49 protein-coding genes and 3 tRNA genes (1 of these 52 cut by a window edge) are annotated in these 56,390 nt (G+C 72.1%); 25 read left to right on the plus strand and 27 right to left on the minus strand.

What is annotated here, in order from left to right; translation table 11 throughout:
- Nucleotides 1-22: 22 nt before the first annotated feature.
- The 7 genes from ACF09E_RS15975 to ACF09E_RS16005 all read right to left on the minus strand — a co-directional run bounded on the left by ACF09E_RS15975 (nucleotide 23) and on the right by ACF09E_RS16005 (nucleotide 3,803).
- Nucleotides 23-95: transfer RNA gene (locus tag ACF09E_RS15975), tRNA-Glu, on the minus strand.
- Nucleotides 96-179: 84 nt separating this feature from the next.
- Nucleotides 180-252, minus strand: a tRNA-Glu gene (locus ACF09E_RS15980).
- Between the two features lie 42 nt (nucleotides 253-294).
- A tRNA-Gln gene (locus tag ACF09E_RS15985) sits at nucleotides 295-366 on the minus strand.
- Nucleotides 367-459: 93 nt separating this feature from the next.
- Nucleotides 460-1,182, minus strand: a complete 723-nt coding sequence (locus ACF09E_RS15990) for an HAD family hydrolase (RefSeq protein ID WP_392205744.1) — start codon at nucleotides 1,180-1,182, stop codon at nucleotides 460-462.
- Between the two features lie 26 nt (nucleotides 1,183-1,208).
- Nucleotides 1,209-2,684: a glutamate--tRNA ligase gene (gene gltX, locus ACF09E_RS15995; protein ID WP_392205745.1), complete on the minus strand. Its 1,476-nt coding sequence runs from the start codon at nucleotides 2,682-2,684 to the stop codon at nucleotides 1,209-1,211.
- Nucleotides 2,677-3,471: a fumarylacetoacetate hydrolase family protein gene (locus tag ACF09E_RS16000; protein ID WP_361847072.1), complete on the minus strand. Its 795-nt coding sequence runs from the start codon at nucleotides 3,469-3,471 to the stop codon at nucleotides 2,677-2,679. Before ACF09E_RS16000 ends, gltX begins: the two co-directional genes overlap by 8 nt.
- Before the next feature lie 128 nt (nucleotides 3,472-3,599).
- On the minus strand, nucleotides 3,600-3,803 hold the full coding sequence (locus tag ACF09E_RS16005) for a hypothetical protein (RefSeq protein WP_392205746.1): 204 nt from the start codon (nucleotides 3,801-3,803) through the stop codon (nucleotides 3,600-3,602).
- Between the two features lie 571 nt (nucleotides 3,804-4,374).
- Here ACF09E_RS16005 and ACF09E_RS16010 point away from each other — a divergent pair.
- The 8 genes from ACF09E_RS16010 to ACF09E_RS16045 all read left to right on the plus strand — a co-directional run bounded on the left by ACF09E_RS16010 (nucleotide 4,375) and on the right by ACF09E_RS16045 (nucleotide 14,974).
- Nucleotides 4,375-8,169 carry a nitrate- and nitrite sensing domain-containing protein gene (locus ACF09E_RS16010; protein WP_392205747.1) on the plus strand — a complete coding sequence of 1,265 codons (3,795 nt, stop codon included), beginning with the start codon at nucleotides 4,375-4,377 and terminating at the stop codon, nucleotides 8,167-8,169.
- A 9-nt stretch (nucleotides 8,170-8,178) separates the two neighbouring features.
- Nucleotides 8,179-8,592 carry a roadblock/LC7 domain-containing protein gene (locus ACF09E_RS16015; RefSeq protein ID WP_030325548.1) on the plus strand — a complete coding sequence of 138 codons (414 nt, stop codon included), beginning with the start codon at nucleotides 8,179-8,181 and terminating at the stop codon, nucleotides 8,590-8,592.
- Nucleotides 8,593-8,751: 159 nt separating this feature from the next.
- Nucleotides 8,752-9,156 (plus strand): DUF742 domain-containing protein, encoded by a 405-nt coding sequence (locus ACF09E_RS16020; RefSeq protein WP_017235980.1) that lies wholly within the window; start codon nucleotides 8,752-8,754, stop codon nucleotides 9,154-9,156.
- Nucleotides 9,137-9,718, plus strand: coding sequence for an ATP/GTP-binding protein (locus ACF09E_RS16025; protein WP_392205748.1), 582 nt, complete (start codon nucleotides 9,137-9,139; stop codon nucleotides 9,716-9,718). The genes ACF09E_RS16020 and ACF09E_RS16025 overlap by 20 nt, the downstream gene beginning before the upstream one ends.
- A gap of 341 nt (nucleotides 9,719-10,059) precedes the next feature.
- Nucleotides 10,060-13,344 carry a nitrate- and nitrite sensing domain-containing protein gene (locus ACF09E_RS16030; protein WP_392205749.1) on the plus strand — a complete coding sequence of 1,095 codons (3,285 nt, stop codon included), beginning with the start codon at nucleotides 10,060-10,062 and terminating at the stop codon, nucleotides 13,342-13,344.
- Nucleotides 13,345-13,351: 7 nt separating this feature from the next.
- Nucleotides 13,352-13,765 (plus strand): roadblock/LC7 domain-containing protein, encoded by a 414-nt coding sequence (locus ACF09E_RS16035; RefSeq protein WP_026057603.1) that lies wholly within the window; start codon nucleotides 13,352-13,354, stop codon nucleotides 13,763-13,765.
- 92 nt (nucleotides 13,766-13,857) lie between these two features.
- Nucleotides 13,858-14,412, plus strand: a complete 555-nt coding sequence (locus ACF09E_RS16040; protein ID WP_361851139.1) for a DUF742 domain-containing protein — start codon at nucleotides 13,858-13,860, stop codon at nucleotides 14,410-14,412.
- Nucleotides 14,393-14,974 (plus strand): ATP/GTP-binding protein, encoded by a 582-nt coding sequence (locus ACF09E_RS16045; protein ID WP_015036414.1) that lies wholly within the window; start codon nucleotides 14,393-14,395, stop codon nucleotides 14,972-14,974. Before ACF09E_RS16040 ends, ACF09E_RS16045 begins: the two co-directional genes overlap by 20 nt.
- A 155-nt stretch (nucleotides 14,975-15,129) precedes the next feature.
- Here ACF09E_RS16045 and ACF09E_RS16050 read toward each other — a convergent pair whose 3' ends face one another.
- The 3 genes from ACF09E_RS16050 to ACF09E_RS16060 all read right to left on the minus strand — a co-directional run bounded on the left by ACF09E_RS16050 (nucleotide 15,130) and on the right by ACF09E_RS16060 (nucleotide 21,104).
- Nucleotides 15,130-15,333 (minus strand): acyl-CoA carboxylase subunit epsilon, encoded by a 204-nt coding sequence (locus ACF09E_RS16050; protein WP_388793773.1) that lies wholly within the window; start codon nucleotides 15,331-15,333, stop codon nucleotides 15,130-15,132.
- A 14-nt stretch (nucleotides 15,334-15,347) separates the two neighbouring features.
- Entirely contained in the window at nucleotides 15,348-16,931 is a 1,584-nt protein-coding gene (locus tag ACF09E_RS16055) for an acyl-CoA carboxylase subunit beta (RefSeq protein WP_392205750.1), read from the minus strand.
- A 264-nt stretch (nucleotides 16,932-17,195) separates the two neighbouring features.
- Nucleotides 17,196-21,104, minus strand: a complete 3,909-nt coding sequence (locus tag ACF09E_RS16060) for an endo-alpha-N-acetylgalactosaminidase family protein (RefSeq protein WP_392205751.1) — start codon at nucleotides 21,102-21,104, stop codon at nucleotides 17,196-17,198.
- A gap of 309 nt (nucleotides 21,105-21,413) precedes the next feature.
- Between ACF09E_RS16060 and ACF09E_RS16065 the strand changes: the two genes are divergently transcribed.
- The 5 genes from ACF09E_RS16065 (at nucleotide 21,414) to ACF09E_RS16085 (ending at nucleotide 26,146) form a co-directional block, all read left to right on the plus strand.
- A complete protein-coding gene (locus ACF09E_RS16065; RefSeq protein WP_392205752.1) occupies nucleotides 21,414-22,025 on the plus strand; it encodes a YceI family protein in 612 nt (203 codons plus the stop codon).
- An 82-nt stretch (nucleotides 22,026-22,107) separates the two neighbouring features.
- Nucleotides 22,108-23,211, plus strand: a complete 1,104-nt coding sequence (gene dnaN, locus ACF09E_RS16070; RefSeq protein ID WP_392205753.1) for a DNA polymerase III subunit beta — start codon at nucleotides 22,108-22,110, stop codon at nucleotides 23,209-23,211.
- Between the two features lie 115 nt (nucleotides 23,212-23,326).
- Nucleotides 23,327-23,953 carry an AAA family ATPase gene (locus ACF09E_RS16075; RefSeq protein WP_392205754.1) on the plus strand — a complete coding sequence of 209 codons (627 nt, stop codon included), beginning with the start codon at nucleotides 23,327-23,329 and terminating at the stop codon, nucleotides 23,951-23,953.
- Complete coding sequence (locus ACF09E_RS16080) at nucleotides 23,950-24,576, plus strand: guanylate kinase (RefSeq protein ID WP_392205755.1); 627 nt, start codon at nucleotides 23,950-23,952, stop codon at nucleotides 24,574-24,576. Before ACF09E_RS16075 ends, ACF09E_RS16080 begins: the two co-directional genes overlap by 4 nt.
- Nucleotides 24,577-24,637: 61 nt before the next feature.
- A complete protein-coding gene (locus ACF09E_RS16085; RefSeq protein WP_392205756.1) occupies nucleotides 24,638-26,146 on the plus strand; it encodes a hypothetical protein in 1,509 nt (502 codons plus the stop codon).
- A gap of 52 nt (nucleotides 26,147-26,198) precedes the next feature.
- Here ACF09E_RS16085 and ACF09E_RS16090 read toward each other — a convergent pair whose 3' ends face one another.
- The 6 genes from ACF09E_RS16090 to ACF09E_RS16115 all read right to left on the minus strand — a co-directional run bounded on the left by ACF09E_RS16090 (nucleotide 26,199) and on the right by ACF09E_RS16115 (nucleotide 33,800).
- Entirely contained in the window at nucleotides 26,199-27,038 is an 840-nt protein-coding gene (locus ACF09E_RS16090) for a DUF1932 domain-containing protein (RefSeq protein WP_392205757.1), read from the minus strand.
- Between the two features lie 243 nt (nucleotides 27,039-27,281).
- The gene (locus ACF09E_RS16095; protein WP_392205758.1) at nucleotides 27,282-28,637 is read right to left on the minus strand and encodes a hypothetical protein; all 1,356 of its coding nucleotides are present in this window, start codon (nucleotides 28,635-28,637) and stop codon (nucleotides 27,282-27,284) included.
- 63 nt (nucleotides 28,638-28,700) lie between these two features.
- Nucleotides 28,701-30,317: a citramalate synthase gene (gene cimA / locus ACF09E_RS16100; protein WP_388793764.1), complete on the minus strand. Its 1,617-nt coding sequence runs from the start codon at nucleotides 30,315-30,317 to the stop codon at nucleotides 28,701-28,703.
- 282 nt (nucleotides 30,318-30,599) lie between these two features.
- Nucleotides 30,600-31,931 (minus strand): MFS transporter, encoded by a 1,332-nt coding sequence (locus ACF09E_RS16105; RefSeq protein ID WP_392205759.1) that lies wholly within the window; start codon nucleotides 31,929-31,931, stop codon nucleotides 30,600-30,602.
- Nucleotides 31,932-32,098: 167 nt separating this feature from the next.
- Nucleotides 32,099-32,644, minus strand: coding sequence for a TetR/AcrR family transcriptional regulator (locus ACF09E_RS16110; protein ID WP_361851144.1), 546 nt, complete (start codon nucleotides 32,642-32,644; stop codon nucleotides 32,099-32,101).
- 139 nt (nucleotides 32,645-32,783) lie between these two features.
- Nucleotides 32,784-33,800, minus strand: coding sequence for an agmatine/peptidylarginine deiminase (locus ACF09E_RS16115; RefSeq protein WP_388793760.1), 1,017 nt, complete (start codon nucleotides 33,798-33,800; stop codon nucleotides 32,784-32,786).
- 303 nt (nucleotides 33,801-34,103) lie between these two features.
- Between ACF09E_RS16115 and ACF09E_RS16120 the strand changes: the two genes are divergently transcribed.
- Entirely contained in the window at nucleotides 34,104-35,525 is a 1,422-nt protein-coding gene (locus ACF09E_RS16120; protein WP_392205760.1) for a cytosine permease, read from the plus strand.
- Nucleotides 35,526-35,742: 217 nt separating this feature from the next.
- Here ACF09E_RS16120 and ACF09E_RS16125 read toward each other — a convergent pair whose 3' ends face one another.
- The 4 genes from ACF09E_RS16125 to ACF09E_RS16140 form a co-directional block, all read right to left on the minus strand.
- Nucleotides 35,743-36,831, minus strand: a complete 1,089-nt coding sequence (locus tag ACF09E_RS16125) for a branched-chain amino acid aminotransferase (RefSeq protein WP_392205761.1) — start codon at nucleotides 36,829-36,831, stop codon at nucleotides 35,743-35,745.
- Between the two features lie 255 nt (nucleotides 36,832-37,086).
- Entirely contained in the window at nucleotides 37,087-38,127 is a 1,041-nt protein-coding gene (locus tag ACF09E_RS16130; RefSeq protein ID WP_392205762.1) for a 3-isopropylmalate dehydrogenase, read from the minus strand.
- 80 nt (nucleotides 38,128-38,207) lie between these two features.
- Nucleotides 38,208-38,339, minus strand: coding sequence for a hypothetical protein (locus tag ACF09E_RS16135; RefSeq protein ID WP_260461862.1), 132 nt, complete (start codon nucleotides 38,337-38,339; stop codon nucleotides 38,208-38,210).
- Nucleotides 38,340-38,578: 239 nt separating this feature from the next.
- Nucleotides 38,579-39,481 (minus strand): LysR family transcriptional regulator, encoded by a 903-nt coding sequence (locus ACF09E_RS16140; protein WP_392205763.1) that lies wholly within the window; start codon nucleotides 39,479-39,481, stop codon nucleotides 38,579-38,581.
- Nucleotides 39,482-39,582: 101 nt separating this feature from the next.
- On the opposite strand from ACF09E_RS16140, the gene ACF09E_RS16145 reads away from it, so the two are divergent.
- The 3 genes from ACF09E_RS16145 to ACF09E_RS16155 are packed head-to-tail and all read left to right on the plus strand — an operon-like array spanning nucleotide 39,583 to nucleotide 41,724.
- Complete coding sequence (locus ACF09E_RS16145; protein WP_392205764.1) at nucleotides 39,583-40,587, plus strand: zinc-binding dehydrogenase; 1,005 nt, start codon at nucleotides 39,583-39,585, stop codon at nucleotides 40,585-40,587.
- A 55-nt stretch (nucleotides 40,588-40,642) separates the two neighbouring features.
- The gene (locus tag ACF09E_RS16150) at nucleotides 40,643-40,984 is read left to right on the plus strand and encodes a PadR family transcriptional regulator (protein ID WP_383869599.1); all 342 of its coding nucleotides are present in this window, start codon (nucleotides 40,643-40,645) and stop codon (nucleotides 40,982-40,984) included.
- Nucleotides 40,981-41,724 (plus strand): hypothetical protein, encoded by a 744-nt coding sequence (locus ACF09E_RS16155; protein ID WP_392205765.1) that lies wholly within the window; start codon nucleotides 40,981-40,983, stop codon nucleotides 41,722-41,724. Before ACF09E_RS16150 ends, ACF09E_RS16155 begins: the two co-directional genes overlap by 4 nt.
- Before the next feature lie 7 nt (nucleotides 41,725-41,731).
- Here the strand turns inward: ACF09E_RS16155 and ACF09E_RS16160 are convergent, their stop codons facing one another.
- Nucleotides 41,732-42,268 carry a GNAT family N-acetyltransferase gene (locus ACF09E_RS16160; RefSeq protein WP_392205766.1) on the minus strand — a complete coding sequence of 179 codons (537 nt, stop codon included), beginning with the start codon at nucleotides 42,266-42,268 and terminating at the stop codon, nucleotides 41,732-41,734.
- 108 nt (nucleotides 42,269-42,376) lie between these two features.
- Here ACF09E_RS16160 and ACF09E_RS16165 point away from each other — a divergent pair, with 108 nt between their 5' ends.
- Nucleotides 42,377-43,270, plus strand: coding sequence for an alpha/beta fold hydrolase (locus tag ACF09E_RS16165; RefSeq protein ID WP_392205767.1), 894 nt, complete (start codon nucleotides 42,377-42,379; stop codon nucleotides 43,268-43,270).
- Here ACF09E_RS16165 and ACF09E_RS16170 read toward each other — a convergent pair.
- Nucleotides 43,260-43,496, minus strand: coding sequence for a hypothetical protein (locus ACF09E_RS16170; RefSeq protein WP_388793741.1), 237 nt, complete (start codon nucleotides 43,494-43,496; stop codon nucleotides 43,260-43,262). The two genes, ACF09E_RS16165 and ACF09E_RS16170, sit on opposite strands and share 11 nt — an antisense overlap.
- A 216-nt stretch (nucleotides 43,497-43,712) precedes the next feature.
- Between ACF09E_RS16170 and ACF09E_RS16175 the strand changes: the two genes are divergently transcribed.
- From ACF09E_RS16175 to ACF09E_RS16190, 4 genes are all read left to right on the plus strand, one after another.
- On the plus strand, nucleotides 43,713-44,963 hold the full coding sequence (locus ACF09E_RS16175) for a helix-turn-helix domain-containing protein (protein WP_392205768.1): 1,251 nt from the start codon (nucleotides 43,713-43,715) through the stop codon (nucleotides 44,961-44,963).
- Nucleotides 44,964-45,056: 93 nt separating this feature from the next.
- Nucleotides 45,057-45,503 (plus strand): hypothetical protein, encoded by a 447-nt coding sequence (locus ACF09E_RS16180; protein ID WP_392205769.1) that lies wholly within the window; start codon nucleotides 45,057-45,059, stop codon nucleotides 45,501-45,503.
- Nucleotides 45,504-45,642: 139 nt separating this feature from the next.
- On the plus strand, nucleotides 45,643-46,173 hold the full coding sequence (locus tag ACF09E_RS16185; protein ID WP_392205770.1) for a glycine-rich domain-containing protein: 531 nt from the start codon (nucleotides 45,643-45,645) through the stop codon (nucleotides 46,171-46,173).
- 32 nt (nucleotides 46,174-46,205) lie between these two features.
- The gene (locus tag ACF09E_RS16190; protein ID WP_392205771.1) at nucleotides 46,206-46,415 is read left to right on the plus strand and encodes a hypothetical protein; all 210 of its coding nucleotides are present in this window, start codon (nucleotides 46,206-46,208) and stop codon (nucleotides 46,413-46,415) included.
- A 200-nt stretch (nucleotides 46,416-46,615) separates the two neighbouring features.
- Here ACF09E_RS16190 and pruA read toward each other — a convergent pair whose 3' ends face one another.
- Both pruA and ACF09E_RS16200 read right to left on the minus strand, forming a co-directional pair.
- On the minus strand, nucleotides 46,616-48,247 hold the full coding sequence (gene pruA, locus ACF09E_RS16195) for an L-glutamate gamma-semialdehyde dehydrogenase (RefSeq protein WP_392040502.1): 1,632 nt from the start codon (nucleotides 48,245-48,247) through the stop codon (nucleotides 46,616-46,618).
- Between the two features lie 30 nt (nucleotides 48,248-48,277).
- Nucleotides 48,278-49,204 (minus strand): proline dehydrogenase family protein, encoded by a 927-nt coding sequence (locus tag ACF09E_RS16200; protein ID WP_392205772.1) that lies wholly within the window; start codon nucleotides 49,202-49,204, stop codon nucleotides 48,278-48,280.
- Between the two features lie 183 nt (nucleotides 49,205-49,387).
- Here ACF09E_RS16200 and ACF09E_RS16205 point away from each other — a divergent pair, with 183 nt between their 5' ends.
- The 3 genes from ACF09E_RS16205 (at nucleotide 49,388) to ACF09E_RS16215 (ending at nucleotide 52,890) form a co-directional block, all read left to right on the plus strand.
- Nucleotides 49,388-50,509: a PucR family transcriptional regulator gene (locus ACF09E_RS16205; protein ID WP_392205773.1), complete on the plus strand. Its 1,122-nt coding sequence runs from the start codon at nucleotides 49,388-49,390 to the stop codon at nucleotides 50,507-50,509.
- Between the two features lie 63 nt (nucleotides 50,510-50,572).
- The gene (locus tag ACF09E_RS16210; RefSeq protein WP_392205774.1) at nucleotides 50,573-51,721 is read left to right on the plus strand and encodes a DUF1266 domain-containing protein; all 1,149 of its coding nucleotides are present in this window, start codon (nucleotides 50,573-50,575) and stop codon (nucleotides 51,719-51,721) included.
- Complete coding sequence (locus ACF09E_RS16215) at nucleotides 51,718-52,890, plus strand: DUF1266 domain-containing protein (RefSeq protein ID WP_392205775.1); 1,173 nt, start codon at nucleotides 51,718-51,720, stop codon at nucleotides 52,888-52,890. The genes ACF09E_RS16210 and ACF09E_RS16215 overlap by 4 nt, the downstream gene beginning before the upstream one ends.
- 203 nt (nucleotides 52,891-53,093) lie before the next feature.
- On the opposite strand, the gene serA is transcribed toward ACF09E_RS16215, so the two are convergent.
- The 3 genes from serA to ilvN all read right to left on the minus strand — a co-directional run.
- The gene (gene serA, locus ACF09E_RS16220) at nucleotides 53,094-54,683 is read right to left on the minus strand and encodes a phosphoglycerate dehydrogenase (RefSeq protein WP_392205776.1); all 1,590 of its coding nucleotides are present in this window, start codon (nucleotides 54,681-54,683) and stop codon (nucleotides 53,094-53,096) included.
- Nucleotides 54,684-54,920: 237 nt separating this feature from the next.
- Complete coding sequence (gene ilvC, locus ACF09E_RS16225; protein ID WP_055602072.1) at nucleotides 54,921-55,922, minus strand: ketol-acid reductoisomerase; 1,002 nt, start codon at nucleotides 55,920-55,922, stop codon at nucleotides 54,921-54,923.
- A 133-nt stretch (nucleotides 55,923-56,055) separates the two neighbouring features.
- Nucleotides 56,056-56,390, minus strand: partial view of an acetolactate synthase small subunit gene (ilvN, locus tag ACF09E_RS16230; protein WP_266897003.1) — the 3' portion only. 193 nt of this gene lie beyond the right edge of the window; the window shows 335 of its 528 coding nt (coding positions 194-528); its start codon lies beyond the right edge, outside the window; the stop codon is at nucleotides 56,056-56,058.

A 56,390-nucleotide genomic window follows, 5' to 3' on the forward strand; every position in this document is an offset into this window, starting at 1 on the left:
ATAGGCCATGGTGGTTACACCGTACCCCCGACCGGATTCGAACCGGCGCTACCGCCTTGAGAGGGCGGCGTGCTAGGCCGCTACACAACGGGGGCCCTAGCGATCCCACCCGGTCGGAACCGGGTGATGTCACCGTAGATCGACCGGGAGCTACCCAAGTGACCTACAGGATGGATCAGTACCCCCGACCGGATTCGAACCGGCGCTACCGCCTTGAGAGGGCGGCGTGCTAGGCCGCTACACAACGGGGGCTTCGTGGATGCCATCCACAGGTTGCAGATAAAGCTCTGCGAGCTGGCCTACCTGGACTCGAACCAAGACTAACGGAACCAGAAACCGTCGTGCTGCCAATTACACCATAGGCCACCGGGGCAATGTCCCCACCAGGGAGGATCTTGCTCGGCTTGCGCTTTCCGGGTTCTTGCCTTTCGGCTTGTTCCCCTCGGCGCAGGAAGAACATTACCCGAAGGTGGACGGTGCTCCAAAACGGGTAGGGCCCCCGAGCAGGGCCGGAAGCTCGCGGAGGCTCGTGATCCGCTTGAGTTCGGGGCGCCCGCCGGTGTCCGCCCGGTCCAGCCAGATGCCCCGCAGGCCCGCCTCCACGGCCCCCCTGGCGTCGATGTCGGGCTGGTCCCCCACGTACGCCACCTCGCTCGGGCGCAGGTCAAGGGCGGTGCAGGCGGCGTGGAAGGCCTCCGGGGCCGGCTTGGCCACCCCGAGCTCCGCCGCGCAGAGCACGGTCTCGAAGCGGTCCCGCACGCCGAGGACCCGCAGCTTCCGCTCCTGGTTGTGCAGGCTGGAGTTGGAGAGAATCCCGTGACGATAGTCATCGGCCAGCAGGTCCAGGACCGGCACCGCGTCGGGGAAGAGCTCCCAGGCGGCCTCGTAGTGGGAGACGTACCGCTCGAACCAGCCGTCGGCCTCCGCCGCGGTGAGACCCGGCCGCGTCAGGAAGTCCCGGACGCGGTCGCGCCGCTGCTCCTGGAAGTCGACCCCGCCGGCCTCGAAGCGGCGCCAGTGGAGCACGGTCAGCTCCCGCCAACGGCCGAGGGCCTGGTCGACGGATGCGTATCCGTCCACCAGGCCCTCGGCCGTCAGGTGCGCGCTCATGCCGGCGTGGTCGGCACGGGCGTAGTCGAAGATCGTGTCGTCGACGTCCCACAGCACCGCGCGGATGGTCATGGACCGACCGTACCGCGCGGCAGGGGTCAGGCGGCGAGCTTCGCCAGGGCCGCGTCGATGCGGGCCAGGGTCTTCTCCTTGCCCAGGATCTCCAGGGACTCGAAGAGGGGCAGGCCGACCGTGCGGCCGGTGACGGCGACGCGGACCGGGGCCTGGGCCTTGCCGAGCTTGAGGCCGTGGGCCTCGCCGGCGGCCAGCACGGCGTTCTTGAGGGACTCGGGGTCGCTCCAGTCGGCGCCGTCGAGCTTCTCGCGGGCGGTGGTGAGGAGGGCCGCGGGCTCGCCCTTCATCGCCTTGTCCCACGAGGGCTGGTCGAAGACCGGCTCCTGGAGGAAGAGGAAGTCCACGTTGGCCGTGATGTCCGAGAGGACGGTGACACGGGTCTGGGCGTGTGGCGCGATGGCCTCCCAGGCGGTCCGGTCGAAGTCCTCGGGGGCCCAGTCGGCGAAGGGGGCCCGCAGCCAGGGCTCGCAGGCCTCGGCGAACGCCTTCACGTCCAGCATGCGGATGTGGTCGGCGTTGATCGACTCGGCCTTCTTGAGGTCGAAGCGCGCCGGGTTGGCGTTCACGTCGGCGATGTCGAACTTCGCCACCATCTCCGGGATGGTGAAGATGTCCTGGTCGGCCGAGAAGGACCAGCCGAGGAGCGACAGGTAGTTCAGCAGGCCCTCGGGGAGGAAGCCGCGCTCCCGGTAGAGGTTGAGGGAGGCCTGCGGGTCGCGCTTGGAGAGCTTCTTGTTGCCCTCGCCCATGACGTACGGCAGGTGCCCGAAGGAGGGGATCTCCTTGGCGACGCCCAGCTCGATGAGCGCCTTGTAGAGGGCGACCTGGCGGGGGGTGGAGGAGAGCAGGTCCTCGCCGCGCAGGACGTGGGTGATCTCCATCAGGGCGTCGTCGACCGGGTTGACCAGGGTGTACAGCGGGGCGCCGTTGGCCCGGAGGATGCCGTAGTCCGGCACGTTCTCCGGGGTGAAGGTGAGCTCGCCGCGGACCAGGTCGGTGAAGGTGATCGGCTCGTCGGGCATCCGGAAGCGGACGATCGACGCGCGGCCCTCCGCCTCGTACGCGGCCTTCTGCTCGTCGGTGAGGTCGCGGCAGTGGCCGTCGTAGCCGGAGGGGCGGCCGGCGGCGCGGGCGGCCTCACGGCGCTCGTCGAGCTCCTCGGTGGTGCAGTAGCAGGGGTACGCGTAGCCGCCGGCGAGCAGCTTGTCGGCGACGTCCTTGTAGATGTCCATGCGCTGCGACTGGCGGTACGGCGCGTGCGGGCCGCCGACCTCCGGGCCCTCGTCCCAGTCGAGGCCGAGCCACCGCAGCGAGTCGAGCAGCTGGTTGTACGACTCCTCGGAGTCGCGCGCAGCGTCGGTGTCCTCGATGCGGAAGACCATGGTGCCCTCGTTGTGCCGGGCGAAGGCCCAGTTGAAGAGGGCGGTGCGGACCAGGCCCACGTGGGGGTTGCCGGTCGGCGAGGGACAGAAACGGACGCGGATGTTCGCGTTAGCCACGCTTGATCACCCTATTGGTGAGAGTGCCGATGCCTTCGATGGTGACGGCGACCTCGTCGCCGACGTTGAGGGGGCCGACCCCGGCGGGGGTGCCGGTGAGGATGACGTCTCCGGGGAGCAGCGTCATGGCCTCGGTGATGTGGACGACCAGGTCCTCGATGGAGCGGATCATGTCGCTCGTCCGACCCAGCTGCCGCTGCTCGCCGTTGACCGTGGCCTGGATGGTCAGGTCGCCCGCGGCGGCGATGCTCAGGTCCGTCTCGACCCAGGGGCCCAGCGGGCAGGAGGTGTCGAAGCCCTTGGCACGGGCCCACTGCTTCTCGCGGCGCTGGGCGTCGCGGGCGGTGACGTCGTTGGCGCAGGTGTAGCCGAAGACGACGTCCTTCACGCGCTCGCGGGGCACCTCGCGGCACATGCGGCCGATGACCACGGCCAGTTCGGCCTCGTGGTGCAGCTCGCTGGAGAAGGAGGGGTACTCGATGGCGTCGCCGGGGCCGATCACCGAGGTGGTGGGCTTGAAGAAGGCGACGGGGACGTCGGGGACCTCGTTGCCGAGTTCGGCGGCGTGCTCCGCGTAGTTGCGGCCGATGGCCACGACCTTGTTGGGGAGCACGGGCGGCAGGAGCCGTACCTTGCTCAGCGGAACCTTGGTGCCGCTGAGCTCGAAGTCGGTGTACGGGATGCCCTTGATGATGTCGAGGACGAGGCCGCCGGATTCGACGCTTCCCTCGCCCTCGACGGCGCCGAAGGCCACATTGCCGTCGATCGAGAATCTGGCGATGCGCACGAGTGCTGTCGCCCCTCACTTGGTGCTGGCTGGAGTCTGACGCTCCAGGCTAACGCGGCGCGGGGCGGCCGACCGGCGATGTCACCGGGGCCGTGACAAGGATGACGCGGGCGGGCGCGGGGGTGGCGTCAGCGGGTCGCGGAGGCGTACGGCTGCGGCTGGTAAGGGGCCGGGGGCTGCATGAGGACGGTGCGGCGCGGGTTGGCCGTCCTGGTCGGCAGTTCGGCCGCGTACTCGGGCAGGGCGACCCGGCCGAGCTCTGCGGCGTCCGAGAGGTGGACGAGGGTGGAACGGCGGGGGTTGGCCGTGGTGCCGGGCGTCGTCGTCTTCATCGCGGTGATCTGACCTTGTTCCGGAGCGGGCGCCGCGTTCGGGCGCGAAGGGGTGTAAAGCGTCAGGCTAAACATGCGATTCCCTTCGAATGCATGGCTAAGACATCGATCATCGTGTGAGTTTGCTCACCACGGGCGACATAATCCGGGCATTACGGACCGTCGCCTGTCGCCACGGAAAGGGACATTACGCCACTGAATGCTCCATTCCGCTCCTGATCATGGCGACTGGGACACACGGGTACGCGCGGCCATTGGAGAGGAAAAGTCCGAATCCTCCGTGATCATCTTCTACGTCGGGTGACGTCGTGCGCACAGGTTGTCATGACCCGCCCGGCGCGACACGCGGCCCTTGTTGGAGGTCCGGCACTGTGCTGGAATTCCACGCACCGCCGCGGGATTCAAGCCGGCACGCAGGGGGCGCAACGCAGCGCCGGCCCAGGGGCGGGGAAGGGGGAAGTGCGCCGGTCACCGACGACCACCTGGGGTGCCCTCCACGCACCCCGATTGACACCGACACCGTCCTCTCCGTTCACCCGGAAGGACGCCTGGTCCAGAGGTTGCGACGCTAGTGCAGGGACGTTTCAAGAGGGATGGCTCGGGGTCTCCCCAGGCCCGTCAGGGCCGAGCGGATGCTCCGGCGGAGCAGGAACCGCGTGCCGGGACCGACCGCGGTCCCTCGGCCCCGCACACCCCGAACCAGGGTCAGGGCCCGTCCGGCGACGCCGGTGACGGCGGCAGGCGCACGAGCGCGGCGGCCGGCTCCGCCGAGCCGACCGACACGCCCCCCAAGGCCCGGGCGGAGAACGAGGTCGGCCCTCGAATAGCCCTGCGCAACTGGCGCATCTCCACGCGCCTGGTCGCGCTCCTCACCCTCCCCGTGGTCGCGGCGACCACCCTGGGCGGCATCCGCATCAGCGAGTCGCTCCAGGACATGGAGCAGCTCGACCACATGCAGCTGCTCACCAAGCTGACCCGCGAGGCCACCGACCTCGCGCAGGCCCTCCAGTCCGAGCGCGACCTCTCCGCGGGTCCGCTGGCCAACGGCCGCCCGGTCAGCGACTACCAGGTCGCCAACCCGCGCCGGAAGACCGACCTCGAGTACAAGGCGTTCCTCCAGGCCACGGAGGCCATCCCGGCCACCGAGGGCGACGAGGCGCTGCGCAGCATCCGGCAGAACGTCAACCAGATCGCCTCGCAGGTCAGCGGTCTGCACACGATCCGGAGCAACGCCTACGAGGACGGCGTCTCCCACTCGGTGACGGTCGAGGCGTACAGCCGTCTCATCCGCTCGCTGCTCAGCCTGTCCCAGGACATGGCCCAGGCGACCAGCAACCCCGAGATGATCAAGCGGACCCGCGCGCTCGCCGCGTTCTCGTCCGCCAAGGAGTACGCCTCCATCCAGCAGGCGATCATCGCCTCCGCCCTGCCGCCGAGCGACCGGACCAAGGGCAGGATCCAGCAGGGCGACCGCCTCTACGCCGAGGCCGCGCTCAACTCCGAGGGCCGTGAACTCCAGTCCTTCCAGGCGATCTACGAGTCGACCGGCGGCGACGCCACCGAGCGGCTCGCGTCCCTGAACAGCGGCAACCCCTCGATCACCGCCGCCGAGAAGTACGCCGAGCGCGTCCTCAACATGGACGGCGCCATGGAGCGGGCCAACAAGCGCGGCCACCTCAACTTCACGGACGAGTACGGCACCAAGATCGCCACCATGAACCGCATCGAGCGCGGTCTGCTCGGCGACATGGAGAGCCTGGCCCGTGAGCTCCGCCAGGAGTCGCAGCGGGACGCCATCGTCAACGGTGCGCTGATCCTCCTCGTCCTCGGCGTCTCCCTCATCGGCGCCTTCGTCGTGGCCCGCTCCATGATCCGCTCGCTGCGCCGGCTCCAGGACACCGCGACCAAGGTCGCCCAGGAACGCCTGCCCGAGCTCGTCAAGCAGCTCTCCGAGTCCGACCCGCAGGACGTCGACACCTCCGTCGAGTCCGTCGGTGTGCACTCCCGGGACGAGATCGGCCAGGTGGCCGCGGCCTTCGACGACGTGCACCGCGAGGCCGTCCGACTCGCCGCCGAGCAGGCCCTCCTCCGGGGCAACGTCAACGCGATGTTCACCAACCTCTCGCGCCGTTCCCAGGGCCTCATCCAGCGCCAGCTCTCGCTCATCTCCGAGCTGGAGTCGCGCGAGGCCGACCCGGACCAGCTGTCCTCGCTCTTCAAGCTCGACCACCTCGCGACGCGTATGCGCCGTAACGGTGAGAACCTCCTCGTCCTCGCCGGCGAGGAGCCGGGCCGCCGCTGGACCCGCCCGGTCCCGCTGGTCGACGTCCTGCGTGCCGCCGCCTCCGAGGTGGAGCAGTACGAGCGCATCGAACTCGCCTCGGTCCCCGCGACCGAGGTCGCCGGCCGGGTCGTCAACGACCTCGTCCACCTCCTCGCCGAGCTGCTGGAGAACGCCACCTCGTTCTCCTCGCCGCAGACCAAGGTCCGGGTCACCGGCCACGCGCTGCCCGACGGCCGCGTGCTCGTCGAGATCCACGACACCGGCATCGGCCTCTCCCCCGAGGACCTCGCCGCGATCAACGAGCGGCTCGCCTCGCCGCCCACCGTGGACGTCTCCGTCTCCCGCCGCATGGGCCTCTTCGTGGTCGGCCGCCTGTCCCTGCGACACGGCATCCGCATCCAGCTGCGCCCCTCGGACTCGGGCGGCACCACCGCGCTCGTCATGCTGCCGGTCGACGTCGCCCAGGGCGGCAAGAAGCCGATGCCCAAGCCGGGTGCCGGCGGCCAGGGCGCGATGCCGCCCGGCGCCTCCGCCCCCGGCGGGCGGCTTCCCGCCGGTCCCGGCGCGGCAGGCGGCCCCGGCGGACGCCCGGGCCAGGGCGGTGCGCCGTCCTCGGCGGCCGGCCGGCTCGGCACCGGTGCGCCGCGCGGCCAGGTCGGTGCGGGCGGTCCCCGCGCCGCGCTGCCCACCCGCGACGGCGCCCCGCTCGCCGGCGGCCCGCAGGGCGCCCCGCAGGCCCCGCAGCCGCAGAACGCCTCGCTCGACCGGACCGGGCAGCTGCCGCAGGTCCCCCAGAGCCCGCAGGGCCCGCAGGGCGGCGACCCGCTGCGTCCGGGCCCCGGCGGCGGTCTCATCGGCGGTGCCGCGAGCGCCATCCCGTCCCGTACGGACGTCTGGGGCAGCCGTTCCGGCCCGCAGGCCGGACCCGGCGCTCCGCAGCCGCAGGGCCCCGCCCAGGGCGGCCAGCCGACCGGCGGGTACGACCTCCCGCGCGCCGAGCTGCCCGGGGGCACCCCCCAGCAGCAGCGGCCGCAGGCGGCGAGCTGGGGCAACGACCAGGCCCAGCAGCCGGTCCGCCGTCCGCAGCAGGAGATGACCCCGCTCGACGCGCCGCGCGGGCACGAGGACCCGGAGACGACCGGCTCGTTCCCGGCGCCCCAGGGCCCCGGCTCCACGGGCCAGTTCCCGCGCCCCGACTTCGGCGCGCCGCAGCAGGGCCGGCCCCAGGCCCCGCAGCAGCAGGTGCCGCAGCAGCAGGCCCCGCAGGGGTACCAGGGCGGTGCGCAGGACCCGGCGTCCACCGCGCAGTTCCCGCGTCCCGACTTCGGCGCGCCGCAGGGCCCCGGCTCCACCGGCCAGTTCGCCCGGCCCGACTTCGGCGGCCCGCAGCAGGCTCCCCAGCAGGCCCCGCAGCAGCAGGGCTACCAGGGCGGCCAGCAGCAGCAGTTCGGCCGGCAGCCGTACGTCCCGCAGGCGCAGCAGCAGGCCCCTCAGGCTCCGGCCCCGCGCCAGCGGACCGGCGGCGACTTCGGCGCCCCGCGCCCGGAGCCGGTCCAGCCGCAGGGCCAGCAGCCGCAGCTCCAGCAGCCGCGCCGCCCGGAGGCCCTGCCGCCGGCGGGTACCGGCGACGGCCGTACGCCGCTGTACGACACGCTGGAGACCAACTGGTTCCAGCAGGAGCAGGCCCAGCAGCAGGCGCAGCAGCAGGCGCAGGCCGCCCCGCAGCCGTCCGCCCCGCAGCAGCGTCCGGCCGGTGACCCGGCGGACGGCCGCCAGAACGGCGCGGCCGCCTGGCGGACCTCGCCCAACGACGAGCTGGTGCGCCAGGCCGAGCGGGTCCGCAAGCCCGCGGCCGGCGGCGTCACCACCTCCGGCCTCCCCCGGCGCGTGCCGAAGGCCAACCTCGTACCCGGGACCGCACAGGAGCAGGCCCACACGGCCGGCCCCCAGGTCTCGCGTGCACCCGACGACGTCCGCGGCCGGCTGACCAATCTGCGCCGCGGCATCCAGCAGGGCCGGCAGGCGGGCAACTCGACCACGGGTAGCATCCACCTCGGTCCGAACCATCAGCAGGAGCGTTAGTTGAACGCGATGAGCCAGGCGGCGCAGAATCTGAACTGGTTGATCACCAACTTCGTGGACAACACCCCCGGGGTGTCCCACACGGTGGTGGTCTCCGCCGACGGACTCCTGCTTGCCATGTCCGAAGGATTCCCCCGTGACCGCGCCGACCAGCTGGCGGCGGTCGCGTCCGGACTGACCTCGCTGACCGCGGGCGCGTCCCGGATCTTCGAGGGGGGCCCCGTCGCGCAGACCGTGGTGGAGATGGAGCGAGGCTTCCTCTTCCTCATGTCGGTCTCCGACGGTTCCTCGCTGGCCGTGCTCGCGCACCCCGAGTGCGACATCGGCCTCGTGGGCTACGAGATGACGCTGCTGGTCGACCGGGCCGGCAGCGTCCTCACCCCGGATCTCCGCGCGGAGCTCCAGGGAAGCCTGCTCCACTAGCCGGTCCGCCTCCCGGACAGGACCCCACCGCACGACCGCTCGACAGGGCGGTACGCCCCTCCGTACCGCCCTGGCACCGTTATCCGTCCGGCCGCCCCACCCGGCCCCCCACCGGCCCCATCAGACGGCAGAAGGCTTGCTGTCACGCCCGGAGGATTCATGACCCCGCCCCCCGCCTCTCACGATCCGTACGGCGCGTCAGTCGACGAGTACGGGCACGAGGGCGACCAGCCGCTGGTGCGTCCGTACGCGATGACCGGCGGCCGGACCCGGCCGCGCTACCAGCTCGCCATCGAGGCACTGGTCAGCACCACGGCCGACCCGGCGCACCTCGCCACGCTCCTCCCGGAACACCAGCGGATCTGCCACCTGTGCCGTGAGGTCAAGTCGGTGGCCGAGGTGTCGGCGCTGCTGTCGATGCCCCTCGGCGTCGCCCGCATCCTCGTCGCCGACCTGGCGGAGGCCGGCATGGTGGCGATCCACCAGCCGGGCAACGGAGAGACCGGCGGCACGCCGGACGTGACTCTGCTCGAAAGGGTGCTCAGTGGACTTCGCAAGCTCTAGCGGCGGTGCTGCTCGGTCGACCACCAGCGCGAAGATCGTGGTGGCGGGTGGCTTCGGCGTGGGCAAGACCACGTTCGTCGGCGCCGTGTCCGAGATCAACCCGCTGCGCACCGAGGCCGTCATGACGTCCGCGTCCGCGGGCATCGACGACCTCACGCACACCGGTGGCAAGACGACGACGACCGTCGCCATGGACTTCGGCCGCATCACCCTGGACCAGGACCTGATCCTGTACCTCTTCGGTACGCCCGGTCAGGACCGTTTCTGGTTCATGTGGGACGACCTGGTCCGCGGCGCCATCGGCGCCGTAGTGCTCGTCGACACCCGCCGTCTCGCCGACTGCTTCCCGGCGGTCGACTACTTCGAGAACAGCGGCCTGCCGTTCGTCATCGCCCTGAACGGCTTCGACGGGAGCCAGCCGTACCAGCCGGAGGAGGTCCGCGAGGCCCTCCAGATCGGATCCGGCACCCCCATCATCACCACGGACGCCCGGCACCGCGCCGACGCCAAGAGCGCGCTCATCACCCTGGTGGAGCACGCCCTCATGGCCCGGCTCAAGTAGCCGGACGCCCAGGGCGGTTGTCCCGTGCCACCGCGCCGGGGGCGGTCTGTGTCGTTCGACACGACCGCCCGCGCGTTCATAACGTTTCGACAGAGAATTGGGGCGCCCCGGACACCCGATGCATCCGATCGGTGTCGCTGCGCTCACCTGAGCCCCGTCTTTTGGCGGGGCTCGCTCTTTATGCCCGTTTTATGCGACGCGCAGGCCCGTGAAACCGTCCGCATCCCACTGTTTGGAACCGACACCCTTCACGTGCTGCAATTCATGAACTCCCGAGTAGTACGGCCCTGAACGAAACACCGGCACAACGTAGGTGCCGACGCCGAGAGGTTGTTGGTCGAGTGAGGCGCAGCAAGGAAAGCTCCGCGGAGCAGGAGACACGGGGCAACTTCACCCCGCCGTCGCGCACGGCGATGTCGCCCGCCGACGTGCCCGTGACGCAGCCCGCCGTGGCCCCTGCCCCGGGCAGCTCCAGCAAGCTCTCGCCCCGCAACTGGCGGGTGCCCACCAGGCTGAACGCGATCCTCTGCATACCCGTGCTGGTCGGCCTCGTCATGGGCGGCTTCCAGGTCAAGGGATCGATCGACACCTGGCAGGAGGCGCAGGACGCCGAGAAGACGGCGCTCATCGTGCGCGCCGCCTCGGAGTACAGCACCGCCCTGCTCAACGAGCGCGACCTCACCGCGGCCCCGCTGCTGGCGGCGAAGACCGCCGAGGACCGCAAGAGCGACGAGGTCACCAAGGCGTACGCCGCGACCGACGCCGCCAAGGTGAAGTTCGACGAGGCCGCCAAGGACCTGCCCTCGGGCCAGGGCCTGGAGCGCCGCCTGAACCTCTTCCGCGAGGAGGAGCCCAAGCTCGAGGCGCTGCGCAAGGCCGCGTACACCCGCTCCCTCGACCCGGTGAACACGCAGCTCCAGTACACCGGCGTCCAGCACTACCTCACCGAGTTCTCCAACGAGCTCGGCCTCGGCACCGGCAACGTCACGGCCTACGGCCGCAGCGTCTACGCCATCCAGCTGGCCAAGGGCGCCGAGTCCCTCCAGCGTTCCATCGGCACCCAGCTCCTGGTCCGGCCCAGCCGCACCGAGGCGGTCTTCGCGCAGCAGTCCGTGGCGTTCAACTCGTACAACTACCTGGAGCAGATCGCCCTCGGCGAGTTCTCCTCCGGTGGTATGCCCGAGGACGTCGAGATGCTGAAGAAGGTCATGGCGGGCAAGGCCGCCGCGGGCGCCAAGCAGATGCAGGCCGCCGGCCTGGACCTGCCCAAGGGCAAGGACGGCTCCGTCTACTCGGGCGCCGCCACCGCGATCGGCACCGCCAAGGACCCCGACGGCCTCGCGTCGCTCAAGGCGAGGGGCATCACGGCCGAGTCCTGGATGGCCGTCTCGACCGCCAAGTTCGAGGGCTACTCCGAGGTCGAGAAGGCCCTCGTCGACAAGGCCGTGGCCGAGGCCGCCAAGATCTCCGACGAGGCCAAGACGGACGCCTGGGTCAACGGCGGCATCGTCGTCATCGCCCTGCTCGCCGCCTTCATCCTGGCCGGGATGATGGCCCGCCAGATGAGCCGCGCCATGCAGCAGCTGCGGACCGCCGCCTTCGGCATCGCCGAGCAGCGCCTGCCGATGCTGGTCGACCAGCTCTCGCGCACCGAGCCCGGCCGTGTCGACACCCGTGTGCAGCCGATCCCCATCGACACGCAGGACGAGATCGGCGAGGTCGCCCGCGCCTTCGACCAGGTCCACCGCGAGGCCGTCCGGCTCGCCGCCGAGCAGGCCATGCTCCGGGGCAACGTCAACGCGATCTTCACCAACCTCTCGCGCCGCAACCAGTCGCTGATCGAGGGCCAGCTGACCCTGATCACCGACCTGGAGAACAACGAGGCCGACCCGGACCAGCTGGAGAACCTCTTCCGTCTGGACCACCTGGCCACCCGTATGCGCCGCAACGGCGAGAACCTCCTCGTCCTCGCCGGCGAGGAGCCCGGCCGCCGCTGGGACCAGCCCGTCCCGCTGGTCGACGTGATGCGCGCCGCCTCCTCCGAGGTGGAGCAGTACGAGCGCATCGAGCTGGCGGGCGTGCCGGACGCCGAGATCCACGGCCAGGCCGTGACCGACCTCGTGCACCTGCTCGCCGAGCTCCTGGAGAACGCCACCACGTTCTCCTCCCCGCAGACCAAGGTCCGCGTCACCGCGACCCGTCTCCCCGACGGCCGCGTGATGGTCGAGATCCACGACAAGGGCATCGGCCTCACCGCCGAGGACTTCGCGGACATCAACCACAAGCTGGCCAACCCGCCGACCGTGGACGCCGCCGTCTCGCAGCGCATGGGCCTCTTCGTGGTCGGCCGGCTCGCCGACCGGCACGGCATCCGGGTCCAGCTCCGCCCCTCGGGCGAGCAGGCCGGTACGACCTCGCTGGTCATGCTGCCGGACGCGATCACGCACGGTGGCGGTGGCGAGCAGCCGCTCCAGGACGACTTCACCGTCTCGCAGATCATTCCGCAGCAGCAGCAGAGCGCCTTCGAGAGCGCCCCGCCGCAGCAGCAGCCGATGCTGACCGCCGCCGATCTCGGCTTCGACGACTCGCGCTACGAGCAGCAGGCCGAGGAGGAGCGCCCGCTCGACCCGGTCAACCGCTCGCTGAAGCGCGAGGGGCGGCGTGCCGCCCTGGAGGCCCAGGCGCAGGGCGGCGAGCGGCCGCTCTTCCGCGACGAGGCGGAGCCGGCCGAGGAGTTCGGGCAGCAGGCCCAGCCTCAGTCCGGCCCGTACACCCAGGACCAGGAGTACGGCCGGCAGGGCCAGGAGTTCCCGGCCGATCCCTACGCCCCGGCGCAGGAGTACGGACAGCAGCAGCCCCAGCAGTCTCAGGAGTACGGCCAGGAGTACGCGGCCGGATTCCCGCAGCAGCAGGACGGCTACGCCTACCCGCAGCAGGGCTACGAGGCGTACCCGCAGCAGGGCTATGCGGAAGCTTCGTACGAGACCCCGGGAACCGAACACCAGCAGTACGGCAATGCGTTCGATACCCAGTCCCACCAGGGAGACTGGCAGGATCAGAGCGCTTACCAGGGCGGCTACCAGCAGCCGTTCGGAGCGGAATCGGAATCTGCCCCGAGCGCTCCCGCGCAGGCCCCCGACCGCGTAGGCTTCGACCGTCCGGGTCCGACCCAGAGTGCCGCCCCGGACGCCGGCCACGCACTGACCGACGCCGGACTGCCGCGCCGCGGCAGCGTCGCCTCGCCGACCCAGCAGGCGCCGCAGCAGCAGGCACCGCAGCAGGCCAAGCCCGCGCAGCCGGCGCAGGAGCAGCAGAACCAAGCCGACCCCGCCGACGAATGGCGCTCGACCAACGACGAGCGCTGGCAGCGGGCCGGGAAGCTCAAGGACCCGAAGGCGGGCGGGGTCACCTCGTCCGGACTTCCCCGCCGGGTCCCGAAGGCCAACCTGGTCGAGGGCACGGCTGAGCAGACCCCGCAGGGCGGCCCCCAGGTCTCCCGCGCACCCGAGGACGTCCGGGGCAGGTTGAGCAACCTGCGCCGCGGGGTCCAGCAGGGACGCAGCGCGGGAACGGACACGAACGGATCGGGCCTCGGCCCGGGCAGTACCTACAACCAGGAGCGTTAGTGTGAGCATGAGCCAGGCGGCGCAGAATCTGAACTGGTTGATCACCAACTTCGTGGACAACACCCCCGGGGTGTCCCACACGGTGGTGGTCTCCGCCGACGGACTCCTGCTGGCGATGTCCGAGGGGTTCCCCCGGGACCGCGCCGACCAGCTGGCGGCCGTCGCCTCCGGACTGACCTCGCTGACCGCGGGCGCGTCCCGGATCTTCGAGGGCGGGGCGGTCAACCAGACCGTCGTGGAGATGGAGCGGGGCTTCCTCTTCATCATGTCGATCTCGGACGGCTCCTCGCTGGCCGTGCTCGCCCACCCCGAGGCGGACATCGGTCTCGTGGGCTACGAGATGGCCCTTCTCGTGGATCGCGCGGGCACCGTCCTGACCCCCGACCTCCGGGCGGAGCTTCAGGGAAGTCTTCTCAACTAACAGACAGACAGTGCGTTTCGCGCCACCGCCCCGTAAGGTGCGGTGGCGCGGTTCCAAGGGACATGGACCGCGAGGCAGTCGGAGGAGGAGACGTGGGAACACCACCGGGCTCAAGCCCGTACAACGGTTATGACGCGCACCAGGCGCCGCTCGGCGAGACCGCGCAGAACCGGTTCAACTTTCCCTCCACCCCGAGCAGACAGGGCGCGTCGCAGCCCTATCGGCAGCCCCACGCCCAGCCCGCGGGTGCGCAGGGCTCCTCACGCGCTCCGTCGGCCGCCGGCTCCAGCAGTTCGGGCGGCTCGCACAACCCGCTGGTGCGTCCGTACGCGATGACCGGCGGCCGGACCCGGCCGCGCTACCAGCTCGCCATCGAGGCGCTGGTCAGCACGACGGCCGATCCGTCCCGGCTGCAGGGGCAGTTGCCCGAGCACCAGCGGATCTGCCGGCTGTGCTTCGAGATCAAATCGGTCGCCGAGATCTCGGCCCTTCTCTCCATCCCCCTCGGCGTCGCCCGAATCCTCGTGGCCGACCTGGCCGAGGCCGGGCTCGTCGCCATCCACCAGCCGGGCGGCGACGAGGCCGCCGGCGGTCAGCCAGACGTGACACTGCTCGAAAGGGTGCTCAGTGGACTTCGCAAGCTCTAGCGGCGGCGCGGCCCGTTCAACCACCAGCGCGAAGATCGTGGTGGCGGGTGGCTTCGGCGTGGGCAAGACCACGTTCGTCGGCGCCGTCTCTGAGATCAACCCGCTGCGCACCGAGGCCGTCATGACGTCCGCGTCCGCGGGCATCGACGACCTCACGCACACCGGCGACAAGACGACGACGACCGTCGCCATGGACTTCGGCCGCATCACCCTGGACCAGGACCTGATCCTGTACCTCTTCGGTACGCCCGGTCAGGACCGCTTCTGGTTCATGTGGGACGACCTGGTCCGCGGCGCCATCGGCGCCGTCGTGCTCGTCGACACCCGCCGTCTCGCCGACTGCTTCCCGGCGGTCGACTACTTCGAGAACAGCGGCCTGCCGTTCGTCATCGCCCTGAACGGCTTCGACGGCAACCAGCCCTACCAGCCGGAGGAGGTCCGCGAGGCCCTCCAGATCGGCCCGGACACCCCCATCATCACCACGGACGCCCGGCACCGCGCCGACGCCAAGAGCGCGCTCATCACCCTGGTCGAGCACGCCCTCATGGCACGCCTGCGGTAGCTGTCCCCCTGGCGCCCCGTACCGCGAAGGCCGCGCTCCCCCTCGGGGGGCGCGGCCTTTCCGTGTGTCAGGGGCCGTGCGGGCGCCACAGGGCCCCGTACGCGCACAGGAGGGCCGGAACCCGGTGATACCGGGTTCCGGCCCTCCTGCGTCGCTCAGCGCCAGCTGTGCGGGGCGCGGAAGCCGTGCTCGCGCTCCAGGCGGCGCCAGCCGGCCGTGGTGCGGCCGCGGTGGCCCGCGGCGGGGTCCTCGTCGGACCGGGCGGCGGCACGGGCGAGCAGCACCGCCGTGATGGCGGCCAGCTCCTCGGGGTCGGCGTGGCCCTTCTCGACACGGAGAAGGTTGGCAGGCGTGGTCACGTGGATGACTCCTCTTACTGAGGCGGGTTGCCGTGCTTGCGGGACGGCAGGTCGGCGTGCTTGGTGCGGAGCATCGCGAGGGACCTGATGAGCACCTGGCGGGTGTCGGCGGGGTCGATGACGTCGTCGACCAGGCCGCGCTCCGCCGCGTAGTACGGGTGCATCAGCTCGGCCTTGTACTCCTTGACCATGCGGGCCCGCATGGCCTCCGAGTCCTCGGCCTCCGCGATCTGCTTGCGGAAGATCACGTTGGCGGCGCCCTCGGCGCCCATGACCGCGATTTCGTTGGTGGGCCAGGCGTACGTCAGGTCGGCGCCGATGGACTGGGAGTCCATCACGATGTAGGCGCCGCCGTAGGCCTTGCGCAGGATCAGGGAGATCCGGGGCACGGTCGCGTTGCAGTACGCGTAGAGCAGCTTCGCGCCGTGCCTGATGATTCCACCGTGCTCCTGGTCGACGCCCGGCAGGAAGCCGGGCACGTCCAGAAGGGTGATGATCGGGATGTTGAACGCGTCGCACATCTGCACGAAGCGGGCGGCCTTCTCGGAGGCCTCGATGTCGAGGACGCCGGCCAGCGTCTGCGGCTGGTTGGCCACGATGCCGACGACCTGGCCGTCGAGACGGGCCAACGCGCAGATGATGTTGCGGGCCCAGCGCTCGTGGACCTCCAGGTAGTCGCCGTCGTCGACGAGCTCCTCGATGACCTTGTGCATGTCGTACGGGCGGTTGCCGTCGGCCGGGACCAGGTCGAGGAGGACGTCGGAGCGGCGGTCCGCCGGGTCCTCGGAGGCGACGGCCGGCGGGTTCTCGCGGTTGTTCTGCGGGAGCATCGACAGGAGGTAGCGGACCTCCGCGATGCAGGTCTCCTCGTCGTCGTACGCGAAGTGGGAGACGCCGGAGACGCCCGCGTGGACATCGGCGCCGCCGAGGCCGTTCTGGGTGATCTCCTCGCCGGTGACCGCCTTGACGACGTCCGGTCCCGTGATGAACATCTGCGAGGTCTCGCGGACCATGAAGACGAAGTCCGTCAGCGCCGGGCTGTAGGCCGCGCCGCCGGCGCACGGGCCGAGCATCACCGAGATCTGCGGGATGACGCCGCTCGCGCGGGTGTTGCGCTGGAAGATGCCGCCGTAGCCGGCGAGCGCCGAGACGCCCTCCTGGATGCGGGCGCCCGCGCCGTCGTTCAGGGAGACCAGCGGGGCACCGGCCGCGATGGCCATGTCCATGATCTTGTGGATCTTCGTGGCGTGGGCCTCGCCCAGCGCGCCGCCGAAGATCCGGAAGTCGTGCGCGTAGACGAAGACGGTGCGGCCGTCGACCGTGCCCCATCCGGTGATCACGCCGTCGGTGTACGGCTTCTTCGCCTCCAGGCCGAAGCCCTGGGCGCGGTGCCGGCGGAGCTGCTCGACCTCGTTGAAGGAACCAGGGTCGAGCAGCAGCTCGATGCGCTCGCGCGCCGTCAGCTTGCCCTTGGCGTGCTGGGCCTCGGTCGCGCGCTCACTCGGGCCGCTGAGGGCCTGCTCGCGCAGGACGTGCAGCTCGGCCACTCGGCCACGGGCGTCGACGGGCTCGCTCGGGATCTGGTCCACAACGGTCATGTACCGACCCTACGAAGTCGGACAAGAAAACCCCGCCGTCGACTCCGTACAGTCTCGCGTGTCGAATCCTGGTGAGGCTGGACAGAACGAGGGACCGTTCGGCACGAGTCAACAGCCAGGCACCCCTCGTGTTTGTAGGGGTCCGACATAGACCCCGGCGGGCGGGGATTCGTCGGGCCAGGGCCGGCACCCCAACCTAGTGGACGCGCGCGGAAGGGCCCGCGCCTCCCGTGAGGGGCGCGGGCCCGTTGTTCCCCGGCAGGGTCAGCCTCCGCAGTGGAAGCGGGCGCCGCCCCAGTCCGCGTGGTCGTTGCCGTTGCCGTCCCCGCCGTCGTCGACCACCAGGTCGACGTAGTCGGCGCCGGTGACGTCGGCGGTGAGCGACCAGGCCGGGTCCGCGGCCCGGAGGACCGGGGACGTCACCTTCGCGGCCCCGTCGGCGAGCACGGTGAACCGGACGCTGCCCCGCGAGGCCTGGACGTCGTCCACCCCGACCTCGGCGGTGAGGGAGGTGCAGCGGCCGCCCAGGTAGTAGCGGACCGTCGAGGGCGCGTGGGTGCCGAGGCCCTTGGCGTACGTCACTCCCCCGATGCGCAGCGGGGAGCCGTCGCCGGTGCCGGTTTCGCCGTTGGAGAGGTTGCGCTCGACCGGGCCCCAGCCGTTGGTGGCCGAGGTCCAGTCGAGGTCGCCGGCCCAGCTGTCGGCGGTGGGCGGCGGGGGCAGGGTGCGGACGGTGGTGGCGGCGGCGAGCTTCCGCGCCCCTCCGCCGACGGTGTAGGCGAGGGCGGCGTCCAGGGTGTACGGCCGGTAGGCGGCGTCCACCGGGGGCGTCACCTGCCAGGTGGCGGTGGCCCTGCCGCCCGGCGCGACCGTGCCGAGGGCGACGGGGGCGGCCGGTTCGGCGGTCCAGCCGGCCGGCAGGGCGAGCGCGGCCAGGGCGCCGGAGACCTCGGTCGCCTCGTCGTTGCCGAAGACGGCCGTGACCTTGTTCGGGCGGCCCGGCAGCAGGGTCTCGGGGGCGGTGAGGGTGAGGGTGCCGCAGGCGGCGCGTTCGGCGGCCGGGCCGAGGTCGGTGACGGTGAAGTCGTCGAGGACGAAGTCGGCGCCGTCCGGTGCGTCGGCGCGCTTGCGCAGGCCGGTCCAGGTGTCGCCGCAACCGGCGGTGACGGTCTCGGAGAAGCGCCCGTCGGTCCGCTGCTGCCCGATCGGGGTGCGGCGGGTCTCGGCCTGGGTGCCGTCCGCGCGGTCGTAGCCGGTGATCCACTCGTACGCGCCCGCGTGGCTGGAGCGGTAGGCGTACTCGACGCGGTAGCGGTGACCGTCCTTCATCGGGACGGTCCAGGGGGCGGTCCGGTAGACGAGTCCGCTGTTCTCGTCGTGGGACTTGAGGGACTCGGCGCCGCCGATGACGTCGTCGATCAGCTTCCCGTTCCAGCCCGCCTGGGTGTAGGGGGCGTGCAGCTGGGCGATGTGGGTGCGCGGGTCGGTGGTGCCGCCCGCGTCCCCCTTGAGGAAGGGGCCCCAGCCCTGGTCGACGGCCTCGAAGTCCTCGTGCACCAGGGCCCCGGGCCGGGTGGCGGGGGCGTTGGCGACGATCCGTACGTCGTCGACGCGGACGGCGGCGGCGCTGCCGGCCGCGGCCTCGATCCGCAGGGTCGTGGCGCCGCGCGGCGCGGTGAAGGCGACCTTGGCGCGCTGGAGGCGGGTGCCGTTCCAGTCGGAGGCGGCGACCCGGTCCTGGAGCGCGGAGCGTTCGACGGTGACGGTCCGCCCGCCGACGGAGAGGGTGGTGGGCCGGGTGGCCCCGGGCTGGACCTCGATCAGGGCCGAGGCGGTGTACCGGCGGCCCGGGACGAGGCCGGTGATCCGCTGGGCGAGCGAGGCGGCGGCGGCGCCGGTGAGCCTGGCGCTGTTGCGGCCCTGCGCGTCGGTGTCCCGGGCGACGCCGCCGGTCCTGGTCCAGGCGGTGAGCGCGGCGTCGTTGAAGCCGGGGTCCGCGACCGGGGTGCCCTGGCCCCACTTCGGGGCGTGCTGCGCGGGTGCGCGGTCGGGGTAGAGGACGTAGGGCTGTCCGGCGGCGGCGTCCAGGGTGATCCGGCCGTCGACGGGCCGCACGGTGGCGGTCTTCACGCGCCCGTTGTCGGTGAGCCGGTACACCGAGTAGGAGCGCGTCCCGGCGGGGACGGCCCAACTGGTCGTGCCGCCGGTCCTGTTGTAGTGGTAGAGCTTCTTGCCGTCGTCCCAGGGCAGCAGGTACCGCTCGCCGTCGAGGACCTTGCGGCCGTGCTCGTAGAAGGCGCGGACGCCGTTCTCGACGGTGCCGCGGACGCCGCCGGTGAAGGTGAGGTCGTCGCCGTTCCAGCGGGTGATCCGCTCCTGCTGGAGGTACTTGGCGGGCAGGTTCCGCTGCCAGACGTTGGCGGTGAAGTCGTTCCAGTCGGTCTCGCCGGTCCAGCCCTCGAAGTCGACCAGGGCGGTCTGGCCGAGGACCGGGTGGTCGTTCCAGACGTCCTTCTCGCCGTTGCGAATGAAGCGGATGATCTGCGAGTTGAGGCCCTTGTTGGTGGCGCCGCCGTAGTCGAGGTCGTTGGCCCAGTGGGACCAGAGGGAGGCCCGCTCGAACTTGTCGGACCACTCGGTGGCGACGTTCCAGCCCTGGGCCTGCACGGCCCGCACCGTCTCGTCGGCGATCCAGCCGTGGGTGTAGTAGACGTCGATGTAGAGGGTGGAGAGGTTGCGGTCGGTCTCGTCGCGGAGCTGCTGGAAGCGGCGGGCGAGGTCGCCGCTGTTGATGTCGCGGCGCTGGTCGATGTAGTAGCTCTGGTTGAGCCAGTTCCAGCCGGGCTTCGTCTTGTCGACCAGGGTCTCGCTGAAGTTCCTCGCCTCGGGGTAGGCCTCGGTGGCGTTGACGTGGACGCCGAAGTCCGCACCCCACTTCCGGCCCTCCTTGAGGAGGGTGTTGAGGTCGGCGAGGCCGCCGGCCCGCTTGTTGTAGTTGCCCCCGTAGTCCGGGTGGGCGGAGTCGTGGCCCTCGGAGCCGTACCCCTTGAGCAGCGCGAACTGGCCGAGTCCGTCGGTGGAGAGCGAGATCCGCTTGACGTCGTCGAGGGTGCGCAGGAAGGGGTGGGTGGCCTGCGAGGCGAAGTTGAACGGGATGTGGGCGACGACCCGGTCGGGGGTGTCCTCGCTGCCCGGGGCCCTGATCCCGATCGCGCGGAAGGCGACGGCGCCGTCCTGCCAGTCGGTGGTGCCGTCGCCGTTGGCGTCGGGGGTGACGACGACCTTGGCCCAGGGCAGTCCGTCGCCGGTCGCGGGCTTCGGGGCGCCCTCGCCGCGGTAGGTCCACTGGCCCGACCAGACGCCGACCCGGGTCTCGGTGCCGGCGCCGGCGGCCCGCGTGCGGGCCTGGTGCCAGAAGCGGGCGCCGTCACGGGCGGACGCGCCGGAGGGCTTGTCGTAGCTGGAGTTGGACTCGACGGCGGCGGCGAGCCGCCCGGTGCTGACGATCGCGTAGCCGGCGCCCACCGGGGCGGGCTCGGCGGCCGTCGCGTCGGTGATCCGGGCGAAGACGTCGGCGGTCCGGGTGGAGTCCGGGTCGAGCCGGGTGAAGGCGGTCGCGGCGCCGGGGTCCGAGGAGCCGACGGAGACCAGGTCGTGGTCCGGTATGTCGAGCGTGCCGACGCGGAACGCCTCGGTGTCGCGGACGGCGGTCACCCGGAAGGTGGTGGTCCGCCCGTCGACGCCGAGCCGGGCGTCGATCTCGACGCCCGGCAGGTCGGGGAAGACGAGGGTGTACGCGGCGGAGGAGGCCGTCAGGGCGGGGGCGGCCTTGACCCGGACGTCGTGGGCGGTGCCGTTGAGGACGACCTTCGTGACGGGGGCCGTGCTGCCGAGGAGCCGGGCGCCGCTCGCGCGGTCGGTGTACGCGAGGACGCGGGGGAAGTCCTCGGCGACGGCCACGGTGAGCCGGCTCGAGGCGATGACCGGGCCGTCCGCGGCGCCGGGGGCGTCTGGGGTGGCGGCCGCCGAGGTGGCGGCGGCCGGGGTGGCGCCGGTCGCCCCGCGGGCCGCGGCACCGTCGGCCAGGGCGGGCCCGGCCAGGGCGAACACGGCGGAGGAAGCGACGGCGAGGGCGCAGGCCGCACGGATTCTTCGCGAAGGGGGGAGGGACATGCGCACTAGTTGGCCCCCGCCCCGGCGGCACCGTCAACGAGATCGCGCCGCGCGGGCCCCTCCAGTCCAAGAACCCCCTTCGGTTAGTCCAAGCGACCACCGGAGGGGGCTTCGGCCGGGCCGGAACGGCGGGGTCGGCGGCCGCCCCGGGGCGCGGGCCGCCCCGCCCCCGCGGTCGCCTCGTCGACGCCGTTCGGGTGAACATCCTCCAGAGATGTTGAAGGTTGAACGGAATGGGTCTACAGTCATTCTCGTTGAAGGTTCAACAAGAACCGATCAGCACACGTCCCGATCAAGGAGTTGTCAGTCATGGGTATCTTCAACCGCAAGAGCAACGAGTCCGCCGTCGCCGTCGCCACCCTCCCCGTCGACCCGGCCCTCGCCGCCCTGACCGGCGACTACACCATCGACCCGGCCCACAGCAGCATCGGCTTCACCGTCCGTCACGCCATGGTCACCAACGTCCGCGGCACCTTCGCCGAGCACGAGGGCGTCCTGAGGCTGGACGGCGCGAACCCGGGCGCCTCCACCGCCTCGATCGACGTCCGGATCGCCTCGATCGACACCGGCATCGGCGACCGCGACGGCCACCTGCGCAGCGGCGACTTCTTCGACGCCGAGCAGTTCCCGCTGATGACCTTCCGCTCCCTGGAGGCGCAGCAGCTCGGCGGCGACAAGTACCGGATCACCGGCGACCTGACCATCAAGGACGTCACGAAGCCGCTCGCGATCGACCTGGAGTTCAACGGCTCCGCGACGGACGTGTACGGCAACGAGCGCGTCGGCTTCGAGGGCTCCGCCGAGATCCTGCGCTCCGACTGGGGCCTGACCTGGAACGCCGCGCTGGAGACCGGCGGCGTGATGGTCAGTGACAAGGTCAAGCTGAACTTCGACATCTCCGCGATCAAGAACGCCGCCTGAGTCACCACGAGCGCGCCCGCCCTCCGCAGCAGCGGACGGCGGGCGCTCGGCGTTGTCAGTGCCGGCGTCTAGCGTCGGCGGCATGGAACTCCGTATCGACAGCGGCGTACTGACCGAAGCCGTCGCCTGGGCCGCGCGCGTCCTGCCGGCCCGCTCCCCCCTGCCCGTCCTCGGCGGCCTCCTCCTGGAGGCGGCGGACGGCCGGCTGCGGGTCTCCGGCCTCGACCACGAGGCCTCGGCCCGGGTCGAGGTCGAGGCCGACACGGACATCGAGGGCCGCGCCCTGGTCCTGGGCCGGCGGCTGCTCGACATCTGCAAGGTCCTCCCCCGGGGCCGCACCGGGCTCGCCGTCGAGGGCGCCCGCCTCTCGGTGACCTCCGGCGACGCCCGTTTCGGACTCTCCCTGCTGCCGCTGGAGGACTACCCGGCCCCGCCCGCGCTGCCCGAGGTCCGCGGCCTGGTGGACGGGGACGCGTTCGCCACGGCGGTCGGGCAGGTGGCCGTGGCGGCGGGCCGGGACGACGCGCTGCCGGTCCTCACCGGCATACGGCTCGCCCTGGACGGCACGACCATGACGCTCGCCGCCACCGACCGCTACCGCTACGCCGTCCGCACCCTGGAGTGGAAGCCCGGGGCCGAGACCTCCGGCGAAGCGGCCGACGTGGTCGTCCCGGCCCGCCGCCTCACCGAGATCGCCCGCTCCCTGGCGGGCACGGGGCCGGCCGTGCTCGCCCTGGACGGCGGCTCGATCGGCTTCGAGAACGGCGGCCTGCGCACCACGACCCGGCTGCTGGACGGCCGCCTCCCCCGCCACGACAAGCTGTTCGCGCTCGGCGACCACGCCCTGGCGGCCACCGCGCGGGCCCCGCTGGCCGAGGCGGTGAAGCGGGTCGCGGTCGTCGCGGAGGGCGACAGCCCGGTCCAGCTCACCTTCACCCCCGCCGCGATCCACCTCCAGGCGGGCTACGAGGACGACGTCGCCTCCCAGCACCTCCCGGCCACCCTCACGGGCCCGGACACCCTCACGGTCGCCTTCAACCCCGGCTACCTCCTGGACGCGCTGACCACCCTGGACACCCCGGAGGTCCACTTCCACCTCCTGGGCCCGGGCCAGCGGGCCCTCCTCACCGACGGCCCACAGACGACCCACCGCCACCTGCTGATGTCGGTGAAGCCGCTGGTCTGAGCCTTCCGGGAGCCGAAGCCTCTCTTCAACGGCACTGCTCTGTCCAGCGATTGGGGCTATTCTGAGCGCCGCACCGCAGGTGCGGGCCGTTTGCCGACATTGCCAGGGGGATCATTTGTCGACGCATGGGGCGACCTCGACGACCGAGCGCGTACCGCTCGTCCTGGTCGCGGGATTCGCCGGATCGGGCAAGTCGGAGGCGGGCAAGCTCCTGTCCCTGGCCACCGGCTGGTCGCTCCTCGACAAGGACACCCTGACGCGCCCGCTCACGGAGTCCCTCCTCACCGCCCTCGGCGGCGACCCGGACGACCGGCAGAGCCCCCTGTACGGGGAGCGGGTGCGTCCCTTGGAGTACGACTGCCTGATGAAGACCTGCTGGGAGAACGTGGAGCACGGAGTGCCCGTCATCGCGGTCGCGCCGTTCCTCAAGGAGGTCGCGGACACCCAGTGGCTCGCCCGGCTGCTCCGGCGCTGCGACCGTACCGGCGCCGGCGCCGAGATCCTCTGGGTCGACAGTGACGAGTCGTCGATGCAGGAGCGGCTGACCGCGAGGAACGCACGCCGGGACACCTGGAAGCTGGCCAACTGGCGCGCGTACCTGTCCACGATCTCCCTGGACCAGCGTCCGGTGCGGGATCACCTCCTCATCGACAACCGCATGACCGCGGCGACACCGCTGGCGGAGCAAGTGGAGGGCGCCGCACACGACCTGGTGTCCGGCTTCGGAAGGGTGACGGCATGACCGGGGTACGAGGGGTGCTCCTCTTCGGTCCCCCTGCGGCCGGGAAGGACACGATCAGCGAAGCGCTGCACGCACTGGACGCCCGCTTCGCGCAACTGGTCAAGGTGAAGGTGGGCACCGGCCGGACCGCCGGGTACCGGATGGCCACGGCGGAACAGCTCGGCTCGCTGAGAGCAGCCGGACGGGTCCTCCTGGAGACCGAGCGATACGGCAACACGTACGCCGTGGACCGTGACGACCTCGACGCGATGCGTGCGGCGGGCGGCATTCCGGTGGTGCACGTGGGCAGCCTCGCGCATCTGCGCCAGTTCGCGGGGGCGGTGGACGAACCGTGGCTCCAGGTACTCCTGTGGCTGCCCCGCGAGGACTGCGCCGTCAGGTCCGCGGGGCGCGGCGACCGCGACACGGACGAGCGCCTGGATGTCTGGGACGCGACCCTGAAGGACCTGGCGGCCGCTGAACCGGACGAGGAACTGTTCCACCTCCTGCTCCGCACCGACCTTCGGACCGCGGAGGAGACCGCCTTGGTCGTCTCGCAGGCCGCCGCTGCCGGGACGGTGCCGGCGAGGTCCGGGCGCGAACTCGCCGCGTTCCTCAGCGGAACGGCCGCGCCCGCCCGCTGACCTCCGCCGCCGGGCGGTACGGGGGAAACGGAAGCTGTGCGGGCGGGCCCCGGGGGGACACGTGATCAACAATCTGAGAGCGCTGGCGGACGCGGTGGGCGCGGGCCCCCTCACGGGGGACGGCCGCGATCTGCTCGTGAGGCAGCAAGACGTCGACGGACCACTCCATCTCGACCGGGTCTCGGCCGACCGGCTCGAGCTCGTGTACGTCGACGCGGCGGGAATCGTCTCCGTCCGCTCATGCGTCATCGAGGAGCTGGTACTCGACCACTGCGCGGCGGACGCCATCCTCGTCACGAATTCGAGGATCGGTCGGCTGACCATCCGCAACGCACCGGTGAACTGCGAGATCTCGATCAACGAGTCGACGGCGTCCGTGATCGACGTCCACTCCTGCGGGCCACTCCGAGTCAACAACGTCCGTGTCGGCGAATCGGTGCAGATCGCGGCCGTCCGCGGCAGCGTGCAGCTCAAGAACATGCGTACGGCGGCACTAGCCGTCCGGAGCCAGGCCACGTCCGGTCGGCGCGGCCGTCCCGACGTGCACCTGGAGCATGTCCGGGTGACCGAGTCCCTCGTGTTCGACGATCTCTGGCTCGCCTCGCTCGACCTGCGGGACATCGACGCCACCTCGGTGGAGCTGCGCCGGGTGCGCCTGGACTCCCCGCTGAAGGGCATCGGCGTGCACTGCAGGGACTTCCTCCGGATCAACGGCATGGTCGTACCGGGGGAGGCGGGCTGCCTCGAAGAGAGCGACGTCCAGGGCGTCGTCGACGTCAAAGGGGTGCGGCGGACAGCCGCGGCGGTGCCACGACCGCGAGCCGGCGGAGCTTCGACTCGGGCGCCCTCCGACACCACGCCCCCGCCCGAGCCACTGGAACTGACCCTCCGCTCGTCCACGGTCCGCCGTGTGCGAGTGACGGCGGAGGACGGCGCCCCGCTGGTCGTCGGCCTGGACAACTCGGTGGTGACCGAGGCGCTTTCGATGCCCTCGGGCCCAGCCCGGTTCCGCCTCGCCGGCGACTCGACCGTGCAGGAAGTGGACCTGGGCAACGCGGTGTTCCGCCGCTCCTCGCAGGTGAACGAGTTCCTGGAGCGGGTGTTCACCAAGGTGACGGCCAACTCCTTGGAAGCGGTGCGGACGACGTTGGCACGGCAGCGCCGCACGGCGGAGGCCGACGAGCTGTACTACCGGATCCGGCAGCGCGAGGCGGCCCAGACCCCATGGGTGCGGCGGCTGGTGGGCCACGGCCTGCTGGGGGGCGTCTTCGGCTGGGGAGTCCGGGCCCGCAACCCGGCCCGCGCCCTGGTGTGCGGCATCCTCGCGACCGCCGTCGCGCTGCGCCTCTCGGGGGCACCGCCCGGCCTGGGCTGTCAACGACTGACGGATCTGACCGCCGCGGGGAAGTCGCTCGTGTTCGCCTGCGCCCTGTGGCTCAACGTCGGCGTGGGTGCCCCCTCCGAGGCGAAGACGTACGACTGGACGGCGCTGGCCGTCTGCTTCACGATCGGGGGACTCGTCTTCACGACGCTGACGGTCGGCATCGTCATCCGCAAGCTCGTCCGCTGACATCCCCGATCGCCGGAGCCGTGACCTTCGCCCGGCCCCTCCTTCGACGGTCTCAGGGTCGGGCGTCCCTGAGTGCCTGCAACGCCTCGGCCACCTCGAGCCGCCCCTCTGCGTCCGGTGACCACCGCTGGAGCGTCTCCGCCGCTGCCCGCACGGTGTCGGCCGGCAGACCGACGGAATCCAGGAGGTCGGCTGCATCCGCCAGCTCGGGGGCCCAGCGCCACGCCCTGGCAGCAGTCTTCGGGATGTAGTCCGTCTCCATCAGGTAGCTGCGCGTGCGTCCACCGGCCATGTCGAGGAGTTCGTCCGTGACTCCGTAGGCGTCGGCCGCACCGTACGCCAGGGCGGCTACCAGCCGAGACGTCTTCTGGTAGGCCGAGTAGATCAGTTTCAGTACGGAGGCCTGCCCGAGTTCCTGCCCCACGACACGTGCCACGACGTCCGTTCCCCTGAAGAGGTCGGCGACGCGCTCGGCGGCGGCACTCTCACCCGACAGGTACAGGCGCGGCGACTTGCCGCCGGTGGGCGGCGAGCCCACGACAGCTCCGTCGATCACCGTCGCGGGCCGCATCCCGGCCGCGAGGGCCACGACCCGCTCGGGTGCCAAGGGGTTCGCCTCGACGAACACCGCTCCCTCCGCGAGCCCCAGGGTCGCTGCACGTGCCGCGACGTCCTCCGCAGCGCTGGGTGCGCAGAGGGACAGGACGATGTCGGCCCGGCGAACCGCCTCCTCGAACGACGCGCCTTGCAGGCCGGCCGCGTCGGCCCGGCGGCGCGTGGCGTCGCTCCTGCCCTCGGGGCACCACAGCACGGTCGAGCCCCGCGCGCGCAGCTGGGCACCTACGGCGGCTCCCATGCTTCCGGGGTGCAGGAGGGTGACCAGTGGCGCCATGACGATCTCCAGAGGGTCTGAGCGGGCCCGCGCGTGCCGGGGCGCACCGCAGTCGGAACGCGTCGGCCAGGGCGTCGACGGCCCTCATGCCATCGGGCGCCGGCGTCCTGTGGACGGCCCGCTCTGACGTAGGCGGCTTCGAGGCCACGTACCCCCGGGCGGTGCCGGTCCGTTTCCCCGTCGAGCGCCGTGATCGTCGCAGCCTACCCGCGGTGCCGGAGCCACGGCGGAACCGCCCTGGCCCTAGAACCCGCCCCCGCCGAAGTCGCCTCCGCCTCCGCCGCCGAAGTCGCCGCCTCCGAAGCCGCCGCCGTCGCCGAAGCCGCTGCCTCCGAAGTCGCCGGTGTTGAAGTCGGCTCCCGAGAAGTCGCCGCCCTCGAAGTCGCCGCCGCCGTACTCGGCGGCGTAGGCCGGGGTGGAGAGCATCGAGCCGAGGACGGTGCCCATCAGGAGGCCGGGGAGCAGGCCGCCGCCGAAGTAGCCGCCGGCCCAGGGGCCGTAGGCCGGGCCCGCCTCCCAGTACGGGCGGCGGACGCCGTCCGCGTCCACCGTGCGGGCCATCGGGTCGAGGCCGTCGTCGAGGCGGGACGCGTCGGCCGCGCAGACCGGGACCTGGCGGGCCGTTCCGCCCGCCGGGCTCCAGGTGCGGTCCTCGGTGGAGGGACCGTGCCGAGGGTCGAAGAAGCAGGGGGCGCGGCGCTCGGGCAGCGGCCGGGACTCGCGGCGGGCGGCGAGGACGGCCAGCGCGTGGCGGCCGTCGTCCAGGGCCTCGGTGACGGCGCGGACGTCGTGGGGCCGGGCGGCGGAGGCCATCAGGGACTTCGCCTTGTCGTACGAGTCGAGGGAGCGTTCGTAGTCGGCGCGCATGGCGTCGTCGGCGCCCGGCTCGGCGGGGTGGAAGTCGAGGCGTTCGAGTTCCTCGCCGAAGGCGGTGATGTCCTCGTCGACGACGACCCGGAGCTTGTCGAGTGCGGCGCGCTCCTCCGCCTCCTTGCGGAGCCGCTTGCGCCGGGTGACCGCGTAGGCGCCGGCGCCGCCCGCGACGACCACGGCGCCCAGGGTGACGAGGCCGGCGACGGGGACGTCCGAGTCGGTGCCGACGGCGCCCCAGCCGGCCGGGGCGGAGCCCCGCAGGGTGGGCAGGGCCTGGTCGACGAAGTTGTTGAGTTCGGTGGCCGCGTCGACGCCCGGCTGGCGGACGGAGGTGACCAGGTTGCGCACGGCCTGCTGGGACATCACGGCGCGGTCGGCGCCCGCGTCGAAGCGGTCGCCGAGGCGGACCGCGTAGAGGCCGGTGACGCCGGTCTGCGTCCGCAGGTTCGCGAGGAGGTCCTTCGGCGGGAACTGGGCGTTCGCGGGCAGGACCGCCACGAACAGGGGCTTGTCCGCGTCCTTGATCTTCTGGGCGAGGGCGTTCGCCTCGGACGTCGACAGCTGGTCGGCGGCGCCCGGGTCGACGTAGACCGGGCCCTGTCTCAGGGCGGCGGCCGCGTCGGGGATCCACGTGGCCCTGGCACCCGCGGAGGGGGCCAGGACCAGGAGCAGCAGCAGTATCAGCCCGCCGAGGGCCGACAGTACGGAGAGCGGCCTGGTCCTCATGGTTCGACGCTACCCGAAGCGCGACAAACAAGACATAGAGCGGCGCTTCGGGCAGCGGGCCGGCTACTCGGCGGGGTCGATCCCGGCCCGCAGCACGCCGTACGTGAAGGCGTCCTCCAGGGCCTGCCAGGAGGCCGCGATGACGTTCTCGCCGACGCCGACGGTCGACCACTCGCCGTTGCCGTCGCTGGTGGTGATCAGGACGCGGGTGGTGGACTCGGTGCCGTGGCGGCCCTCCAGGATGCGGACCTTGTAGTCGACCAGCTCGAACTTGGCGAGCTGCGGGTAGATCCGCTCCAGGGCGAGCCGCATCGCGCGGTCGAGGGCGTTGACGGGCCCGTTGCCCTCGGCGGTGGCGACGATCCGCTCGCCCTTGGCCCAGAGCTTCACGGTGGCCTCGTTGGCGTGGGTGCCGTCGGGGCGGTCCTCGACGATCGCGCGCCAGGACTCGGTGCGGAAGTAGCGGCGGGCCCGGCCCTCGGCCTCCTCCCGGAGGAGCAGCTCGAACGAGGCGTCGGCGGCCTCGTAGGTGTAGCCCTGGAGCTCGCGCTCCTTGACCCGCTCGACGACACGGGCCACGAGCGCGCGGTCGTCGCCCAGGTCGACGCCGAGCTCCTTGCCCTTGAGCTCGATGGAGGCCCGGCCGGCCATGTCGGAGACCAGCATCCGCATGGTGTTGCCGACCAGCTCGGGGTCGATGTGCTGGTAGAGGTCGGGGTCGACCTTGATCGCGGAGGCGTGGAGCCCGGCCTTGTGCGCGAAGGCGGAGACGCCGACGTAGGGCTGGTGGGTGGAGGGGGTGAGGTTGACGACCTCGGCGATGGCGTGCGAGATCCGGGTCATCTCGGCGAGGGCGCCGTCGGGCAGCACCTTCTTGCCGTACTTGAGCTCCAGGGCGGCGACGACGGGGAAGAGGTTGGCGTTGCCGACCCGCTCGCCGTAGCCGTTGGCGGTGCACTGGACGTGGGTGGCGCCGGCGTCGACGGCGGCCAGGGTGTTGGCGACGGCGCAGCCGGTGTCGTCCTGGGCGTGGATGCCGAGGCGGGCGCCGGTGTCGGCGATGACCGTGGCCACGACGGCCTGGATCTGGGCCGGGAGCATGCCGCCGTTGGTGTCGCAGAGGATGACGACGTCGGCCCCGGCCTCGTGGGCGGCGCGGACGACGGCCTTGGCGTAGTCGGGGTTGGCCTTGTAGCCGTCGAAGAAGTGCTCGCAGTCGACGAAGACGCGGCGGCCCTCGGAGACCAGGTGAGAGACGGTGTCGCGGACCATCTCCAGGTTCTCGTCGAGGGTGGTGCGCAGGGCGAGCTCGACGTGCCGGTCGTGCGACTTGGCCACCAGCGTGACGACCGGGGCGCCGGATTCGAGGAGCGCCTTGACCTGCGGGTCCGCGGCCGCGTCGCCGCCGGGTCTGCGCGTGGCGCCGAAGGCGACGAGCTGCGCGTTCTTGAAGTCGATCTCCTGGCGGGCGCGGGCGAAGAACTCCGTGTCGCGCGGGTTGGCCCCGGGCCAGCCGCCCTCGATGAAGCCCACGCCGAACTCGTCGAGGTGCCGTGCGATGGTCAGCTTGTCCGCGACGGTGAGGTTGATGCCTTCACGCTGCGCCCCGTCGCGCAGCGTCGTGTCGAAGACATGGAAGCTGTCGTCGAGGCCCGGGCTCTCGGCGTTCTCCGTGGTCATGGCTGTGATGGCTCCTGTCGGATGTGGCTCCGGAAGGTATGGATCCACTTGCCCCCATTCTCACGCGGCGTCGGTCTCCGGCGCGGGTGGGGCCGGAAAACGAAAAAACCCCTCGCGGGTGCGAGAGGTCTGCGCGCGGGTCTGAGGCACGGTGTCCACTGCCGCGGGGGTCGTGCCGCGATTCAGTGGCCACTGCGGACCGGCGCGCTGCTGCCGATAATCATCGTGGTAGCAAGCACGCCGGAAGTCTGACACAGGTGGCGTCCCGGCGGGACGGGGATCTCACGATACGGGCAGCCGGTCCGGCTCGCGGCCGGGCCGGGCGTCGCCTCCGTCCGTGCCGACCCGTCCCAGGTCGATGTCCCGGGTCTCGCGCATCGTGAGGTAGACGACCAGGGAGACGGCCGCGCAGCCCGCCACGTACCAGTAGAAGCCCGACTCGACGCCCGCGTCCTTGAACCAGAGGGCCACGTACTCGGCCGTTCCGCCGAAGAGGGCGTTGGCGACGGCGTACGGCAGGGCGACACCGAGGGCGCGGATGCCGGTGGGGAAGAGCTCGGCCTTCACGCAGGCGTTGATCGAGGTGTAGCCGGTGACGACGACCAGCGCGAGCAGCGAGAGCCCGAGGGCCGGCCAGAAGGAGCCGGCGTGCTTCAGCATCGTCAGGATCGGGACGGTGAGGAGCGTGGAGCCCACCGCGAAGGTGATGAGCAGGGGGCGGCGGCCGATGCGGTCGGAGAGGCGTCCGGCCAGCGGCTGGAGGCAGGCGAAGACGATGAGGGCGCAGAAGGAGACCAGGGTGGCGGTCTGCTTGGGGAGGCCTGCGGAGTTGGAGAGGTACTTGGTGAGGTAGGTGGTGTACGTGTAGTACGCCACGGTGCCGCCCATGGTGAGCGCGACGACGAGGAAGGCCTCGCGCCGGTGCGCCCAGAGCGCCGTGAGGGTGCCCTTCTGGTCGCTCGCGACCCCGTCGTCGGCGGTGGTCTCGTACACCTCCGTCTCCAGCATCGTGCGGCGCAGGTAGAAGACGACGGCCGCGCCGAGGGCGCCGAGGACGAAGGGGATGCGCCAGCCCCAGCTGTGCAGGGCCTCGGTGGAGAGGGTGTGCTGGAGGACGAGCAGCAGGCCGAGGCCGAGGATCTGGCCGGCGGTCATCGACACGTACTGGAAGCTGGAGGCGAAGCCGCGGTGCTCGGGGGCCGAGGCCTCGGTGAGGTAGGTGGCGCTGGCGGCGTACTCGCCGCCGACGGACAGTCCCTGGAGGAGGCGGGCCACCAGGAGGACCGCGGCGCCGCCGTACCCGGCGACGGCGTAGGTGGGCGCGACCGCGATGAGGAGCGCGGAGGCGGACATCAGGGTGACGGTGAGGGTGAGGGCCGCCTTGCGGCCCCTGCGGTCGCCGACCCGGCCGAGGAGCCAGCCGCCGACGGGACGCATGAAGAAGCCGACGGCGAAGATGCCGGCGGTGTTCATGAGTTTGGCCGTGTCGTTCCCCTCGGGGAAGAACGCCCCCGCGAAGTAGGTGGCGAAACTGGCGTACACGAACCAGTCGAACCACTCGACCATGTTGCCGGCGGAGCCGACCCAGATCTTCTTCCAGTGCTCTCGTCCCATGGACCGGAACCGTGCCGGAGGTGACGCCGGGGCAACAAGGGTGCAGCGGGCAACGATCCCGTGTACTTGCGTGCGTTGTGGTCGCGGCCCGGGCGGGGACGGCGGCGGGCCGGCCCGCGGCCAGGGTCGCGGCCAGGGTCGCATCAGGGTCGCGGTCAGGGTCGCGGTCAGGGTCGCGGCAGCAGGTCCTGCTCGATGAACTCTCGTACGTGCGCCAGGACTTGCTCGCGTCCGGTGCCGGGCACGCCGACGGCGACGTGCACGCTGAAGCCGTCCAGGAGCGCCCTCGTGCGGGTGGCGAAGCGGTCCGGGTCGACCGGCCGGAACTCGCCGCGCGAGACGCCCTCGGCGAGGATCGCGACCAGGTCGCGGTGCCAGGCCCCCTCGATGGCGGCCTGGCGGACCCGGGCGTCGGCGTCCGCGTTCTGGGACCGGTTCCACACCTCCAGCCAGAGGATCCAGTGCGGATCGCGCGGGCCGTCGGGCACATAGACGTCGACGTACCCGTCGAGCCGCTCGCGGGCGGTCCCGGGCCGGGAGAGCAGGGCGCTGCGCTCCGCGCCGAGGCGCCCCTCGCTCCACTCCAGGGTCTGGAGCAGCAGCTCGTCCTTGGTGCGGAAGTAGTAGAGCAGGTGCCCGCTGCTCATCCCGACCTGCCGCCCGAGCCCCGCCATGGTGAGCCCGTCGAGCCCGCGCTCGGCGATGGTGTCCATGGCGGCGGCGAGCAGCTCCTCGCGGGGCGGGGCGGCCTGGTTGCGCCGGCGGGGCGGGGCGGCCGCGACGGAGGGGCGGGAGGGGTCGGAGGGGTCCATACGGGTCACTCGTACGTTCTACCTCATCCCCCTCCCGGCCTCAGACCTTCGGCTGCTGCTGGGTGATGCAGTGGATACCGCCCCCACCTGCGAAGATCGTGCGGGCGTCGACCAGGACGACCTCGCGCTCCGGGAAGAGGCGGCGGAAGATCTCGGCGGCCAGCTCGTCGTGCGGGTCGTCGAAGGCGCAGAGGACCACGCCGCCGTTGCACAGGTAGTGGTTGATGTACGAGTAGTCGACCCAGTCGCCCTCCTCGTCCTTCAGGACGGTCGGGGCGGGGATCTCGACGACCTCCAGGGGGCGTCCCTGGGCGTCGGTCTGGCCGCGCAGGATGTTCACGTACATCCGGGAGCGCTCGTAGTCGGGGTGGGCCGGGTCCTGCTGGCTGTGGACGAGGACCGTGCCGGGGCGGGCGAAGGCGGCGACGATGTCGACGTGGCCCTGGGTGCCGTAGAGGCCGTAGTCGCCGCTGAGGCCGTGCGGGAGCCAGATCGCCTTGGTCGTGCCGAGCTTGGCGTGGATCTCGGCCTCGACCTGCTCGCGGGTCCACCCGGGGTTGCGGCCGGAGCCGAGCTGCACGGTGTCGGTGAGCAGGACGGTGCCCTCGCCGTCGACGTGGAGGGCGCCGCCCTCGTTGACGAGGGGGGAGGAGAGGACCGGGACGCCCGCCGTGTCCGCGACGTGCCGGGCGATCTTCGAGTCGTGCTCCCAGCGGGCCCAGTCCTGGGCGCCCCAGCCGTTGAACACCCAGTCGACGGCGGCCAGTGCGGTGCCGTCGGTGACGAAGGTCGGGCCGATGTCCCGCATCCAGGCGTCGTCGAGGTCCCGCTCGACCAGCTCGACGTCCTCGCCCACGAGGGCGCGGGCGGAGTCGGCGTCGCCGGGGGCCACCACCATCGTCACGGGCTCGAAGCGGCGTACGGCGCGGGCCACGGACGCCCAGGCCGTACGGGCCTCGGCCAGCTCCTCGGCGTTGGTGAAGGTGGGGTTGGGGCTGGGCCAGGCCATCCAGGTGCGCTCGTGCGGCGTCCACTCGGCGGGCATGCGGTAGGTCATGGTGACGGGTCCTCGTGGGGCTAGACGGTCCGGGTGGGCCGGGGGCGTTCGCAGGGCTGGTCGTCGGGACGCCCCGGCCGGTCGGAGCGGTGCAGGTGGGTCGGCGCAGGCGGGTCGGGGCGGGCGGTCGGTGCGGCCGGGGTCCGCCGTCCCGCGTACGGGGCGGGCCGTCCCCTCGCCACTCTTTTGAGCGACACTCTAAATGTTCAGCCGCTTTCCTCCAAGCATTGACTCGGCGTGCTGGCTCAGGTCACATTGAGCGTCGCTCTAAATATGCCCGCCGCTCCCGTCCCAGGAGACCCCATGCCCATAGAACAGCGCGGAGTCGACACCGTCCCCGAGGCCGAACGCACCAGCGGGCCCCGGGATCTCGTCGCGATCCTGCTCGGGTCCAACCTCTGCCTGGGGGTGATCGTCTTCGGCTGGCTGCCGGTCTCCTTCGGGCTCGGGCTCTGGGCCTCGGTGACCTCCGTCCTCACCGGCACCCTGGTCGGCGTCGCGGTCACCGCCCCGCTGGCCCTCGTGTCGCTCCGCACCGCCACCAACCTCTCCACCTCCTCCGGCGCCTTCTTCGGTGTCCGGGGCCGGCTGGTCGGCTCGGTGGTCGGCCTGCTGCTCTCCCTCGGCTACACGGCGCTGACCCTCTGGATCGGCGGCGACGTGATGGTGGGAACGCTTGCCCGGCTGGTCGGCCTCCCGACCGGCGGCGCCGCGCACGCGGCCGTCTACGCGCTGCTGGCGGCCGGAACCGCGGTCGCCGCGGTGTACGGCTACCGGCTGCTGCTCAAGCTGAGCAAGGCGCTCTCGGTCGTCATGACCGTGCTCCTCGCCCTCGGACTCCTGGCGTACGCCGGCGACTTCACGGCGGCCGCCGTGCCGGACACCCCCTACCTGCTCGGCTCGTTCTGGCCGACCTGGCTGCTCTCGGCGGTGGCGGCGGGCCTCAGCGGACCGGTCGCCTTCATCACCCTGCTCGGCGACTACACCCGGTACGTCTCCCCCGAGCGGCACAGCTCCCGGTCCGTCTGGCGGGCCACCTGTCTCGGCCTGCTCGTCGGACTGCTGGTCCCCCAGCTCTTCGGCACGTTCACGGCGCTCGCCGCCCGCGGCGGACTCGACTACGCCGGGCCGCTGGTCGCCGCCTCGCCCGCCTGGTACCTCGTCCCGCTGCTGCTCGCGGCCACCGCCGGATCCGTCGGCAACGCGGGGCTGATGCTGTACTCGATGGGCCTCGACCTGGACGCGATCCTGCCGAAGGCCACCCGGGCCCGGGCCACGCTCGTGGTCGCGGCGGTCGCGACGGCCTTCGTCTTCCTCGGACACTTCGCCTCGGACGCCCAGTCGGCGATGACCTCGTTCGTGCTGCTGCTCACGGCGATCGGCACGCCCTGGGCGGTGATCACCCTGATCGGGCACGTGCGCTGCCGCGGCGCGTACGACCCCGAGGCCCTCCAGGTCTACAACCGGCGCTCGCGCGGCGGGATCTACTGGTACTCGGCGGGCTGGCACCCGCGCGCCACCGCCTCCTGGGCGATCGGCGCGGCGGTCGGCCTCGCCGGGGTGTCGACGCCCCTGTACGAGGGGCCGCTGCTGGCGCTGACCGGCGGGATCGACTGCAGCTTCGTGCTGTCGGGCCTCGTGGGCGGAACCCTGTACGCGGTCCTGACGCCGAACAGGGCCCCGGTGGACGCGACGGCTCCGGAGGCCCTGGCGACCGCGGAGTAGGACCGGCCTCCTCGGACGGGGCCGGGCCAGGCCCGGGACCCGGTCAACGGGCAGAGCCGTGGGCCCGGCCGCGGGACGGATCGCGGGCCCCGACGGCGGGCGGGACTCCGGGCCCGATCCGAGGGAGCCGTTCTCAGGGAGCCGTTCTCAGGGAGACGCCCCGCCGGCCGGGCCGTGGGCCCGGCACGGCCGGCGGGGCGTCCTCCGAGGCGGGCGACTAGCCCAGCTGGTGCATCCAGCCGTGGACGTCCTCGGCCTTGCCGGTCTGGACGGCGAGGAGCGCCTCGCGGAGCTTCATCGTGACCTCGCCGGGCTCGCCGCCCGACTGCTGCCACTCGCCCCGGGCGGACTTCACCGTGCCGACGGGGGTGATCACGGCGGCGGTGCCGCAGGCGAAGACCTCGGTCAGGGAGCCGTTCGCGCTGTCGGCCTGCCACTGGTCGATGGAGACGCGGCCCTCCTCCGGCTCCAGGCCGAGGTCCGCCGCCAGCCTGAGCAGCGAGTCGCGGGTGATGCCGGCGAGCAGCGAACCGGTGAGGGTGGGGGTGACGAGCTTGTTCCCGTACACGAAGTACAGGTTCATGCCGCCGAGTTCCTCGACCCACTTGTGCTCCACGGCGTCGAGGTAGGCGACCTGGTCGCAGCCCTTCTCGGCGGCCTCGGCCTGCGCGAGCAGCGAGGCCGCGTAGTTGCCGCCGGTCTTGGCGTCGCCGACGCCGCCGGGGACGGCGCGGACGCGGTTCTCCGAGAGCCAGATGGAGACGGGCTTCACGCCGCCGGGGAAGTACGGGCCGGCCGGGGAGGCGATGACGACGAAGAGGTACTCGTTGGCCGGGCGGACGCCCAGGCCGACCTCGGTCGCGATCATGAACGGACGCAGGTAGAGCGAGGCCTCGCCGCCGTGCGCCGGGACCCACGCCTTGTCCTGCTGGACGAGGACGTCGCAGGCCTCGACGAAGGTCTCGACGGGCAGCTCGGGCATGGCGAGCCGGTGGGCGGAGGCCTGGAAGCGGCGGGCGTTGGCGTCGGGACGGAAGCTGGCGACCGAGCCGTCGGGGCGGCGGTAGGCCTTCAGGCCCTCGAAGATCTCCTGCGCGTAGTGCAGGACGTTGGTCGCCGGGTCCAGGGAGAGCGGGCCGTACGGCACGAGCTGCCCGTCGTGCCAGCCCCGGCCCTCGGTCCACCGGATGGTGACCATGTGGTCGGTGAAGTGGCGGCCGAACCCGGGGTTGGCCAGGATCGCCTCGCGCTCCGCGTCGGACAGCGGGCTGGAGGAGGGCTTGAGCTCGATGGTGGGCGTCGTCATGAGTGCGTGTCCTTCACCGGTTGTGTGTGTCGGACCGCGCTCACGCCTCAGTCTGCGGCTGACGTCCGCGGTACGTGGACGTCCGAGCATGCCCGCATGCCGCGGCCCCACGTTCGATTATCGCTCGTGGGGGCCGGTGCACGAAACGGGTGAACACGGTCCAGGGTTCGATGGTTGCACCCTGCGGCCGCACAGGTACAGCCGCCGGGCGCTGAGGCGACCCGGCGGCTGCTGTGGAGAGTCAGTCGGCGCGGGTCAGCTCGCTACTCGCGCGGCGAGCGCGTCGCCGATCTCGTCCGTCGTGCGGACGGAGTCGCCCCGCTCGGTGAGGTCGGCCGCGACGGCCTCCTCGACCCGGGCGGCCTCGGTCTCGTAGCCGAGGTGGCGGAGCAGGAGCGCGACGGAGAGGACGGTGGCCGTGGGGTCGGCCTTGCCCTGACCCGCGATGTCCGGCGCGGAGCCGTGGACCGGCTCGAACATGGACGGGAACGCGCCGCTCGGGTTGATGTTGCCCGAGGCGGCGACGCCGATGCCGCCGGAGACGGCCGCGGCGAGGTCGGTGATGATGTCGCCGAAGAGGTTGTCGGTGACGATCACGTCGAAGCGGGCCGGGTCGGTGACGAGGAAGATCGTCGCGGCGTCGACGTGCAGGTAGTCGGTGGTGACGTCGGGGAACTCGGCCGCGACCTTGGTGAAGATGTCCGTCCACAGGTGGCCGGCGAAGGTCAGCACGTTGTTCTTGTGGACCAGCGTGAGCTTCTTGCGCGGGCGGGCCTGGGCGCGGGCGAAGGCGTCGCGGACGACCCGCTCGACACCGAAGGCGGTGTTGACCGAGACCTCGGTGGCGACCTCGTGCGGGGTGCCCTTGCGGATCGTGCCGCCGTTGCCGGTGTACGGGCCCTCGGTGCCCTCGCGGACCACGACGAAGTCGATCTCGGGCTGCCCGGCGAGCGGGGTGGCGACGCCGGGGAGCAGCTTCGAGGGACGCAGGTTCACGTGGTGGTCGAAGGCGAAGCGGAGCTTCAGGAGGAAGCCGCGCTCCAGGACCCCGGACGGCACGGACGGGTCGCCGATGGCGCCGAGCAGGATGGCGTCGTGCTTCTTGAGCGAGTCGAGGTCGGCGTCGGTGAGGGTCTCACCGGTGGCGTGGTAGCGCTTGGCGCCGAAGTCGTACTCCTCGGTCTCCAGCTTCACGTCCTGGGGAAGGACGGCCGCGAGGATCTTGAGGCCCTGGGCCACGACCTCCTGGCCGATGCCGTCGCCGGGAATGACTGCGAGATTGATGCTGTGAGACATGTCGGCACCCTACTCTTCGTCCCATCGTCTGACACGTCTCGTCCATCATGCGGACGAAGCGCTATTCGGACGACGGTGGGTCAGTGGCCGGTGGAGCCGCCGTTGTCACGGCGGTCGAGGGCGCGCTGGAGGGCGGCGGCGGCGTTCTGGCGGGCCTCGTCGCTGGGACGGTTGGCGGAGTGGCGGACGCGGCGGGCGGTCTGAGTTGCCATGGGGGATCGACTCCTTGAGATCAGTGGTGATCTGAAGTGCGGAGATCAGTGGTGATCGAAGGCGCCGGCAGGGGCGGGGAGCGCCGCCGCAGGGGTTGCCTGCACAGGGCGTCGCGCTCTCGACCGCCATTCGCTGATGAAGCGAGACGTTCGGCTTCTACAAAGCTAGGGCAGGTCCCCTCATCTGTCTCCACAATTACTCGGACTTCCTACTATCTGAGACGGCGCGCCACGGCGCGTCAGCCCGCGATGGCCCGCAGCTCGCGGATGAGGGCCCGTACGGCGAGCGAGGAGGCCAGCTCAGGGGTGGTGACGTAGCCGACGGAGCGGGTCGGGCGGTCCGGACCGAGATCGGTGATCTCGACCGAGGGCGGCGCTCCGACCAGGGACAGCTCCGGCATGACCGCCATCCCGAAGCCGGTGCCCACCATCGAGAGCACTGTCCCGTCGTCCTCGGCCCGGACGGTGGCGGGCGGCAGCCACTCCTGCCCGGCCCACCAGTCGCGCGTGTACGAGGTGCAGTTCTCGGTCCAGTCGATGAGCGGGAGCGAGCGGGGTGCCGGATGGCCCGCCGGGTGCACCAGCGCGTACCCCTCCTCCACCAGGACGCCGCCGACCAGTTCCGGCGGGACGGGCGAGGTCGTGCCGAGCGTCGCGATGCCGAGGTCGGCCCGCCCGTCGAGCACCTCGCCGGCGGTCCCTCGCCCCACCTCCCGCACGATCCGCACCTCGGGCACGATCCCCGGGTGCCGCTCCGTCAGACGCCCCAGGGCCCGCGGGAGCAGATGGAGCGCGGCGCTGCGGAAGGCCGCGATCCGCAGCGGCCCGGCGAGGACGCCCGCGCCCGCGCCCGCCCCGGCGCCTGCCGCCGCACTCGCCGCGGCGCGCACCTCGGAGCCCATCACCTCCAGGAGCCGGAGGACCCGCCGGGCGTGCGCGAGGGCCACCGCGCCCGCCGGCGTGGGGGTCGCGCCGGACCGGCCGCGGTCGAAGAGGACCGCGCCCAGCCGCCGCTCGCTGCCCCGCACCGAGTGGGAGACCGCGGACTGGGTCATGCCGAGGACGGCGGCGGCCGCCGAGAAGCCGCCGGTGTCGGCGACGGCGACGAAGACGCGCAGTTCGCGGGGCGCGAGTTCGGTCACGGGGGCTCCCACCTGTATCTATGAGCGGCGTTCATGGAGGGGCCGCGGCCATCGACGCTACCCCCTGCCCGGCCGCCGGATTCCTTCCTACGGTCGGCGGCATGACGAACGACACCATGATCACCGTCCGGCAGACCGCCCGTCCGGACGGCTTCCCCACGCCCGGCCTCTTCGCCTTCACCGAGTCCGCGGTCCCGGCACCGGAGCCGGGCACCGCCCTGGTCGAGAACCTCCAGTGGTCGGTCGACCCCTACCACCGCGAGGCGATGGACTCGGACGAGATCTGGACCCTGGGCTCCCCCATGGAGGGCCGCACGCTGGGCCGGGTCCTGGAGTCCCGCGACCCCGCGCTGCGGCCGGGCGACCTCGTCCTGCACCGCCGGGGCTGGCGCACGCACTCCGTCGTGTCCCCCGCCGAGGCGAGGAAGGTCCCGGACCTCGGCCCCGGCGTCCCGCTCGCGGCGCACCTGAGCCTGCTCGGCGGTACGGGCCTGTCGGCCTTCGTCGGCCTGACCCGGATCGCGCGCCTCCAGCCGGGTGAGGACCTGTTCGTCTCGGCCGCGGCGGGCGGGGTGGGCACCGCGGCGGGCCGGCTGGCCCGGCTGCTGGGCGCGGGCCGGCTCGTGGGCAGCGCGGGTTCGGCGCGGAAGGCGGCGTACCTGACGGAGCGGGTCGGCTTCGACGCGGCCTTCGACTACCACGACGGCCCGGTCCCGGAGCTGCTCGCCGCGGCGGCGCCGGACGGGCTCGACGCGGTGCTGGACGGGGTGGGGGGCGACCATCTGGAGGCGGCGATCGGCGCGCTGCGCCCGTTCGGGCGGATCGCCTGGGTCGGCGCGGTGGGCCAGTACCACTCGCTCTCCGCTCCCCCGCCGGCTCCGCGCAACCTCTTCGACGTGGTCGGCAAGAGCATCCGGCTGGAGGGGTTCCTGGTCCGCGACCACTCCGACGCCCTGGAGGAGCTGTACGAGCTCGCCGTTCCGGGGCTGCGTGACGGCTCGCTGCCCCTGGACGTGACGGTGGTGGACGGCTTCGAGCACATCGTGAGCGCGTTCCTCGGGATGCTGCGGGGCGAGAACCTGGGGAAGATGCTGGTCGCCCGATGAACTCGGCCCCGCTATCTAGTTTGCATGGCTATCTAGCTGATGGTGCAATACACCCATGGCCGCAGACCGCAGATCCAGCTGGCTCAAGGGAGTCCTCGACCTGCTCGTCCTCTCCCGCCTGACCGACGGCGAGAGCTACGGGTACGAGATCGCCAAGGCGCTCGCCGAGGCGGGACTCGGCGAGATCAAGGGCGGGACGCTCTATCCCGTACTGAACAGGCTGGAGGAAGCGGGTCTGGTGGAGGCCGAGTTCCGCGCCGCGGAGCGCGGCCCGGGGCGCCGCTACTACCGGCTCACCGCACGGGGGCGCGAGCACCTCGCCACCGAGAGCCGCGACTGGCTGCGCTTCCACCGCGCCGTCGAGACCACGCTCCACCCAGGGGGAACCACCGCATGACCACCGCATCCGACCGTTACTTCACCGAGCTCGCCGACGCGCTGCGCTCCGCGGGCGTGCCGCCGGAGCAGGTCGACGCCACCGTCGAGGACCTGCGCGGGCACCTCTCCGGCACCGGTGCGCACCCGGAGGAGGAGTTCGGCCCGGCCGCCGCGTTCGCCGCCCGGCTCGGCGGCCTCGCGCCGCTGCCGGGCGAACCGGACGACCGGGCGGAGAGCTGGACCTGGACGGCGGACCTCTTCAACGACCGCCGGATGCTCGCCGTCCACGGCGACCAGGGCTGGGAGGTGGAGTCCCTGGACCCCCTCGGCCGGTTCGTCTGCCGCCGTCCCGCGACGGCGACCCTGCGCTGGGAGTACCGCCGCGAGGTCATCGGCGCCGGGCGCCGGGCCAGGGTGCTGGCCGAGCTGGAGCCGGAGGGCTGGGAGCCGTGCGGGGAGTGGCTGGTGTACGGCTACTTCAAGCGGCCGCGGGCGGCGACGGCCGGCCCCGCCGGAGCCCTGGACGCCCGGCCGGCCGCCCCGCGCCGGTGGCTGTTCCTGAGCCGCCGCGGCAAGGCGGCGCTCGCGGTGTGGGCCGTCGTGGTCGGCGCCGCGACGGCGGCCTGCTTCGTCGGGACGCTCGGCACGGGCGGGCTCGCGATCACCATCGCCCTCGCCTCGATGTTCTCCGCCCTGTTCACCTCGCACCTGGAGACGGCCAAGGGGCGGGTGGACCAGGAGCGCCCGACCTCCCCCTGACCCCTCCTCACATCACGTCGCCGTCGCGCCAGTCGAAGACGAGCGCGGCGGCGGGATCGGGCAGTGTCCGGCCGGCCGCCGGGCGCAGCAGGACGTGCCCCTCCTCCTCGGCGAGCCGGACGGGCCCCTCGGGCCCCATCGCCTCGATGCGACCCTCCCAGACCCGCCAGCCGCGCGCCCGGTAGAGCGCGGCCCCCTCGTCCGAGGCGCCGAGGGCCCCGAAGGCGTGGGTCCCGTCGATCACCCGCTCCAGTGCGGCCATCACGGCGCCGCCGAGCCCCTGCCGCCGGAGGCCGGCCCGGACGGCGACGGCCTCGACGTACCCGACGCGGTGGGAGCGCCCGCGATGGCGGGCGCGGCGCAGGACGACGGCGCCGTGGGCCGCGATGCCGTGCTCGTCCTCGATCCAGGCGTGGACGCCGCCGAGGCAGTGGTCCCAGTCCTCGTCGGAGAAATCTCCACCGAAGGCCTCGTCGAGCAGCTCGCGTACGGAGCGGAGCCGGTCGGCCCCGAGTTCGTGGGTGGGCGCGGTCCTCAGGGTCATGCCCCCAGACTCCCACAGCACTTCTAACCCCTAATTAACCATTGACAGGTTAGAGGGCGCCTGCTTGAGTGCTCGCATAACCGCTGTCACGCACGCAAGGGGTTAGATATGACGTCCGACGTCCTGTCCGTCCACCACCGCACCGCCACGGTCCGGGGCCACGAGATCGCCTACCGGGAGGCCGGTCCGGCCGACGCGCCCGTCCTCCTCCTGCTGCACGGCTTCCCCACCAGCTCGCACATGTTCCGCGACCTGATCCCGCTGCTCGCCGACCGCTACCGGCTGATCGCCCCCGACCACCTGGGCTTCGGCCGCAGCGCGGCCCCCGACGCCGCCGACTTCGACTACACCTTCGCCGAACTGGCCTCGCTCACCTCGGAGTTCACGGAGATCCTGGGGCTGGAGCGGTTCGCGATCTACCTCCAGGACTACGGCTCCCCCATCGGCCTGCGCCTCGCCCTCGCCCACCCGGAGCGGATCACCGCGATCGTCACCCAGAACGGCAACGCCTACGAGGAGGGGCTCGGCGCCGAGGCCTGGGCGCCGGTCCTCGCCCTGATCGAGGAGCGCACCCCGGAGACGGAGGCACCGGTGCGCGCCATCCGCTCCCTGGACGGCATCCGGTGGCAGTACGAGACGGGCGTGCCGGCCGCGTACCGGGACCTGCTGAGCCCGGACGCCTGGCACCACGACGCGGCGCTCATGGCCCGCCCGGGCCAGGACGGCATCCAGCTCGCCCTGATCGCCGACTACGGCTCCAACTTCGCGCTCTACCCGGCCTTCCAGGAGTACTTCCGCACCAGCAGGGCCCCGCTGCTCGCGGTCTGGGGCGAGGGCGACGAGATCTTCGTCCCCGCGGGCGCCGAGGCGTTCCGCCGGGACCTCCCGGACGCCGAGGTCCACCTGCTCCCGACGGGCCACTTCGCCCTGGAGACCCACGCGCCGGCGATCGCGGAGCTGATCGGGGACTTCCTCGCGCGGCGCGCCGACCTCAGGCCGTAGCCCTCTCCAGATCCCGGCCCACCCGCTCCAGCCAGCCGGCGAGCTCCTCCCGGGAGGAGGCCTCGCCCCCGCTCAGGGCCGCGGCCTGCGCGTCCGTGATCCGGTCGGGCCCCGACTCCGTCAGCAGCCCGTGGAGCCGCTTGACCAGGGACATCATCCGCAACGCGTCGAGATGCTCGACCGCGTCGACCCCGTGCCCAGGGCCGAGTGTCGTCGAACCGGGCATGTCGTGCCTCCTCACCGAACCCCCTCCCAGCAGCCTAAGCCCGCACGATGAGAACCGCCCCCGTCCGCGAAATCGTCACCGGGCGGCCCGTAAGTCGTCCGGGCCCAAGTCCGCCACGCCGGGAGGGAGCGGATTCTTGCTTTGTGGATCACACAGCCAAGGTCCTGCCCCCTACCCTGTCGGGTGTCGAGTCCGTGCAGAGATAGGGGCAAGGCCGTGCCATCTGATGCTTCCCCCGACCCGTATGCCGACCGCCTGGCCTTCGGGCAGAGGATGCAGATCCTCCGTGAGCGCCGTGGCATGACCCGCACGGTCCTCGGCGGCCTTCTCGGCAGGTCCGTCGACTGGGTGAAGGACATCGAACGCGGCCGCCTCCAGGCACCCGGGCTCGAGACGGTGTACCGCATCGCCGAGGCCCTCCGCGTCCGGAACCTCGCCGACCTCACAGGACGAAACGACATGCGCATCGACCTCTTCGTCGGCCCCGGGCACCCGCGGCTCGCCGCAGTGCGCGCAGCCGTCGACAGCTTCGGGCCCGGCTCCACCGACGAGGCTCCGCCGGCCCGGCACATCGCCGCCCGCCTCGCTGCCGCATGGGCCGCCCGGCACTCCGCACCGAACCACCGCGAGCAGATCGGCGCCCTACTGCCCGACCTGATCAGGGATGCCCGGCTCGCGGTGAAGCAGGCGCAGGCCCCCGCGGACTGGCGCGCGGCGCAGGCCGTCCTCGCCGAGGTCTACAGCCTGTCGCAGTTCTTCCTCGCCTACCAGCCCGACGCCTCGCTCCTGTGGCGCGTTGCCGAGCGGAGCATGGTCGCCGCCCAGCAGTCGGACGACGCGCACACCATCGGCGTCTCCGCGTGGCTCCTCACACAGGCGCACCGGGACTCCGGGCCCGGGCACTACGACGCGGCCGACGCCGTGAACCTGGAGGCGCTCGCCTTCCTCCAGCCGCTCCTCCCGGACGCCTCGCGCGAGGTCCTCGCCATCGCGGGCGCCCTGACCTTCGAGGCCGGGTACACCGCGGCGCGCCGCGGCGAGACGGCAGCGGCATGGCACCACTGGGACACCGCACAGGACATGGCCGCCCGGCTACCGGAGACCTACTACCACCCGGTCACCTCGTTCTCCCGGGCCATCATGGGCGCCCACGCCGTGACCGTCGCGGTCGAACTGCACTCCGGCCCCGAATCCGTGCGGCAGGCGGCTCGGGCGGACGCCACCGCGATCCCGTCCCGCCCGCGCCGCGCGCGGCACCGCATCGAGCAGGCCCGCGGCTACCAGCTCGACGGACAGCCGGACGTCGCCATCGCGACCCTGGCGCAGGCGCACGAGGCGGCACCGGAGACGATCAAGTACAACGGGTACGCCCGGGCGATCCTTCTGGAACAGGCCGAATCCAAGGTGACCGCGCGTCGGCGCCGCGCCGCCGAGCTGGCCGTGAAGGTGGGCGTCCTCGCGGCCTGACGCCAGACAGGGGTGGGGGAATCTCCACCCTCTCCTCGCGCGCACCGCTCCTACCGTCGTCGTACCGAAAGCCCGCGACGGCAGGAGCACCCGATGGCCGAGCAGTCCGACCGCATCATCGAGGTAGATCTCGGTCCGGCTCTCCTCCAGATCACTACGACCATCGAGGAGCATGCCGAAGACGCGGCCATGGCGACCGTCCGCCGGGCCCTCACCATGCAGGACACCGTCGGGACCCTGGAACTCGCGCGGCTGACGGACACCCTCCTGACGCACTGCGCCGGCCTCGCCGTCGGCATCGAGACCATCCCCTCCGACGAGCGCCCGGTGCGCGGGCAGGGCGCCCTGAGGGACTGGGCGCAGCTCCAGCAGGACGGGCCCGGCACCGGCCCGCTCGGCACGTGGTCCTACGCCCGGATGCTCGCGGTGGTTGCCCGGTCCATGGTCACGGCGCTCCGCGACCACCGCGCGACCACGGAGCGGCGGCCGCCCTACGTGGCCCGCCCGGGGCTGCCCCCGCTCACCCCCTCGTCCTCGTGAAGGAGTGGCAGCGCCAGGCGCTCTACTGCCTGATCACCCTCGGCATCCTCGCGACGCTCGTCGTCGGCATCGCCCAGTGACTCCCGCCCCTCAGCAGGGCGGGCCCTGCACCATCGGACATCCACCACCAGGAGGACCCATGGCCTGCACGACCGGCAACCCCACCCCCTGCTCGGCCAGTCCCGAGCCGCCCGGCAGCCCGGCCGGCGCCCGCGCCATGCTCAGTGACGCCGCGTTCAACGGCGTGATGCACACGGTCCTGGACGACAACCCCGAGTGGACCGCCGACAAGGCCGGCCGGGTCGTGGTCGAGGCGCTCAAGTTCGTCGCGGCCGCGGCGTTCTTCCCCACGGCCCGGATCTCCCCGACGAAGGAGGTCGACGAGGGCTGGCACGCGCTCATCCTCCACACCCACCTGTATGCCACGCTGTGCAGCCGCCTCGGCCGCACCGTCCACCACTACCCCGAGCGCCCGGAGGCGGCCCGCCGCGACCCGGACGTCATCACCCGCACCATGGCCCTGATCGAGCAGGCGGGCTACACCCCCGACCCGGAGCTCTGGACCGGACGCGTCGGGCAGCTGGTCGGCGTGGTCCGGCACACCCCGCCCGGCGGCTGCGGCCCGATCAACCCCGGCAACTGCGCCGTCCACCCGCCTCAGCCTGAATAGGCTTGGCGCCTGCCGACGCAAGGAGAGCCGCCATGGACGCGCGCGACGTCAAGGCCCTGCACGACTCGATGCGCAAGTACGGGATCCCCGGCACCCTGGAGCCGGTGGACCCGGCACGCCGAGCGGGTGCCTGGCGGGTCGTCGACCCCGACGACGGCCGGGACATCACCGGGGACGTCGTCGCCCGTGTGGCAGCACTCGACCGTCACCGGCCCACCCGCGGATTCGTCATCCCGCGGTAGCCGCACCTGGACCCGTCGAGCGCGGGACCACAGCTCACCGGGTCACCGACGGCCCCGGCTCTCGGGGAGAGCCGGGGCCGTGGTCGGCGCCGGTCGGATGACCGAACCTGAAACCGCCCCCGTCCTCGGTTGGGGGACCGGGGAGGGGGGCGGTGATCGGGGGCCGCTCGCGCGGCGGGCCTCCGGGGGAGGCGGGGGCGTCAGCCCATGTGGGGGTAGCCGTACTCGGTCGGCGGGACCAGCGTCTCCTTGATGGCGCGGGTCAGCGTCCAGCGCATCAGGTTCTGCGGGGCGCCGGCCTTGTCGTTGGTGCCCGAGGCGCGGCCGCCGCCGAACGGCTGCTGGCCGACGACGGCGCCGGTCGACTTGTCGTTGATGTAGAAGTTGCCCGCGGCGAAGCGGAGCTTCTCCATCGTGTACGCGGCCGCGGCACGGTCGCCGGAGATGACCGAGCCGGTGAGGGCGTAGTCCGAGACCGACTCCATCTGGGTCAGCATCTCGTCGTACTTCTCGTCCTCGTAGACCAGGACGGCCAGGATCGGACCGAAGTACTCGGCCTTGAAGACCTCGTTCTCCGGGTCGGTGCACGCGATGACGGTCGGGCGGACGAAGTAGCCCACCGAGTCGTCGTAGGTGCCGCCGGCGATGATCGTGCAGGTCGGGTCGGCCGCGGCGCGGTCGATCGCGGCCTTGTTCTTGGCGAACGAGCGCTCGTCGATGACGGCGCCGATGAAGTTCGACAGGTCGGTGACGTCACCCATGGTGATGCCGTCGACCTCCGCCGCGAACTCCTCCTTGAAGCCGTCGTTCCAGATGGACGCGGGGACGTACGCACGCGAGGACGCGGAGCACTTCTGGCCCTGGAACTCGAAGGAGCCGCGGGTCAGCGCGGTCTTCAGGATCGCGCGGTCGGCGCTGGGGTGCGCGACGACGAAGTCCTTGCCGCCGGTCTCGCCGACGATCCGCGGGTACGAGCGGTACTTCTCGATGTTGGTGCCGACCGTCTTCCACAGGTGCTGGAAGGTCCTGGTCGAACCCGTGAAGTGGATGCCGGCCAGGTCGGGGTGGTTCAGGGCCACCTCGGAGACGGCGATGCCGTCGCCGGTCACCAGGTTGATGACGCCCTTCGGCAGGCCGGCCTCCTCCAGGAGCTCCATGAGGAGCACGGCGGAGTGGGTCTGCGTCGGGGACGGCTTCCAGACCACCACGTTGCCCATGAGGGCGGGGGCGGTGGGCAGGTTGCCCGCGATGGCCGTGAAGTTGAACGGCGTGATCGCGTAGACGAAGCCCTCCAGCGGGCGGTGGTCCAGACGGTTCCACACGCCCGGGGAGTTCGCCGGCGGCTGCTCCGCGAGGATCTGGCGGGCGTACGCCACGTTGAAGCGCCAGAAGTCGACGAGCTCGCACGGGGTGTCGATCTCGGCCTGCTGGGCGGTCTTCGACTGGCCGAGCATGGTGGACGCGGCCAGCGTCTCGCGCCACGGGCCGGCGAGCAGCTCGGCGGCGCGCAGGATGATCGCGGCGCGGTCGTCGAAGGACATGGCGCGCCAGGCGGGGGCCGCGGCCAGGGCCGCGTCGACGGCGTCCTGGGCGTCCTTCTCGGTGGCGCCCCGGAAGGTGCCGATGACGGCCTTGTGGTTGTGCGGCTGGACGACCTTGAACTCCTCGCCGCCGCCGAGGCGCTTCACGCCGCCGATGGTCATCGGCAGCTCGCGCGGGTTCTCGGCCAGCTCCTTGAGCTTGGTCTCGAGGCGGGCGCGCTCGGGGGAGCCGGGGGCGTAGCTGTGCACCGGCTCGTTGACCGGAGCGGGGACCTGGGTGACAGCGTCCATAAGTCTCGTGACTCCTTGTGAGAGGTGGGCTCAGCCCTTGGTGAGGATGGAGCGGACGAAGAAGAGGAGGTTGGCCGGCTTCTCCGCGAGGCGGCGCATGAAGTAGCCGTACCAGTCGGTGCCGTACGCGGTGTAGACACGCATCCGGTGGCCCTCGGCCGCGAGGCGGTTCTGCTCCTCGCTGCGGATGCCGTACAGCATCTGGAACTCGTACTCGTCCAGCTTGCGCCCGGCACGGCGGGCGAGCTCCTGGCCGATGGAGATCAGGCGCGGGTCGTGGGAGCCGATCATCGGGTAGCCCTCGCCGTCCATCAGGATCTTCATGATCCGGACGTACGCCTTGTCGATCCCGGGCTTGTCCTGGATGGCGACCGAGGCGGGCTCCTTGTAGGCGCCCTTCACGATCCGGACGCGGGAGCCGTTCGCGGCGAGGCGGCGGGCGTCGTCCTCGGTGCGGAAGAGGTAGGCCTGGATGACGCAGCCGGTCTGCGGGTGGTCCTTCCGCAGCTCCTCGTGGATGGCGAACATCGAGTCGAGGGTCGTGTGGTCCTCGGCGTCCAGCGTCACCGTGGTGCCGATCTCGGCGGCGGCCGCCACGACCGGGCGGACGTTCGCGAGGGCCAGCTCGTGGCCGTTCTCCAGCGACTGGCCGAACATCGAGAGCTTCACGGACATCTCGGCGCGCTCGCCGAGGCCCAGCTCCTTCAGGCGCCCGATGAGCTCCAGGTAGGCGTCGCGGGCGGCGTACGACTGCTCGACGGTGGTGATGTCCTCACCGACGACGTCGAGGGTGACCTCCAGGCCGCGGTCGCTCAGCTCCTGGACGATCGGGACGACGTCCTCGACCGTCTGACCGGCGATGAAGCGGGCGACGACCTGCTTGGTCCCGGGGGCGGCCGACACGAAACGGCGCATCTTGTCGCTGCGCGACGCGGCGAGGATCACGGGACCCAGCACGGGGACCTCCAGAAGGACAGGGGGACGAAGGGGGCCGTACCCGGTCTTTGCGAAGAATCCGGGAACAGCACGAGGAACCACCGTGAAACCTAGGGACCGCTCCGATCGTCCGCCATCTACAGCTGTCACGCATCCGTGGGCGGCCTCTCATACATATGTCTGAGAGGGTGCGAGAATGGCGCTGTGAAGGGCGATTACCAAGAACTGGTGGACGAGATCTCCGCGCTCCTGGGCGCACCCGCGACGCTGGAGAACCGGGACTTCGGCCTGATCGCCTTCGGTGCCCACGACAGCGACGACGACAGCGCGATGGACCCCGTCCGCACCCGGTCGATCCTGACGCGGAAGTCGACCCCGGCCGTCCGCGCCTGGTTCGAGGGCTTCGGCATCACCCGGGCGACGGGCCCGGTCCGCATCCCGGCCGCCCCGGACGCCGGGGTGTTCCGCGACCGCATCTGCCTGCCCGTACGCCATCGGGGTGTCGTCCTCGGCTACGTCTGGCTGCTCGACGCCGAGCCCGGCCCCCCGCCGGCCCGGCTCACGGCCGCCATGGAGGTGGCCACCCGGATCGGCGACCTGCTCGCCGACGAGGAGCGCGCCGACGCCGACCTCTCGCGCGAGTTCGCCGCGACCCTGACCGCCGGACGCGGCTGGCAGAGCGAGATGGCCGTCGCGGCCCTCCGCGTCGCCCTCGGCCCCAGCGGGGACGGTCTGCACGCCGTCGTCTGCGTGACCCCCTGGCAGGGCGAGGCCCCCTCCATCCGGTCGGTCCCCGGCGCGGCGGCGGTCGCCGTGCTCCCCGAGGGGGACTCCGGCGAGTCCCTCGCCGCCCTCGTACGGCTCCGCACCGCCGAGGACCTCTCCCCCGCCCGCACGGCCGCCGACCGGCTGCGCTCCGCCTCCCCGGCCGGCATCGCGAACCCCCGCCGGGGCCTCACGGACCTCCCGGCGGCCTGGCGCGAGGCCAACACGGCCGCGCGCGCCGCCACGGCGCAGCCGAGCCTCGGGCCGGTGGCGGAGTGGGCCGGGATCGGCCCGTACCGCCTGCTCGCGGCGCTGTACCACCCCGAGGTCGACCCCGCCGTCGCCCCGTTGGTGGTCCCCGCCCACGCCGAACTGGCCCGCACCGCCGAGGTGTTCCTCGACAACGCGGGACAGGCGGGACGCACGGCGGCCGCCCTGGGCATCCACCGGCAGACCCTCTACTACCGGCTGTCCCGGGTCGAGCAGCTCACCGGCCTGGACCTGGACGACGGCGAGGACCGCCTGCTGCTCCACATGTCCCTCAAGTCGGCGCGGCTCTGAGTCCGCCGGGTTCCGAACGGCCGCCCCGCCGGGCCGGTTCGGCCCGTTCATAGAATCTCCCCCATGACCACGGGGAACGGGGCGCCGCCGACGCACACCGAGCGACTGCTGTACGAGGCGGGGGAACGCGACGACCGCGCCGCCGTGCTCGACGCCCTCGGACGGACCCGGCTGTACGTCCTGCAGGCACGGGCGCAGGCGGACGTCCCCGGTCACGTCCCTCCCCTGATCTCCCGGCGCGACCGGTCCGCCCGGCGCACCGTCGTACCGGTGCTGACCGAGGGCATGCTGCCGCCGTGGCACCCGGACTGGGTGTTCCAGCAGACCACTCTCGGCCGGCTCGCCGCCGCCTGGCCGAACGACCGGTGGTGGCTCGCGGTCAATCCCGACACCCCGTTCGCCGCGGCCCTCCCGGCCCGGGCCCGGGACCGGCAGGCCTGGCGGGAGGCGAGCGACCGGGGCGGCGGCCCGCCCCGCCTCCGCCTGCTCACCCACGCGGGCGGCCCGCTGCACGGCCCGGTCGCGCACGCCCTCGCGCTCGGCGCGCACCTCGCCGTCCTCAACGGCCTGGTGTGGAACGGCCTCGGCGCCCAGTACGAGGACTACCCGACCGACGTCTCCCGGCTGCGCCGGCCCTGGGCCGTCCACCACCGGGCGGACTTCCGGGACAAGCTGCGGATCCTCATCGCCACCCGGCTGGTCGGCAGGGTCCCCGAGTCCGTCCTGGGCGTCCGGCGCACCCTCACCGCCCGGCTGGGCGCCGCTCCCTCCGGTGAGGAGTGGGCCGCCGCGGTGACCGCGGCGTTCGAGCGGGACGACCCCCACGGCGAGGACCGGGCCGAGGCCGCGGAGTTCCTGCGGCGGATCACCCGCTACGAGGAGCGCTTCCGTGCCGACGGCCTCCTGCCGCCGGACGGCCGGGTCGACACCCTCGCCGCCTTCGACCACGGCCGGGCCGTGAACGTCGTGCGCCTGGCCCTGGGCGCGCGGTACTGCGATCCGCGGGAGGCCGAGGAGTCCGTCCTGAAGGTCCTCGAACCGGCGCGACGGGCGTACCGCTCCTGGGAGGAGTTCTCGCTCGGCTATCTGCTCGCCCGGCTGATCCACTTCGACGAGGGGGACCCCGAGCCGATGTACCAGGAGTCCACGGCCCTCCATCGCGCCCTCACCCAGGACCCTTCGAGCCCCTACCGGAACATCCCGTGGTCATGAGCCCCCGCCGCAAGCCCGCACCGCACGCCGCCCCCTGGACGCCGCCGTCCGAGACCGAGCAGCTGCTCCACGAGGCGGTGCTGCGCGGCGACTTCGCGGAACAGATCCGTGTCCTCGCCCGGGCCGAGCTCTTCATCGGTGCTCCGCGGGCCGAGGTGGACGCCGAACCCGCATCGGTCTACTGGCGGCCCCGGCAGCTCCCCAAGGGGCTGGTCGTCCGGCCGCTCCTCACCCGCGGGATGCTGCCGCCCTGGCAACCGGACCTGGTGTTCCACCGGATCACCCTCCAGTGGGCCGCCGAGTGCGCCTGGCGGGACCCCCGGGCGCTGCTCGCCGTCAACGGCGGCACCCCCGGGGAGCTGCTGCTGCCGGCCACGCCCGAGCACCGGGCCGGGTGGTTGCGCGCGTACCGCGAGCGCGAGCACGGCTCGGGCGACCGCTTCGCCGCTCTGCGGCACGGGCCGCTGCACGGCCCCCTCGCCTTCGGACTCGCCTGCGGCGCCCATCTGGCCTACGGCAACGGCGTTCCGTGGAACGACGTCGGGTGCCACTACCGGGACTACACCGAGGACCTCGACTCGCTCCGCGAGGCCTGGGGCGTCACCGACCGGGCCGGCTGGCGCAAGCAGCTCGACGCGCTCCTCGACGGGCGCAACAGCCCGCCCGAGCCGGACTTCGCCCTCCGGATCCGCGAGGAGCTGCGGCACGCGCGCGCCGCGGTGCCCACGCCCGACGAGTGGCGCGAGACGGCCGCGGGACACGCCCAGGACCTGGGCGCGGGCCCGGCGGCGGTGCGGCACATCGAGGAGCTCGTACGCCGCATCGTGCGCTACGAGGCCCGGTTCCGGGCCGAGGGGCTACTGCCGCCGGACGGACGGGTGCGCAGGACGGTCGCGTACGACTACGGGCGCGCGGTGAACCTCACGCGCTGGGGCCTCTCGGCCCGCTTCTGCGCACCTCCCGAGGCCGAACAGGCGATCGTCCACGCGGGGGCGCTCGCCCGGTCGGCGTACGCGTCCTGGGAGGAGTACTCGGCGGGGTACGCGCTGGGCAGGGTGCTGCGTTTCGACGGGGAGGAGTACGGCTGCTTTCACGAGGGCAACGTGGCCGCCCACCGCGCCCTGACGGCCCACGAGGGCAGCCCGTGGCGCAACATCCCGTGGCGCTGAGCCGGGCCCGTCACTCCCCCGTCCGGGCCCGTCGCTCCCCCATGAGGACCTCGGGGCCCGCCGGGCGCCGCCTCCTGGAGAAGGGGAACGGGCGGGCGCCTTCGAGCAGGTCTTCCCGGTGTCCCGTGACAGCACGGTACCCGGCCGGTGGACGCCTGTGTCAGACGATCGTCCATCGACCGGGTACGGGGTCGTGCGGGACCTCAGACCAGGTTGACCGAGCGGGCCGAGGCCGCGCCGATCTCGGCCGAGATCTCCGTGAGCACGGCGGCCGGGACGGTGTCGTCCACGGTCAGGACGACGAGCGCCTCGCCGCCCTCCTCGGCGCGGGCCACCTGCATGCCCGCGATGTTCAGACCGGCCTGGCCGAGGATCCGGCCGACGGTGCCGACGACACCCGGGCGGTCCTCGTAGCGCAGCACGACCATGTGGTCGGCGAGCGCCAGGTCCACGTCGTACTCGCCGACCGCGACGATCTTCTGGAGGTGCTTGGGGCCGGCGAGGGTGCCGGAGACCGAGACCTCCTCGCCGCTGGCGAGGGTGCCGCGCACGGTGACCACGTTGCGGTGGTCGGGCGACTCGGAGCTGGTCGTCAGGCGCACCTCGACACCGCGCTCCTGCGCGAACAGCGGGGCGTTCACGTACGACACGGTCTCATCGACGACGTCCTCGAACACGCCCTTGAGCGCGGAGAGTTCGAGCACCTTCACGTCGTGCTGGGTGATCTCGCCGTACACCTCGACGTCGAGACGGGCCGCGACCTCGCCCGCGAGGGCGGTGAAGATCCGGCCGAGCTTCTCGGCGAGCGGCAGACCCGGCTTGACGTCCTCGGCGATGACGCCGCCCTGGACGTTGACCGCGTCCGGCACGAGCTCGCCGGCGAGCGCCAGGCGCACCGAGCGGGCGACGGCGATGCCGGCCTTCTCCTGGGCCTCGTCCGTGGACGCGCCGAGGTGCGGGGTGCAGACGACCTGGTCGAGCTCGAAGAGCGGGGAGTCCGTGCAGGGCTCCTTCGCGTACACGTCGAGGCCGGCGCCGGCGACGCGACCCTCCTTGAGCGCCGAGTACAGCGCGGCCTCGTCGACGATCCCGCCGCGCGCGGCGTTGACGATCCGGACGGAGGGCTTGACCTTGTGCAGCGCCTCGTCGCCGATGAGACCGAGGGTCTCGGGCGTCTTCGGCAGGTGGACGGTGATGAAGTCGGCGACCTCCAGGAGCTCGTCCAGGGCCAGCAGCTTCACCCCCATCTGGGCGGCGCGGGCGGGCTGCACGTAGGGGTCGTACGCGACGATCTTCATGCCGAAGGCCGACATGCGCTGGGCGACCAGGACGCCGATGCGGCCGAGGCCGACGACGCCGAGGGTCTTCTCGCTCAGCTCGACGCCCGTGTACTTGGAGCGCTTCCACTCGCCGTTCTTCAGCGCGGTGTTGGCCTGCGGGATGTTGCGCGCGGTGGCGACCAGCAGGCCGCAGGCGAGCTCGGCGGCGGTCACGATGTTCGACGTCGGGGCGTTGACGACCATCACGCCGGCCTTGGTGGCGGCGGAGACGTCGACGTTGTCCAGACCGACGCCGGCGCGGGCGACGACGCGCAGCTTGTTCGCGGCGGCGATGGCCTCGGCGTCGACCTTGGTCGCGGAACGGACCAGGATGGCGTCCACGTCGGCGATGGCGGGCAGCAGTTCGGCGCGGTCCGCGCCGTTGCAGTGCCGGATCTCGAAGTCCGGGCCCAGGGCGTCGACGGTGGCGGGCGACAGCTCTTCAGCGATGAGTACGACGGGTTTCGAGCTCACGTGAGTCCTCACAGATCCAGTGCGGACGGCCGTCCCGACGGCCGCAGGCGGTGGAGGGGGCTTGCCGCGTGAAAGCGCACGACGCTGTGGGCCTGAACGCGAATGTTGTTGAGCAGTGTAGTGGTGCGGGGGCGCCGTTCATGCGCCTCGTTGGAAGGATCACCCGTCCGTGGTTGGACGGCGTGTCCAACGATGCGGACAGGGGCCGGACATCTGTCCGACCCCCGTCCCGAAGGCTTACGCCTCTTCGTCGTTCACCCAGCTCATGAGCTTGCGCAGCTCCTTGCCGGTGGTCTCCAGGAGGTGGTTCTCGTCCTGGGTCTTGTACTCGTTGTACTTCTTCAGGCCGCCGTGGTACTCGGCCATCCACTCCTTGGCGAAGGTGCCGTCCTGGATCTCCGCGAGGACCTTCTTCATCTCGGCCTTGGTGGCGTCGGTGATGATCCGCGGGCCGGTGACGTAGTCGCCCCACTCGGCGGTCTCGGAGACCGACCAGCGCATCTTCTCCAGGCCGCCCTCGTACATGAGGTCGACGATGAGCTTCAGCTCGTGCAGGCACTCGAAGTAGGCGATCTCCGGCTGGTAGCCGGCCTCGGTCAGGGTCTCGAAGCCCGCCTTGACCAGCGCCGCGGTGCCACCGCAGAGGACGGCCTGCTCGCCGAAGAGGTCGGTCTCGGTCTCCTCGGTGAAGGTCGTCTTGATGACGCCGGCGCGGGTGCCGCCGATGCCCTTGGCGTACGAGAGCGCCAGCGCGAAGGCGCTGCCGGTCGCGTCCTGCTCGACGGCCGCGATGCACGGGACGCCGCGACCCTCCTCGTACTGACGGCGGACCAGGTGGCCCGGGCCCTTGGGGGCGACCAGGGCGACGTCGACGCCCTCGGGCACCTTGATGAAGCCGTAGCGGACGTTCAGGCCGTGGCCGAAGAAGAGCGCGTCGCCCTCCTTCAGGTTGTCCTTGATGGACTCCTCGTAGACCTGGGCCTGGATCGGGTCCGGGGTCAGGATCATGATGAGGTCGGCCTCGGCGGCGGCCTCGGCGACGGAGACCACGCGCAGGCCCTGCTCCTCGGCCTTGGCCTTGGACTTCGACCCCTCCTGCAGACCGACGCGGACGTCGACACCGGAGTCACGGAGCGACAGCGCGTGGGCGTGGCCCTGGCTGCCGTATCCGATCACCGCGACCTTGCGGCCCTGGATGATGGACAGGTCGGCGTCGTCGTCGTAGAACAGCTCGGCCACTGGGTATCTCCTTGAAGTGCTGGTGTTGCGTCCCACCGTACGGCGGGGAGCGGGAGGAAGGTTTTCGGGTCTCGTCAGTCGGACCGGCGGATGGACCGCCCGCCGACCTCCGACGTCCCCGCGGCGCCGGACCTCAGGCGCTGCGGTCGAGGGCCCGGAGGGACCGGTCCGTGATGGACCGGGAACCACGCCCTATGGCGATCGTGCCGGACTGCACGAGCTCCTTGATGCCGAACTGCTCCAGCATCTTGAGCATGGCGTCGAGCTTGTCACTCGATCCGGTGGCCTCGATGGTGACCGCCTCGGGCGAGACGTCCACGGTCTTGGCGCGGAACAGCTGCACGATCTCGACGATCTGGGAGCGGGTCTCGTTGTCGGCGCGGACCTTCACCAGGACGAGCTCGCGCTGGATCGCAGCGCTGGGCTCGAGTTCGACGATCTTCAGGACGTTGACCAGCTTGTTGAGCT

The sequence above is a fragment of the Streptomyces sp. NPDC014891 genome (assembly GCF_043081085.1).
GTDB lineage: Bacteria > Actinomycetota > Actinomycetes > Streptomycetales > Streptomycetaceae > Streptomyces.

Excerpts from the sequence above, each read along its gene's own strand:
- ACF09E_RS16190 (WP_392205771.1), top strand. The coding sequence starts at position 46,206 with ATGGACGCGCGCGACGTCAAGGCCCTGCACGACTCGATGCGCAAGTAC.
- ACF09E_RS16120 (WP_392205760.1), top strand. The coding sequence starts at position 34,104 with ATGCCCATAGAACAGCGCGGAGTCGACACCGTCCCCGAGGCCGAACGC.
- ACF09E_RS16210 (WP_392205774.1), top strand. The coding sequence starts at position 50,573 with ATGACCACGGGGAACGGGGCGCCGCCGACGCACACCGAGCGACTGCTG.
- ACF09E_RS16125 (WP_392205761.1), bottom strand. The coding sequence starts at position 36,831 with ATGACGACGCCCACCATCGAGCTCAAGCCCTCCTCCAGCCCGCTGTCC.
- ACF09E_RS16055 (WP_392205750.1), bottom strand. The coding sequence starts at position 16,931 with ATGACCGTTGTGGACCAGATCCCGAGCGAGCCCGTCGACGCCCGTGGC.
- ACF09E_RS16130 (WP_392205762.1), bottom strand. The coding sequence starts at position 38,127 with ATGTCTCACAGCATCAATCTCGCAGTCATTCCCGGCGACGGCATCGGC.
- ACF09E_RS16080 (WP_392205755.1), top strand. The coding sequence starts at position 23,950 with ATGACCGGGGTACGAGGGGTGCTCCTCTTCGGTCCCCCTGCGGCCGGG.
- ACF09E_RS15990 (WP_392205744.1), bottom strand. The coding sequence starts at position 1,182 with ATGACCATCCGCGCGGTGCTGTGGGACGTCGACGACACGATCTTCGAC.
- ACF09E_RS16105 (WP_392205759.1), bottom strand. The coding sequence starts at position 31,931 with ATGGGACGAGAGCACTGGAAGAAGATCTGGGTCGGCTCCGCCGGCAAC.
- ACF09E_RS16020 (WP_017235980.1), top strand. The coding sequence starts at position 8,752 with ATGACCCCGCCCCCCGCCTCTCACGATCCGTACGGCGCGTCAGTCGAC.
- ACF09E_RS16115 (WP_388793760.1), bottom strand. The coding sequence starts at position 33,800 with ATGACCTACCGCATGCCCGCCGAGTGGACGCCGCACGAGCGCACCTGG.
- ACF09E_RS16135 (WP_260461862.1), bottom strand. The coding sequence starts at position 38,339 with ATGGCAACTCAGACCGCCCGCCGCGTCCGCCACTCCGCCAACCGTCCC.
- ACF09E_RS16155 (WP_392205765.1), top strand. The coding sequence starts at position 40,981 with ATGACCACCGCATCCGACCGTTACTTCACCGAGCTCGCCGACGCGCTG.
- ACF09E_RS16160 (WP_392205766.1), bottom strand. The coding sequence starts at position 42,268 with ATGACCCTGAGGACCGCGCCCACCCACGAACTCGGGGCCGACCGGCTC.
- ACF09E_RS16110 (WP_361851144.1), bottom strand. The coding sequence starts at position 32,644 with ATGGACACCATCGCCGAGCGCGGGCTCGACGGGCTCACCATGGCGGGG.
- ACF09E_RS16150 (WP_383869599.1), top strand. The coding sequence starts at position 40,643 with ATGGCCGCAGACCGCAGATCCAGCTGGCTCAAGGGAGTCCTCGACCTG.
- ACF09E_RS16060 (WP_392205751.1), bottom strand. The coding sequence starts at position 21,104 with ATGTCCCTCCCCCCTTCGCGAAGAATCCGTGCGGCCTGCGCCCTCGCC.
- ACF09E_RS16215 (WP_392205775.1), top strand. The coding sequence starts at position 51,718 with ATGAGCCCCCGCCGCAAGCCCGCACCGCACGCCGCCCCCTGGACGCCG.
- ACF09E_RS16180 (WP_392205769.1), top strand. The coding sequence starts at position 45,057 with ATGGCCGAGCAGTCCGACCGCATCATCGAGGTAGATCTCGGTCCGGCT.
- ACF09E_RS16065 (WP_392205752.1), top strand. The coding sequence starts at position 21,414 with ATGGGTATCTTCAACCGCAAGAGCAACGAGTCCGCCGTCGCCGTCGCC.
- ACF09E_RS16170 (WP_388793741.1), bottom strand. The coding sequence starts at position 43,496 with ATGCCCGGTTCGACGACACTCGGCCCTGGGCACGGGGTCGACGCGGTC.
- pruA (WP_392040502.1), bottom strand. The coding sequence starts at position 48,247 with ATGGACGCTGTCACCCAGGTCCCCGCTCCGGTCAACGAGCCGGTGCAC.
- ACF09E_RS16015 (WP_030325548.1), top strand. The coding sequence starts at position 8,179 with ATGAGCCAGGCGGCGCAGAATCTGAACTGGTTGATCACCAACTTCGTG.
- cimA (WP_388793764.1), bottom strand. The coding sequence starts at position 30,317 with ATGACCACGGAGAACGCCGAGAGCCCGGGCCTCGACGACAGCTTCCAT.
- ACF09E_RS16145 (WP_392205764.1), top strand. The coding sequence starts at position 39,583 with ATGACGAACGACACCATGATCACCGTCCGGCAGACCGCCCGTCCGGAC.
- ACF09E_RS16005 (WP_392205746.1), bottom strand. The coding sequence starts at position 3,803 with ATGAAGACGACGACGCCCGGCACCACGGCCAACCCCCGCCGTTCCACC.
- ACF09E_RS16165 (WP_392205767.1), top strand. The coding sequence starts at position 42,377 with ATGACGTCCGACGTCCTGTCCGTCCACCACCGCACCGCCACGGTCCGG.
- dnaN (WP_392205753.1), top strand. The coding sequence starts at position 22,108 with ATGGAACTCCGTATCGACAGCGGCGTACTGACCGAAGCCGTCGCCTGG.
- ACF09E_RS16090 (WP_392205757.1), bottom strand. The coding sequence starts at position 27,038 with ATGGCGCCACTGGTCACCCTCCTGCACCCCGGAAGCATGGGAGCCGCC.
- ACF09E_RS16185 (WP_392205770.1), top strand. The coding sequence starts at position 45,643 with ATGGCCTGCACGACCGGCAACCCCACCCCCTGCTCGGCCAGTCCCGAG.
- ACF09E_RS16035 (WP_026057603.1), top strand. The coding sequence starts at position 13,352 with ATGAGCCAGGCGGCGCAGAATCTGAACTGGTTGATCACCAACTTCGTG.
- ACF09E_RS16095 (WP_392205758.1), bottom strand. The coding sequence starts at position 28,637 with ATGAGGACCAGGCCGCTCTCCGTACTGTCGGCCCTCGGCGGGCTGATA.